This window comes from Pseudomonas sp. FW215-R2, from assembly GCF_058789255.1.
Window position 1 is genome coordinate 108,516 of the sequence record NZ_JBYTBO010000012.1, and the last position, 55,137, is coordinate 163,652.

The 55,137-nt window shown below is 58.3% G+C and carries 56 protein-coding genes and 3 pseudogenes (2 of these 59 running past the window's edge); 29 read left to right on the forward strand and 30 right to left on the reverse strand.

Translation table 11 applies throughout. The annotated features are described in order from the left end of the window. Together AC3WRD_RS17980 and AC3WRD_RS17985 are read left to right on the forward strand one after the other, a co-directional pair. Positions 1–670, forward strand: the 3' portion of a protein-coding gene (locus tag AC3WRD_RS17980; protein ID WP_102621594.1) for a LysR family transcriptional regulator. It extends 254 nt beyond the left edge of the window; 670 of the gene's 924 nt are visible here — the last part of the coding sequence; its start codon lies beyond the left edge, outside the window; the stop codon is at positions 668–670. A 108-nt stretch (positions 671–778) separates the two neighbouring features. Then, on the forward strand, positions 779–1,504 hold the full coding sequence (locus AC3WRD_RS17985) for an alpha/beta fold hydrolase (RefSeq protein ID WP_102621593.1): 726 nt from the start codon (positions 779–781) through the stop codon (positions 1,502–1,504). A gap of 51 nt (positions 1,505–1,555) precedes the next feature. On the opposite strand, the gene AC3WRD_RS17990 is transcribed toward AC3WRD_RS17985, so the two are convergent. Then, positions 1,556–2,014: a hypothetical protein gene (locus tag AC3WRD_RS17990; protein ID WP_102621592.1), complete on the reverse strand. Its 459-nt coding sequence runs from the start codon at positions 2,012–2,014 to the stop codon at positions 1,556–1,558. Positions 2,015–2,235: 221 nt separating this feature from the next. On the opposite strand from AC3WRD_RS17990, the gene AC3WRD_RS17995 reads away from it, so the two are divergent. The 4 genes from AC3WRD_RS17995 to AC3WRD_RS18010 all read left to right on the forward strand — a co-directional run bounded on the left by AC3WRD_RS17995 (position 2,236) and on the right by AC3WRD_RS18010 (position 5,229). Beyond that, positions 2,236–2,700 carry a MarR family winged helix-turn-helix transcriptional regulator gene (locus AC3WRD_RS17995; RefSeq protein ID WP_173861379.1) on the forward strand — a complete coding sequence of 155 codons (465 nt, stop codon included), beginning with the start codon at positions 2,236–2,238 and terminating at the stop codon, positions 2,698–2,700. A gap of 21 nt (positions 2,701–2,721) precedes the next feature. Beyond that, on the forward strand, positions 2,722–2,940 hold the full coding sequence (locus tag AC3WRD_RS18000) for a hypothetical protein (protein ID WP_146013094.1): 219 nt from the start codon (positions 2,722–2,724) through the stop codon (positions 2,938–2,940). 122 nt (positions 2,941–3,062) lie between these two features. Then, positions 3,063–3,584, forward strand: coding sequence for an AidA/PixA family protein (locus tag AC3WRD_RS18005; RefSeq protein ID WP_102621591.1), 522 nt, complete (start codon positions 3,063–3,065; stop codon positions 3,582–3,584). A gap of 334 nt (positions 3,585–3,918) precedes the next feature. After that, positions 3,919–5,229, forward strand: a complete 1,311-nt coding sequence (locus AC3WRD_RS18010) for an ArnT family glycosyltransferase (protein ID WP_102621590.1) — start codon at positions 3,919–3,921, stop codon at positions 5,227–5,229. A 33-nt stretch (positions 5,230–5,262) separates the two neighbouring features. On the opposite strand, the gene AC3WRD_RS18015 is transcribed toward AC3WRD_RS18010, so the two are convergent. The 4 genes from AC3WRD_RS18015 to AC3WRD_RS18030 all read right to left on the reverse strand — a co-directional run bounded on the left by AC3WRD_RS18015 (position 5,263) and on the right by AC3WRD_RS18030 (position 7,064). After that, positions 5,263–5,604, reverse strand: a complete 342-nt coding sequence (locus AC3WRD_RS18015) for a hypothetical protein (protein ID WP_256580639.1) — start codon at positions 5,602–5,604, stop codon at positions 5,263–5,265. Positions 5,605–5,647: 43 nt separating this feature from the next. Further along, positions 5,648–6,004 carry a DUF7079 family protein gene (locus AC3WRD_RS18020; protein WP_102621589.1) on the reverse strand — a complete coding sequence of 119 codons (357 nt, stop codon included), beginning with the start codon at positions 6,002–6,004 and terminating at the stop codon, positions 5,648–5,650. A gap of 63 nt (positions 6,005–6,067) precedes the next feature. Further along, the gene (locus tag AC3WRD_RS18025) at positions 6,068–6,490 is read right to left on the reverse strand and encodes a DUF4952 domain-containing protein (RefSeq protein ID WP_102621588.1); all 423 of its coding nucleotides are present in this window, start codon (positions 6,488–6,490) and stop codon (positions 6,068–6,070) included. A gap of 214 nt (positions 6,491–6,704) precedes the next feature. Beyond that, positions 6,705–7,064, reverse strand: a complete 360-nt coding sequence (locus AC3WRD_RS18030; RefSeq protein WP_096821752.1) for a DUF6124 family protein — start codon at positions 7,062–7,064, stop codon at positions 6,705–6,707. Positions 7,065–7,713: 649 nt separating this feature from the next. On the opposite strand from AC3WRD_RS18030, the gene AC3WRD_RS18035 reads away from it, so the two are divergent. The 6 genes and pseudogenes from AC3WRD_RS18035 to AC3WRD_RS18060 form a co-directional block, all read left to right on the forward strand. Continuing rightward, positions 7,714–8,289, forward strand: coding sequence for a hypothetical protein (locus AC3WRD_RS18035; RefSeq protein ID WP_102622269.1), 576 nt, complete (start codon positions 7,714–7,716; stop codon positions 8,287–8,289). Between the two features lie 689 nt (positions 8,290–8,978). Then, positions 8,979–9,188 (forward strand): annotated as a pseudogene (locus AC3WRD_RS18040) (hypothetical protein); the annotation flags it as partial. Between the two features lie 54 nt (positions 9,189–9,242). Next, complete coding sequence (locus AC3WRD_RS18045) at positions 9,243–10,013, forward strand: Lcl C-terminal domain-containing protein (protein ID WP_256580655.1); 771 nt, start codon at positions 9,243–9,245, stop codon at positions 10,011–10,013. A gap of 57 nt (positions 10,014–10,070) precedes the next feature. Next, positions 10,071–10,439, forward strand: a complete 369-nt coding sequence (locus tag AC3WRD_RS18050) for a hypothetical protein (protein ID WP_256580656.1) — start codon at positions 10,071–10,073, stop codon at positions 10,437–10,439. Between the two features lie 55 nt (positions 10,440–10,494). Next, positions 10,495–10,734 (forward strand): annotated as a pseudogene (locus AC3WRD_RS18055) (helix-turn-helix domain-containing protein); the annotation flags it as partial. A 3-nt stretch (positions 10,735–10,737) separates the two neighbouring features. After that, positions 10,738–11,067 (forward strand): annotated as a pseudogene (locus AC3WRD_RS18060) (DUF4158 domain-containing protein); the annotation flags it as partial. Between the two features lie 75 nt (positions 11,068–11,142). Here AC3WRD_RS18060 and phnE read toward each other — a convergent pair. From phnE to AC3WRD_RS18085, 5 genes are all read right to left on the reverse strand, one after another. Beyond that, positions 11,143–11,910 carry a phosphonate ABC transporter, permease protein PhnE gene (phnE, locus tag AC3WRD_RS18065; RefSeq protein ID WP_102622271.1) on the reverse strand — a complete coding sequence of 256 codons (768 nt, stop codon included), beginning with the start codon at positions 11,908–11,910 and terminating at the stop codon, positions 11,143–11,145. After that, the gene (locus tag AC3WRD_RS18070; protein ID WP_102622272.1) at positions 11,907–12,734 is read right to left on the reverse strand and encodes a PhnE/PtxC family ABC transporter permease; all 828 of its coding nucleotides are present in this window, start codon (positions 12,732–12,734) and stop codon (positions 11,907–11,909) included. The genes phnE and AC3WRD_RS18070 overlap by 4 nt, the downstream gene beginning before the upstream one ends. Next, the gene (locus tag AC3WRD_RS18075) at positions 12,728–13,525 is read right to left on the reverse strand and encodes a phosphonate ABC transporter ATP-binding protein (RefSeq protein ID WP_102622273.1); all 798 of its coding nucleotides are present in this window, start codon (positions 13,523–13,525) and stop codon (positions 12,728–12,730) included. The genes AC3WRD_RS18070 and AC3WRD_RS18075 overlap by 7 nt, the downstream gene beginning before the upstream one ends. Continuing rightward, positions 13,522–14,376: a putative selenate ABC transporter substrate-binding protein gene (locus AC3WRD_RS18080; RefSeq protein WP_102622274.1), complete on the reverse strand. Its 855-nt coding sequence runs from the start codon at positions 14,374–14,376 to the stop codon at positions 13,522–13,524. Before AC3WRD_RS18080 ends, AC3WRD_RS18075 begins: the two co-directional genes overlap by 4 nt. Positions 14,377–14,476: 100 nt before the next feature. Then, positions 14,477–15,373 carry a LysR family transcriptional regulator gene (locus AC3WRD_RS18085; protein ID WP_102622275.1) on the reverse strand — a complete coding sequence of 299 codons (897 nt, stop codon included), beginning with the start codon at positions 15,371–15,373 and terminating at the stop codon, positions 14,477–14,479. Positions 15,374–15,537: 164 nt separating this feature from the next. On the opposite strand from AC3WRD_RS18085, the gene AC3WRD_RS18090 reads away from it, so the two are divergent. Continuing rightward, positions 15,538–16,287 carry an SDR family NAD(P)-dependent oxidoreductase gene (locus AC3WRD_RS18090; RefSeq protein WP_102622276.1) on the forward strand — a complete coding sequence of 250 codons (750 nt, stop codon included), beginning with the start codon at positions 15,538–15,540 and terminating at the stop codon, positions 16,285–16,287. 15 nt (positions 16,288–16,302) lie between these two features. Here the strand turns inward: AC3WRD_RS18090 and AC3WRD_RS18095 are convergent, their stop codons facing one another. Both AC3WRD_RS18095 and AC3WRD_RS18100 read right to left on the reverse strand, forming a co-directional pair. Then, complete coding sequence (locus tag AC3WRD_RS18095; RefSeq protein WP_102622277.1) at positions 16,303–16,965, reverse strand: paraquat-inducible protein A; 663 nt, start codon at positions 16,963–16,965, stop codon at positions 16,303–16,305. Next, a complete protein-coding gene (locus tag AC3WRD_RS18100) occupies positions 16,962–17,558 on the reverse strand; it encodes a paraquat-inducible protein A (protein WP_102622278.1) in 597 nt (198 codons plus the stop codon). The genes AC3WRD_RS18095 and AC3WRD_RS18100 overlap by 4 nt, the downstream gene beginning before the upstream one ends. Positions 17,559–17,734: 176 nt before the next feature. Here AC3WRD_RS18100 and AC3WRD_RS18105 point away from each other — a divergent pair, with 176 nt between their 5' ends. Then, positions 17,735–18,421, forward strand: coding sequence for an alpha/beta hydrolase (locus AC3WRD_RS18105; protein WP_102622279.1), 687 nt, complete (start codon positions 17,735–17,737; stop codon positions 18,419–18,421). 24 nt (positions 18,422–18,445) lie between these two features. Here the strand turns inward: AC3WRD_RS18105 and gstA are convergent, their stop codons facing one another. Next, positions 18,446–19,057, reverse strand: coding sequence for a glutathione transferase GstA (gene gstA, locus AC3WRD_RS18110; RefSeq protein ID WP_102622280.1), 612 nt, complete (start codon positions 19,055–19,057; stop codon positions 18,446–18,448). Positions 19,058–19,165: 108 nt separating this feature from the next. Between gstA and AC3WRD_RS18115 the strand changes: the two genes are divergently transcribed. Beyond that, positions 19,166–20,053 carry a transcriptional regulator GcvA gene (locus tag AC3WRD_RS18115; RefSeq protein ID WP_102622281.1) on the forward strand — a complete coding sequence of 296 codons (888 nt, stop codon included), beginning with the start codon at positions 19,166–19,168 and terminating at the stop codon, positions 20,051–20,053. Positions 20,054–20,185: 132 nt separating this feature from the next. After that, the gene (locus AC3WRD_RS18120; RefSeq protein WP_102622282.1) at positions 20,186–20,611 is read left to right on the forward strand and encodes a cupin domain-containing protein; all 426 of its coding nucleotides are present in this window, start codon (positions 20,186–20,188) and stop codon (positions 20,609–20,611) included. 113 nt (positions 20,612–20,724) lie between these two features. On the opposite strand, the gene AC3WRD_RS18125 is transcribed toward AC3WRD_RS18120, so the two are convergent. Continuing rightward, the gene (locus AC3WRD_RS18125; RefSeq protein ID WP_173861392.1) at positions 20,725–20,886 is read right to left on the reverse strand and encodes a hypothetical protein; all 162 of its coding nucleotides are present in this window, start codon (positions 20,884–20,886) and stop codon (positions 20,725–20,727) included. A gap of 220 nt (positions 20,887–21,106) precedes the next feature. On the opposite strand from AC3WRD_RS18125, the gene AC3WRD_RS18130 reads away from it, so the two are divergent. Then, positions 21,107–21,565: a GNAT family N-acetyltransferase gene (locus tag AC3WRD_RS18130; RefSeq protein WP_102622283.1), complete on the forward strand. Its 459-nt coding sequence runs from the start codon at positions 21,107–21,109 to the stop codon at positions 21,563–21,565. Between the two features lie 92 nt (positions 21,566–21,657). Here the strand turns inward: AC3WRD_RS18130 and AC3WRD_RS18135 are convergent, their stop codons facing one another. Next, positions 21,658–22,077, reverse strand: coding sequence for an organic hydroperoxide resistance protein (locus AC3WRD_RS18135; protein WP_102622284.1), 420 nt, complete (start codon positions 22,075–22,077; stop codon positions 21,658–21,660). Between the two features lie 127 nt (positions 22,078–22,204). Then, positions 22,205–22,822 carry a LysE family translocator gene (locus tag AC3WRD_RS18140; RefSeq protein WP_102622285.1) on the reverse strand — a complete coding sequence of 206 codons (618 nt, stop codon included), beginning with the start codon at positions 22,820–22,822 and terminating at the stop codon, positions 22,205–22,207. Positions 22,823–22,888: 66 nt separating this feature from the next. Between AC3WRD_RS18140 and AC3WRD_RS18145 the strand changes: the two genes are divergently transcribed. Further along, positions 22,889–23,809, forward strand: coding sequence for a LysR family transcriptional regulator (locus AC3WRD_RS18145; protein WP_102622286.1), 921 nt, complete (start codon positions 22,889–22,891; stop codon positions 23,807–23,809). Between the two features lie 69 nt (positions 23,810–23,878). Here the strand turns inward: AC3WRD_RS18145 and AC3WRD_RS18150 are convergent, their stop codons facing one another. From AC3WRD_RS18150 to AC3WRD_RS18170, 5 genes are all read right to left on the reverse strand, one after another. Continuing rightward, entirely contained in the window at positions 23,879–25,414 is a 1,536-nt protein-coding gene (locus AC3WRD_RS18150) for a tyrosinase family protein (RefSeq protein ID WP_102622287.1), read from the reverse strand. A 43-nt stretch (positions 25,415–25,457) separates the two neighbouring features. Continuing rightward, positions 25,458–27,638 carry a multicopper oxidase family protein gene (locus AC3WRD_RS18155; RefSeq protein WP_102622288.1) on the reverse strand — a complete coding sequence of 727 codons (2,181 nt, stop codon included), beginning with the start codon at positions 27,636–27,638 and terminating at the stop codon, positions 25,458–25,460. A 103-nt stretch (positions 27,639–27,741) separates the two neighbouring features. Beyond that, the gene (locus AC3WRD_RS18160; protein WP_102622289.1) at positions 27,742–28,491 is read right to left on the reverse strand and encodes a DJ-1/PfpI family protein; all 750 of its coding nucleotides are present in this window, start codon (positions 28,489–28,491) and stop codon (positions 27,742–27,744) included. A gap of 237 nt (positions 28,492–28,728) precedes the next feature. Further along, positions 28,729–30,108: a sensor histidine kinase gene (locus tag AC3WRD_RS18165; RefSeq protein ID WP_102622290.1), complete on the reverse strand. Its 1,380-nt coding sequence runs from the start codon at positions 30,106–30,108 to the stop codon at positions 28,729–28,731. Next, positions 30,086–30,778 (reverse strand): response regulator transcription factor, encoded by a 693-nt coding sequence (locus tag AC3WRD_RS18170; RefSeq protein ID WP_102622291.1) that lies wholly within the window; start codon positions 30,776–30,778, stop codon positions 30,086–30,088. The genes AC3WRD_RS18165 and AC3WRD_RS18170 overlap by 23 nt, the downstream gene beginning before the upstream one ends. A gap of 117 nt (positions 30,779–30,895) precedes the next feature. Between AC3WRD_RS18170 and AC3WRD_RS18175 the strand changes: the two genes are divergently transcribed. The 4 genes from AC3WRD_RS18175 to AC3WRD_RS18190 all read left to right on the forward strand — a co-directional run bounded on the left by AC3WRD_RS18175 (position 30,896) and on the right by AC3WRD_RS18190 (position 37,346). Further along, positions 30,896–31,585 carry a response regulator transcription factor gene (locus AC3WRD_RS18175; protein WP_096821784.1) on the forward strand — a complete coding sequence of 230 codons (690 nt, stop codon included), beginning with the start codon at positions 30,896–30,898 and terminating at the stop codon, positions 31,583–31,585. Positions 31,586–31,690: 105 nt separating this feature from the next. Beyond that, positions 31,691–33,109, forward strand: coding sequence for an efflux transporter outer membrane subunit (locus tag AC3WRD_RS18180; RefSeq protein ID WP_102622292.1), 1,419 nt, complete (start codon positions 31,691–31,693; stop codon positions 33,107–33,109). Further along, positions 33,106–34,272, forward strand: coding sequence for an efflux RND transporter periplasmic adaptor subunit (locus AC3WRD_RS18185; protein ID WP_102622293.1), 1,167 nt, complete (start codon positions 33,106–33,108; stop codon positions 34,270–34,272). The genes AC3WRD_RS18180 and AC3WRD_RS18185 overlap by 4 nt, the downstream gene beginning before the upstream one ends. Next, on the forward strand, positions 34,269–37,346 hold the full coding sequence (locus AC3WRD_RS18190) for an efflux RND transporter permease subunit (protein ID WP_102622294.1): 3,078 nt from the start codon (positions 34,269–34,271) through the stop codon (positions 37,344–37,346). The genes AC3WRD_RS18185 and AC3WRD_RS18190 overlap by 4 nt, the downstream gene beginning before the upstream one ends. A 3-nt stretch (positions 37,347–37,349) precedes the next feature. Here AC3WRD_RS18190 and AC3WRD_RS18195 read toward each other — a convergent pair whose 3' ends face one another. Continuing rightward, on the reverse strand, positions 37,350–38,411 hold the full coding sequence (locus AC3WRD_RS18195; protein WP_102622295.1) for a YncE family protein: 1,062 nt from the start codon (positions 38,409–38,411) through the stop codon (positions 37,350–37,352). 292 nt (positions 38,412–38,703) lie between these two features. Here AC3WRD_RS18195 and AC3WRD_RS18200 point away from each other — a divergent pair, with 292 nt between their 5' ends. The 3 genes from AC3WRD_RS18200 (at position 38,704) to AC3WRD_RS18210 (ending at position 42,339) form a co-directional block, all read left to right on the forward strand. Further along, a complete protein-coding gene (locus AC3WRD_RS18200; protein ID WP_146013093.1) occupies positions 38,704–39,858 on the forward strand; it encodes an MBL fold metallo-hydrolase in 1,155 nt (384 codons plus the stop codon). Further along, on the forward strand, positions 39,855–40,604 hold the full coding sequence (locus AC3WRD_RS18205; RefSeq protein ID WP_096821790.1) for a class I SAM-dependent methyltransferase: 750 nt from the start codon (positions 39,855–39,857) through the stop codon (positions 40,602–40,604). The genes AC3WRD_RS18200 and AC3WRD_RS18205 overlap by 4 nt, the downstream gene beginning before the upstream one ends. 337 nt (positions 40,605–40,941) lie before the next feature. Continuing rightward, positions 40,942–42,339, forward strand: coding sequence for a hypothetical protein (locus AC3WRD_RS18210; protein ID WP_102622297.1), 1,398 nt, complete (start codon positions 40,942–40,944; stop codon positions 42,337–42,339). Between the two features lie 110 nt (positions 42,340–42,449). On the opposite strand, the gene AC3WRD_RS18215 is transcribed toward AC3WRD_RS18210, so the two are convergent. The 8 genes from AC3WRD_RS18215 to AC3WRD_RS18250 form a co-directional block, all read right to left on the reverse strand. Beyond that, positions 42,450–44,309, reverse strand: coding sequence for an ABC transporter ATP-binding protein (locus tag AC3WRD_RS18215; RefSeq protein WP_102622298.1), 1,860 nt, complete (start codon positions 44,307–44,309; stop codon positions 42,450–42,452). Between the two features lie 268 nt (positions 44,310–44,577). Then, complete coding sequence (gene ybiA, locus AC3WRD_RS18220; RefSeq protein WP_102622299.1) at positions 44,578–45,123, reverse strand: riboflavin biosynthesis intermediates N-glycosidase; 546 nt, start codon at positions 45,121–45,123, stop codon at positions 44,578–44,580. 134 nt (positions 45,124–45,257) lie between these two features. Beyond that, positions 45,258–46,058: an enhanced serine sensitivity protein SseB gene (gene sseB, locus AC3WRD_RS18225; RefSeq protein ID WP_102622300.1), complete on the reverse strand. Its 801-nt coding sequence runs from the start codon at positions 46,056–46,058 to the stop codon at positions 45,258–45,260. A 137-nt stretch (positions 46,059–46,195) separates the two neighbouring features. Beyond that, positions 46,196–46,417 carry a hypothetical protein gene (locus tag AC3WRD_RS18230; protein ID WP_096821795.1) on the reverse strand — a complete coding sequence of 74 codons (222 nt, stop codon included), beginning with the start codon at positions 46,415–46,417 and terminating at the stop codon, positions 46,196–46,198. A 48-nt stretch (positions 46,418–46,465) separates the two neighbouring features. Continuing rightward, entirely contained in the window at positions 46,466–46,873 is a 408-nt protein-coding gene (locus AC3WRD_RS18235) for a hypothetical protein (protein ID WP_102622301.1), read from the reverse strand. A gap of 48 nt (positions 46,874–46,921) precedes the next feature. Then, complete coding sequence (locus tag AC3WRD_RS18240) at positions 46,922–47,305, reverse strand: hypothetical protein (protein ID WP_102622302.1); 384 nt, start codon at positions 47,303–47,305, stop codon at positions 46,922–46,924. 700 nt (positions 47,306–48,005) lie between these two features. Continuing rightward, complete coding sequence (locus AC3WRD_RS18245) at positions 48,006–48,635, reverse strand: HNH endonuclease (protein ID WP_102622303.1); 630 nt, start codon at positions 48,633–48,635, stop codon at positions 48,006–48,008. After that, a complete protein-coding gene (locus tag AC3WRD_RS18250; protein WP_102622304.1) occupies positions 48,622–50,052 on the reverse strand; it encodes an AAA family ATPase in 1,431 nt (476 codons plus the stop codon). Before AC3WRD_RS18250 ends, AC3WRD_RS18245 begins: the two co-directional genes overlap by 14 nt. Positions 50,053–50,756: 704 nt before the next feature. Between AC3WRD_RS18250 and AC3WRD_RS18255 the strand changes: the two genes are divergently transcribed. From AC3WRD_RS18255 to AC3WRD_RS18270, 4 genes are all read left to right on the forward strand, one after another. Further along, complete coding sequence (locus tag AC3WRD_RS18255) at positions 50,757–51,488, forward strand: GntR family transcriptional regulator (protein WP_102622305.1); 732 nt, start codon at positions 50,757–50,759, stop codon at positions 51,486–51,488. Positions 51,489–51,621: 133 nt separating this feature from the next. Continuing rightward, positions 51,622–52,911, forward strand: coding sequence for an MFS transporter (locus AC3WRD_RS18260; RefSeq protein ID WP_102622306.1), 1,290 nt, complete (start codon positions 51,622–51,624; stop codon positions 52,909–52,911). A gap of 28 nt (positions 52,912–52,939) precedes the next feature. Continuing rightward, positions 52,940–53,779, forward strand: a complete 840-nt coding sequence (locus AC3WRD_RS18265; protein WP_102622307.1) for an amidohydrolase family protein — start codon at positions 52,940–52,942, stop codon at positions 53,777–53,779. A gap of 81 nt (positions 53,780–53,860) precedes the next feature. After that, positions 53,861–55,137, forward strand: partial view of a GntP family permease gene (locus AC3WRD_RS18270; RefSeq protein ID WP_096820456.1) — the 5' portion only. Its footprint extends 100 nt past the window's final position; 1,277 of the gene's 1,377 nt are visible here — the first part of the coding sequence; the start codon lies at positions 53,861–53,863; its stop codon lies off the right edge, out of view.

Below are 55,137 nucleotides of genomic sequence, written 5' to 3' on the forward strand. Positions count from 1 at the left end.
CGTCGCCAGTCCTCGTGGCTCGTTCGATCCCAGTCGTTTACAAGCCGAACTCAACGTGGCGGCCACCGATCACGCGGTGCTGACCGTCATCGCCCCGGCACTGGCCCGGATTCAGGCCGCCGCGCCCGACGTGGTGCTGAAACTCAGGCCGGCCGATGGCGAATCCGCTCTGCGCCAACTGGACGCCGGCGAGCTGGACATCGTGCTGGGCTCGGGTTCTTTCGCCCAGACTCCGCAACGTTTTGATTGTCAGCTCGTCCATCAGGAACGTTTCGTCGGCATCGCGCGCAAGGGCCACCCGGCGCTGGTCAAGCGCGGCAAGAAGTTGCACATGGAACTGGATGACTTCGTGCGCCTGCCGCACATCTTGGTTTCACCACGCGGTGATGCTCGGGGCGCCGTCGACGAGGCGCTGGAGAGCCTCGGTCGGACTCGCAAGGTGAGCGTCACTTGCCCGAGTTTTCTGGCCGTTCCGTTCATGATCGGCGCGTCGCAATCCATCGCCGTGGTGGCCGAGCGCGTCGCCTTGCAGCTGCAAGAAACCGCACAACTGAGCCTGTTCGAACTGCCCTTGGCGCTCCCCACCTGGGAGGTGCTCGTTGTTCGAGCACGTGGGCGCGCCAACGAGCCCGCCATCGAGTGGATCACGAACATGATGATCGCCGACTGAGGCTTTATGAATCTGGTGCATCAACAGGCTGTGTAAAAGCCATTGGATCGCCTGCGTCGGTCTTCCTAGAGTTCGGTTGTCGTTCATTCAACCCGCCAGGAATACCCCATGCGCACAGAGCCCACTTTGGTCATGATCCCGTGCTTCGCCGGGGCCCCGTGGCAACTGAACCAGATGACCCACTTGCAGCATCGCCCCCTGCGCACCCTGCGTTTGCCGGACGACGTGTGCGATCTGGAAGCGTTGGCCAACGTCATCACCGACCAAGTGAAAGACCTCGAAAACTACGTGCTGGTGGGTGATTCCTACGGCGCAGTGTCCTCGATCGCGTTGGCGGCGCGGCAGCCGAAAGGCCTCAGAGGGTTGGTGCTCTCCGGCGGTTTTGCCAGGAGCCCGATCACTTCGCCCTGGCTCAAGACCCTGGCAGCCCTTGCACCATTCTTCCCTGGCCCGTTCTACCGGCAGATGACCCTTCGGATTCACGCCGCGCAATTGGCGTCGGCGTTCGACAGGGAAGGGGAGATCCCTTGGTCAACCGGCAAGAGCCGCGCCTTCTTCATCAAGGAAACGTCCCACAGGGCCTACATCAACCGCATGCGCTCGATCGAGAAAGCGGACTACACGGCGCTGCTGAAAAAGATCGACGTGCCCACACTGATTCTGACGCCCGAGGAAGACAAACTGATCGGCAAAGACGCCGCAGACGTGCTCCTCAACGGCATCAAGGGTTCACAGGAAGTCATCCTGCTGCGCACCGGGCACATGTTCAGGTTTTCGCATCCGGGGGCGTATTCGCTGGAGATCAAAAGGTTTCTGGAGCGGGTGTCGCTTTAGGTTCATGCAGCAAGACATGATCCGAGTGCCAGGGCAAAGGATGCCCCGAGCTTACCGACCGTGAGGTATGGCCCGCTGCAACCTGCCGCTCAAACGCAAGCCATCGCGCACATTCAGCCCCATCAGCGTGAGATTGACGGCCCCTGCGATGAGTTCGATGACCTGTACGATGTAAAACCACATGTCGAATCTTCCAGTGGCCGCCCATACGTTGAGCGCAATTGCGCACGGTACAAGCACCAACAGGCCATTGGCGGAAATGAACGGCATACGTTTCTTCTTTGAGCCCACCAGGCGTCCTTGCCGTGACCGGCTCAGCAGCATTCCGCTCGCCCCGGCCAGCACCATCGTCGGGATCAGCACCCAAAGTCCGGGGCTGACGATCAGGTGCTTGAGCTGGGCGATCGACTGCCGGGCTCCCATGGTTTCGACAAGAATCGTCGATAGAAAGAAAGTGGCGATGCAAAACAGTGCCAGCATGCTGGCGGTCAAGTGGAGTCGTTTCAGCATTTATCGAATACCGTCAGTCAATTGGGCGTTACTCAAGCGGTACAGATGTTCGGCACCGCGACCTTGGTAAACAGATGCGGCATGGCCATGGCGCTGGAGGGGTAACGGTTCAGCTAGAAAGCATGATGACCTCCAGTTTGTAAACATGATGACAATGTGGTGCGAGGTGTCGAAACTTTAGTTAATTGACACCATGGTGTCAATATGGAAAGGTTCGCACCATGAAGAAGCCAAACCACACCCCCGCTGGGCGCGCGATGACTGATCTGGTCCTTGAACTCTTTCGAGCAAGTGCACGAATGATCACGGCAGGCGATCGCCTCGTAGCAGAAATAGGTCTCACAAGTGCCCGCTGGCAGCTCCTGGGAACGATTGTCAATGCCGATCGGGCGCAACCCGTCTCATGGATTGCTCGCGACATGGGCGCGAATCGCCAGAACGTTCAGCGGATCGTCAACGATCTCGTGAAGGATGGGCTGCTGGAGTTTCAGCCGAATCCTCACCATCGCCGAGCGCAGCTGGTTGTGCTGACGGATGCCGGAAGAGAAGCATTCGAACGTGCGATGAGACTTCAGGCGCCCTGGATCAACACACTTTCGGAGGGGCTGGACGTCGATGACATCCAGACGACCCATAATGTGCTGAACCAGCTCCGTAACAGGCTTGAGGAAGACCAAAGGGACTAACCCGCCGATATCCGGAACCCAATGCGGATCGATATAGCGCTGAGAGGGGACGTATTTATTTTTCCGGAAATAGATACGTCCCCTTTTTACTATGCGGCACTTGCCGACAACGACTGTGCGCCTTTGCCAGCTCAAGCAGTCAGCGAACATCCAGAAAACGATGACGAGATTGGCCAGCAGAGAAGCAAATCAAAGCCTTGGTCAGTCCGCATCACACCGCGTTTATTTCGCGTCAACTGATCGCACGTTGACACCATAAAGCCATCTCCTATTGTTCTCCGCAGACCGCATCCAGGGACCGGATGAGCCGGACAGCCTTTGCGGGCGCGGTCGTTTATGCCATTCCAACAAGGAGCAGCAAAATGTCCAGTGCGACCAATACTTACGACGTGCTCGTCAATATCGATGCCGATTACCTGATTGCCCATCCCAACGACGTCGGCGGTGCGATTTCCATGCTGGTGACGCGCGATGCCGTCGATCCGCATGCCAGCGGCAGCACCGGCGAAGGCGGCAACGAGTTGTGGATCGATGTCAAAACCGGCGACAACATCCGCTGGCGTGCCACCACGCTGTCGCGCAACTTCGACCGCATCGCACAGATCAAAAACGTCCAGCCAGGCGACCCGCACCAGGGTGGCGATTACAAAGGCACTATCTCGACACCGGTCTCTTTCAACGTGCCCGGTGTGGTGATCTATCTGAACAAGGGGGCTCCCGGCGGTATTTCCAAAACCGATGTGACGTACAGCCTGTGGCAAGCCACTGCTCTGAACCCAGGAAAACTCTGGTACACCATCACTTTCGCGCTGTACGACCGTGACCTGAACCAGATTGGTACAAACCACACCTGGGATCCCTATATCACCGTCAATAACCAGTAACTGAACAGCAAAAAGCCCGGCTAGATACTCTTCGTCAGTGACGAAGGTGTCTGGCCGGGCTTTTTATTGATTTTCGTTAGTCTCGTTCAGGGAATGTTGGGGCGCGTAATGCTTGAATAGTCCTAGCCGTGGGCTAGGCTCAAATTCAACTTTCCAGAGAGCAGGACTTCATTTTCAGCATTCGCGTGCTTTCCGGACTGGAGCCAAAAAGAACAACTTCACTAAAGGGTTACCGATGGATCGATATGATGCCCCGCTTGTTGTAGAGCGCACTTGGCGGGCAGGCATGTTGAAGGGATTGATTATACGAAATCCATGCCTGAGCATTTTCTTCATGACGCTGGCCGTGTTCATGGTGTTGCAGTACAAACCTGCCGTCCTCAACTACACAACACGCTTTGTCGACTTCGCCGATTACATGCTGGCGAACGGCGTCACGCTGTTTCCCATTGCCGACGACCTCAAACCCTATCCCGACTATACGGTTCTCAACACCTTACTGGTCTATCTGGCTTCCTTGCCGTTTGGTCGTGTCTCCATTCTTTCAATGGGGCTGCCTTCCTGCATTGCCGCCTCCCTGATGCTGGTATTCATTTATCGGCTGGGGGCGTTGCACAGCAAGAAGTGGGGCGCGTATGGCGTACTTTTCAGCCTGTTGACCTGGGCCTTTCTGGACGGCGTGAACTCACTGGCACTTGATATCTATCCGGCCCTGTTTACGTTGATCTGCTTCTACGTTGCCTATTCGGCCGAGTTGAAAAAAGACCCACGTCGCCTGGTGTTTCTGTTCGTGGGGCTGGCACTGGGTTTTGCGTTTCGTGGGCCTATCGGCTTGATCGGGCCCGCCTGTGTCATCGGGGCTTATTACTTCCTGAGCCGCCAATGGCGCATGTTGCTGCTGTTTTCATTCCTCTCGGGCCTGATTCTGGCCGCCGGGGTTGTGCTGCTGGCATGGGCCGCGTACTTGCAAGGGGGGCAAGCGTTTCTCGTTGAAGTCCTGAACATGCAAGGAATAGGGCGCTTCGGCTCCGACCACGCACCGCGCTATTACTTCTACTTCTCCGCAGGCCTGTTTACTTACGGTTTTACGGTGTTTTACGCCATCAGCGTGATTCTGAAGAAGTACAAGTTGTTCTTCAGTTCGACCCGCCATAAAGACATCGACCTGCTGCTTTATCTCACCGGGTGGCTGTTGGTACTGCTTGTACTGTTCACGATCCCAAGCTCCAAGAAAGCACGCTACATACTGGCAATCACTCCGGCCATTTCCCTGTTGGCCGCCTACCTCTTTGTCAGCCATGAAGCGGCATTCGTACGCGCCAAAAATGGATTGATGCAGTTCTGTCTCAAGTTACCGGCGTTGGGTTTGGGCCTGCTGTTGTCGGTGCTGGTATACAACAACTTCGCGGAAGTCCCATTACAGCCCAACTACCTGGGCGCAGGCCTTGGGCTGTTTGCGCTATTGAGCTTCTACCATGCCAAACGCGAGTACCTCGCCGAGCATCGCTACCGTGAGTTCATGACGCTGTCGTTTGGGGTAGGGGCCTTTCTGATACTGGATATGTTCTTCTTCAACCCCATCACCTACCACCTGGAATTCATGATCGAGCCCACGCCGAAGTTTCTGCCGTATTGGTTTTGGTGAGGTGACAGGAGGATTGAGGCGTTTTAGAGAGCCTCAATCCTTCTCAGGGCATTTGAAGCCCCAGGAATAAATCTTCATGTCTTTGACCTCTTCCCCGACAGTCGCCACGCCCAGGCAGACGCCATTCCTGACGTAGTTGAAACTGCAGAATTGAAGACCAACCGTGCACGACTCGACTTCAGTGAAGCCTTTTCTCTGGAGGATGTTTTCGACCCCGTATTCACCTGTGTAGGTCGGGTTCGGCTTCCAGCCGTTTTTGATCAAGGCCTTTCGGGCGTTTACAAAGGGCATGTGTTCTTTGATCGGGACGTCCGTTGCGTGGGACAGGGGGCTGATGCAGCAGAGAAGGCTGATGAGGAGTGGTTTTAGTTTCATTTGATGGTTCTGACAGAGCCTCTGTGATTTTTCCCGATTGCATTCAAAGTCTGGAGGAGATTTCCTTCCAGATGTAGCCGTAGTTGTACTGCAGCCAACGAACCAATGCCTTATCGAATTGCCGGCGAAACCAGTTACGTTTTCTTGCCGCCAGCCTTTCCTCTATCGAGACTCTGAGTAAATCGGGATCGAACCCCGTCCATACCGGGGGGACGGCTGCCACAAGGTTGGTGAAACAAACCGGTGCGACCTCTTCATAAAGGATTTCGTAAACTACGTCAGGATCGATGTCTCTAACCTTATCCGCGATATAGTCATATTCGACCGGAAAGTCGTTGAATGGCCAGGAGAGTGCAGCTCTGACTTCGGACAGCTGCGGCTCACTCAGAAAATGTCCCAATGTGAAAACTCCTCCGACGAGCAACCGCTTTTTTGGATTGGTCCGAATCGGGCGACGTTGTGTTTAGGTTTCCTCAGTGAAGAGGGAAACGTTGATGTAGAAATACTTTATGTCTGACCACGAATCCCGTTTGTCTATTGGCGTCTCTTCGGACCCCATACCCAGCATGTACCCCACATTTGTTTTTTTATCGCGATAGAAGAACGGTGCCGAATCCCATCCGCAACACATGTGCTGAAGCTTTGGCAGACCGAAGCTCTGATTCATGTATCGCTCAGCTTCAAGTGCATCAAGGCCTTTTACTCGGTAGCGAGCAAGGAAAGGTTTTCCTTGTATGTCGTTGTCCTGGGTGCACTCCAGAAGCTCAACAAACTCAGGTTTGTCGCTGAGTTTTGCTAAAAAGTCCTCACAGTGCGGTTCGGCCTTTGCGCAACCGGCCAAGACAAATAGCACTCCGAATAGGGGGCCAAGGAACAACCGTTTCATCTATTTCTCCACGACCCCATTTCTACTAAGACCCCGCGCAGCACCAGAGCTATTCATAGAGACTTCACCGAGTGAGCGAAGCGAATGGTACCCGAGCCTGACGCAGTAATGGACGCTCATGATGCAACATTCTGAAAACTGAACGGGCGTCAGACAACCCACACAAATCGCGCTGTAGAAGCAGCCATCGACTGCTTCTATAGACACCGACCGGTTACGCGACCTCGACGTGATCCAGCGCCTGATTCACCGCCAGCTCGGCAATCATCACCACCTGCGCGATACCCAGCGCCGTCTTGCGATTCGAGGGATCGAGCAGGGCGGCGAAGTTACTGAGCATCTCGCTCGCCGAACTCAGGGTTTCGCTGGCATTGGCCAGCAAGCATTCAGTGTTGTACTTCGGATTGGCCAGGTACATCCGCTCAGGCTCGTTGCAGGACGACATGACCCCGGCGGCGGGGAAGAGGTAGTGATCCAGCGCACGCTCGGCGGCGTCGTGGAGTTTTTTGGAGTTGGGGGATTCGTAGGGGGAGGTTGGGTCGGTTTCGGGTGGGTTGGGTGTTGGTTTGATCATGGTGAAACTCCTACATCGTCAAATGGGAGCCGACACTCTCGCTACCAAACGATGGGTGGCGGCCATGCTCAGGTTGGTAGACCGGGACGTAGGAACCGGCGCGCCCGAAGACGCCCTGTGCATGACCACCATGACGCGGAGCCTTTCAGACACTGCACATCATGATGCTTATGCAACCTACGATAATCCGGGGCTACCAAACCCCGTCACTGTTTTTCAGTGACCGGGAAACGATAAGACCCGCGTCGTAGACGCACAAGCCGGCGGATTCTGGCGTAGTCGTAGGCAATGACGCAAGGCGTTGTAGCCTTGGGGAAGTTACGGCTGGTGACTTTAAACGTGGCTGTGTAAATCGCGGATAATTGACATGAGGGACTTGAGTCAGCTTACCTATCAAGGTGCGATTCATGATCGCGTTGCTCGTTGCGAGCGTCCGCTATCGGCCAAAAGCGGCCGTTCGCAAGTGGCCGCTAACGGCCAGAAGCTGACTGTCGTGGACGGCTGTGAATGACCACGCCAGGTTTCATAATTGAGTTCATCGAAAAGTAAAACCTGTCCTAGACTTCAGCCAGACAGTGGCTGACTACGCCGCCTATGGAGCAATACATTAAGTCTTTAACCTTTGCGTGCTTAGCACAAGGAATGCACCATGCAGGTATACGACGACCCAGGCCTGAAAGTTGAAGTGAATGTAGATATTAGCGATATCGGCAACAGCCTTAGCCAAGTATTAAATGACGCAATCCGATTCACTATAAAGGCTGAGAGCGGCCATGTAATACAATTCAAATGTAGAACACTTAAGTGGCTGGATGGGCCTGAAAAAGGTAGTTATGACTCGGGTATCCCCGGTTACTCTGCAAGCCCAACCGACCTTCAGTGGTCGGTTGATGTTGTGCAAGGGCAGACTGTAAGCCCTTACTATGATGATGGAGGCGCATGCAAACGCGGAGGTGGTGTGACGGTCATTGCTGATCAGCCAGGTGTAGACCAGACGATGAATTTTCATTTTCAAACTGAACAGGCCTACCCGACCAAAGATTTATTCTGCGCAGCCAGTATTATTATCGCCAATAACAGAGTCACTCATGTGGTCGCATGGACTCGCACGGGCACGGAAGAAAATACTTATTACCGAACAGTTGTCAGAACGCTTACTTTTCTCTCTTTACCTTGGCGAACTATTCTAATCAGGGATGGGTTCACAGTTCCTGCCCTGGCTTAAGGATTGTCTGAGGTAAATGTAAGCGATCCTTAAACCCCATCTGCTCCAGGATGGGGTAACTGTTTACGATGGCATTTGCGGGAAGCGGAACAAGTCGAACGTCGGTTATTGGCGAAGCTGGGGAAAAAGGGGACTGATTTATTTCTTAGAAAATAAATCAGCCCCCTTTTCTGCTAATCGATCGACTAGGGATAGTGTTCACAATGGATGATCGAAGTTGTTCGAGCTTACGATACCTAGAAAAGCGCTTGCAGTTGCTGGATACTCCCGATGGCGCCCCAGGTGGCATTACACGAGCATATGTGCCCGATGGAAGAGCAAGTACAATGCATGAGGCCGACCTTCAAGTCCGCAGCAATCTCGCCAGTACGCGGTACCGTCCCAAGCCCCGAGCGCTCTGCGCCATGGTTCGTGCTTCCGGAGTGGTGGCTTTCCGGAATCGACTTCGATCCGAACAGAAATCCAGCGCGATGACCGTGGTGCGTGTCGCAGCCACAGTGATCTTCATGCTTGGGCTGGGCGCAGTGTCTGCCGCTGCGCAGCCGTCAGCAAGCACCGCAGAACAGATAACAATGAGGGTGCCGCCCACCGGAGCGCGCGTATGCCTGGGGTGGCAGCAAGGCCAAACTCCGGCGCCTCAATCGTGTACAGCTTCTGGGCCGCTGACCTTAGTACCAAAACAGGATGGCATGTTGCGTGCAGGCCGTCCCGACTACGAGACGGTGGCTGGCCAACCTTTGAGCTCGTGCGTGCGGGATCGGGTGTCCGGGTTGGTCTGGGAGGGCAAGCCAGATAGCGGCAGACCTGCGTTCATACGTAGGCCGATTGGCCCGCCCGACCTGGGCTATAGCTCGCTGGTCAATACCTACGGACCGCACAACCAGCCGACACCAGGAAGCCGGGCCAATACCGACGCTTATTCTTACTATGGCGATGGACGGCCGGGTGACGCCATGGCTTATGTGGCACAGGTGAATACGATGCGGTTGTGCGGCTTTACCGATTGGCGCCTGCCCACGGTGGCTGAGCTGCAGGGCTTGATCGATATGGACGAACTGATCAATGTACTGGCCGATAAAAGGCCCCCAGAGGCGGCCGTCGATGTGCAATGGTTTCCCAACACCGTGTCGGGGAATTACATGACCTCCGAGCCTGCCGATATGACCCGCATATGGTGCGTAAGCTTCGACTCCGGATCTGTCAACAGGTGCCACCGCAGGATGACAAGCGACACTGCGCCGTTGTTTGTTCGCTTGGTGCGCGGCCCCGAAGCTCCGGAGGCAGGGCGCTATCGCGCAGTAGCCGACGAACGCGGCGTGCCCGGCGGCGTGGTTGAAGACCGCCACACCGGCCTGGTGTGGCGCCGCTGTCAGGAGCCTCAAGTATGGAGCGGCCAGCGCTGCATCGGGATGCCTGTTCGCTACCGCTACCTGCGAGCCTTAGTAGACGCCAGCGCGCAACCGGGCTGGCGCCTGCCCACCATCAAAGAAGTCAACAGCCTTGCAGAGCGTTGGTTCAATATAGTGAACATACCCGCTGCCGATTTCCCGGCGTCCGGAACATCGCCGCTGCACGAGGGCTATTGGACTTCTACCGTCTGCAACGGTGGCTCCGAGACGCGGGACAGCAGTTCATGGGTCAGGGTCTGGGTGTTGTGGCGCGACGGCAACACTACCTGCGAGCCGCTCGTTTTGAACCTTGAGGTCCGACTTGTACGTGAGTGAAGTGCGATTTCCAGTGACCACGCGTTTCCATATATTCCTATGGGCACAAGAATATCCGTGAAAAGCATTATCATCGCTGTTGTAGGGGTTATGGCGTCGATCTTGGCAAGCTCCACGCAGGCTTCCAGCTGGCAGGTCTGTAAGTTAGAAGTAGAGATCATCGCGAGGGGGAAGCAGCCCTACCCCGAACTCCAGGGCCGTGTGGCGTCAGTTAAGGCTGACCCCGCAGACGCTCAGTGCCCGAAGACAGGAACGGTGATCACCTTCGAGCCGGAGAGCGCCGACTGGCAAAGTATGATCCCGCGTAAGCTCTGGCCTGCGTCCGGCCAATGGGTAAGGATGCGTTACCAATACCTGGATGGCATCTGCAAAGGCGACGGCAACAGCCACCCTTGCAGGATCGAGCATTACCCGATGGACTGGTGAAACGGCGTCAGCTATGCACCAGCACTTGCATCGCCACACGCAACGGCGCCGGCGACTACCGGTGATGGGGGCCTTCGCCGAGTTCGAGCGCGCCCTGATCCGTGAACGGCAACGCGAGGGCATCGCCCTGGCCAAACAACGCGGTGCCTACCGAGGCCGCAAGAAAGCCCTGTCCGGAGAGCAGGCTGTTACCCTGCGGCGCAGGGCGGCGGCCGGCGAGCCCAAGGCACAACTGGCCCGCGAGCTCAACATCAGCCGGGAAATACTCTACCAGTACCTCCGCACGGATGACTGATCCATGCCGCGTCGCTCGATCCTCTCGGCAACGGAGCGGGACACCCTGCTTGCGCTGCCGGAGAGTCAGGATGACCTGATTCGTTATTACACCTTCAACGACTCCGATCTGTCGCTGATCCGCCAGCGGCGTGGCGATGCCAACCGCCTGGGCTTTGCGGTGCATCTTTGCCTGCTGCGCTACCCCGGCTATGCGCTGGGCACCGACAGGGACCTCCCTGAATCGGTGATCCAGTGGGTGGCCAAGCAGGTCCAGGCCGAGCCGACGAGCTGGGCGAAGTACGGCGAGCGCGACGTGATCCGCCGAGAGCACGCCCAGGAACTGCGCACCTACACGTCACGAATGTCCGCTTCTGGCCGAAAGCGGACCTTGGCGAACTCCTGCGTTTACTAGGTTTTACTATCCAACTTACGCCTTAACCCACCGCCCCCGACTCCAAGCACTCAAAGAGTCGACCGCAAACACCAACCCCAACATCGCCAAAATCACCGTCCCCGCCTGCGCCTCCTGAAACAAACTCAAGCTCACATACAACATCTGCCCCAACCCCCCAGCTCCGACAAACCCCAGCACGCTGGCCATCCGAATATTGTTCTCCCACCGATACAAACAATACGCCAGCAACTGCGGCGCCAAATTCGGCAACGTGCCGTAGCAAAACGCCAAAACCGGATTCCCCCCTTGCAACCGAATCGCCTTCGCCGGTTCCGGCGGCGTGTTCTCCAACGCTTCAGCAAACAACCGCCCCAACACGCCCGTGGTGTGCAGAGCCAGTGCCAGTGTCCCGGCATTCGGCCCAAGCCCGGCCGCAAGCACCATCAACGCAGCCCACACCAGTTCGGGAATGGCGCGCAGGGCATTGAGCAGCAGGCGGGCAGCACTCTGAAAAAACCAGCCAAACCGGCCAGCAGCGGGAAGCGCCAATAGCAGTCCCAGCACGGCAGCGAGGAGGGTGCCGAGGGCGGACATGGCGAGGGTTTCCATCGAGCCGCGAAGGATGGCGCTCAGGTAACCGGGGCTGAGGTCGGGGCTGAGAAAGCGGCCCACGTACGAGCCCATTTGTTTAAGGCTGGTAGCACTGCCGAGTTCTTCGAGGTCGAGGCCAAGGTAGGCGAATGAGGCAATGACGGCGGCGACGATGGCGAGGATCAGCAGCGGGTTGATCAGGCGTTTCATGCCAGCCTCCAGCGCAGCAGGCGGCTGAGTTGGTCGGCGCCGAGGACGAGCAGGAGGAAGGTCAGGAGCATGCTGGCGACTTCGCCGCCGGCGAACATGCGGATCGACAGGTCGATCTGTTGGCCGAGGCCGCCGGCGCCGACGAAGCCCATCACCACCGAGGCGCGGATGGCGCATTCCCAGCGATAGACGGTGTAGGAGAGCAGTTCTGCCGCGACGTTGGGCAGGACGCCGTAGGCGAAACTGGCCAGGCGTCCGCTGCCGGCCTGGAGCAGGGCGTGGGCCGGGCGTTGGTCGGTGGATTCGAAGATTTCGGCGTAGACCTTACCGAGCATGCCGCTGTAGGTGATCGCGATCGCCAGTACGCCCGCTGCCGGGCCGAGACCGACGGCGCGCACGAACAGCAGCGCCCAGACGATTTCCGGCACGCTGCGCAGGAAGATCAGCAGCCCGCGCACCGGCCAGCGCAGCAGTCGGCCCAAAAGGCTCGGGTGGCCGCTGCGGGAGGCGGCGGACAGCGACAAGGCGCGGCTGGCGAGCAGGCTGGCCGGCACCGCCAGCAACAGGGCCATGGCCATGCCGGCGGTGGCGATGGCCAGGGTTTGCAGGGTGGCTTTGAGCAGTAGTTGAAGAAACTCCCGATCATGTTCCGGAGGCCAGAACGTCGAGACAAACCGGCCGATTTCGTTCTGATTGTCGGCGCGCAACAGCACCCCCACATCCAGCTCGCTGAGCTGAATCCCCGGCCACAGCAAGGCAATCGCCAGCACGGTCAGCAGCAGCCGTGGCAGCGCGGCGGGGTCGCGGGTGTCGGCGCTCAGCATCGGGGAATCTGCACAACCAGCGGCGGCACGGTCGGCGCCGGGGATTGCAGTTGTTCATTGGCGTAGAGGGTGTCGAGCATCTCGCGGCTGACCTGCGCGGACGGGCAGTCGAAGAGGATTTGCCCCTCGCGCAAACCGATGATGCGCGGGAAGTGCGCCAGCGCCAGTTCCACCGCATGCAGGCTCGCGACCAGCGTGACGTTGTGCTCCCGGGCATGGCGCGACAGGATCGTCAGCGTGTGCCCGGCCAGTACCGGGTCCATGGCCGAGACCGGCTCGTCAGCCAGTAACACTTCCGGCGCCTGATACAAAACGCGGGCAATGCCGACGCGCTGCAATTGCCCGCCGGACAGTTGCTGGCATTGGCTGAAGAGTTTGTCCGCCAGATCCAGTCGCGCCAATGCCGCGCGAGCGCCGGGCACGTCGAGCGGATGCAGCAGGTTGATCAGGCTTTTGCCCAGGCTCCATTGTCCGAGTTTGCCGGCCAGCACCGCCGTCACCACCCGTTGCCGGGGCGGCAGGGGTGGCGCCTGATGGATCAGGCCGATGCGTGCGCGCAGCCGTTGCCGCTGTCGGGCGGACAAGTACCAGGCGCGCTCGCCCAGCACTTCGATGTCGCCGCTGCTGGGCCGAATGGCGGTGGCCAGCAGGTTCAACAGACTCGATTTGCCGGCGCCGGACGGGCCGATGATCGCCACCTGTTCGCCGGCCTCGATCTGCAAATCCACGCCGCGCAGGGCTTCGACGCCATGGGTGTGGCGCAGAAAACCCTGCTGGAGGCGCAAGGTCATTTCAGCAATTCGGCGGCGCGGGCGGCTTCCTCGATGCCTTTGTAGTTGTCCGGGCTGGTGGCGATGAAGCGGCTGGCGGCTTGCAGGTCGAGGATTTTCTTCTGCTCGGGGTTGGCCGGGTCGAGGTCAAGGAAGGCCTGTTTGATCTTCGCCGCGAGCGCCGGGTCGAGGGTGCCGCGCACGGTCCAGTTGTAATCGAAGTAGGTCGGGGTGGTGGCGAAGACCTTGACCTTGTTGGTGTCGACCTTGCCGGCGTCCACCAGTTTCTGCCAGACGCTGGCGTTCAGTACACCGGCGTCGACCTTGCCGGCCTGTACCCAGGCGACGGTGGCGTCGTGGGCGCCGGAGTAGCCGACGCGGCTGAAATAGCTTTCCGGTTTGATGCCGTCCTTGAGCATGAAATAGCGCGGCATCAGGCTGCCGGACGTGGACGACACCGAACCGAACGCGAAGGTTTTGCCTTTCAGGTCGGCGAGGCTTTTGACGTTCGGGTCGGCGGTGATGAATTTGCTGGTGAACTGCGCGTCCTGCTCGCGTTGGACCAATGGGATGACCTTGGGATCACTTTTCAGCTGTGCCTGGACGAAGGTGAAACCGCCGAGCCACGCCATGTCGAGGCGGTTGGTGGCCAACGCTTCGACCACCGCCGGGTAGTCGGCCACCGGCACGAACTCGACTTTCATGCCCAGTTTCTGCTCCAGGTAAGCCCCCAGCGGCTCGAACTTGCGCAGCAGTTCGGTCGGGGCTTCGTCGGGAATCGCGCTGACCTTCAACACGTCCGCGGCGTGCGCCAGCACGGCGGACAGGGACAGGGCCAAACCAGCGGTCAGTGCCAGGGTTCGCTTGAGCATGGAGTTCTCCGTTTCGTGGTCGTCTGGATCGATGCGCGGGTGATGACATTCGTCATCGGGTGCAAAGTCAGGTTAGACGAAACGGCGCGATTGCGAGGGCTCAGTCGACCTGAGCAAAACGCTCCACCAGCCAATCGATAAACACTCGCACCCGATTGCTCAAATGCCGGTTCGGCGGATACAGCAGATGAAACGGATACGCCTGTGGCCGCCAGTCCGTGAGGATCGGCACCAGTTCGCCGCGCTCGATGGCGGCCCTGACCGTGTAGCTGAAGGTGTGGATGATCCCCAGTCCCGCCAGCCCGGCTGCCAGGTGCGCGTTGCTCTCGTTGACGCTGACCAGGCCTTTGCCTTCGATCTGATGGCGTTCGCCGTGGCGCTGGAAGTTCGACGGCAGGATGCGCCCGGTGGACGCCGAGCGGTAGGTGATCATCTGATGGTTGGCCAGCTCCTGCGGATGGCTCGGCGTGCCGTGACGTTGCAGATAGTCGAGCGTGGCGCAGGTGGTCCAGGACACTTCGCCGAGGCGGCGCACGGCAAGGGTTTGCTCGGTCAGCGGGCCGCCGCGAATCACGCAGTCGACGCGCTCGCTGATCATGTCCACCGGGCGGTCGCTGACGCCCAGATCAATCTGAATATCCGGGTAGCGCTCGAAGAACTTCGGCAGCTCAGGAATCACCAGCGTCGTCGCGGTCGAGCCGCCGATGTCCACGCGAATCCTGCCGCGCGGCAGTCCCTGGGCCTGGCTGAAGCCCTGGTCGATGTCGTCCAGTTGATGCAGCAGTTGTTGCGTCAATTGGTAGTAGGAAGCGCCGTCGGCCGTGACGGTGAGGCGGCGGGTGGTGCGTTGCAACAGGCGCACGCCGAGGTGGCTTTCCAGTTGCCCGATCAGTTTGCTGACGGTGGTTTTCGGCAGGTTCAGCGAGTCGGCGGCTTTGGTGAATGAACCGCTTTCCACGACGCGGGCAAAGGTGCGGATCGCCATTAACTGATTCATCGGCTCGGGCTCAGAAGGGAAGGCAGGGCTGAGTATTGTGCATGTCTGTGCACAAACAAAACCGATTTGGCGGATTTTTCAATTCAATCCATCGGCCTAAAGTCGCTTTCAACGGCTCACCTACGACCCGTCACCTTCCTTGAAACGGTTATTGGAGACACATCATGAGCAACAGACTTGAAGGCAAAATCGCACTGATCACTGGCGGCACCACCGGCATCGGCCTGGCCTCGGCGCAGGAATTCGTCTCCCAGGGCGCCACCGTATTCATCACCGGCCGGCGTCAGGCCGAGCTGGATAAAGCGGTCGCCGCCATCGGCCCACGGGCCATCGGCATTCAGGGCGATGTGGCGAATCTGGACGATCTGGATCGCATCTACCGCGAAATCGCCGAGAAGGCCGGGCACCTCGACATCGTGTTCGCCAATGCCGGTGGCGGTGACATGTTGCCGCTGGGCTCGATCACCGAAGAGCATTTCGACCGGATTTTCGGCGCCAATGTGAAGGGCACATTGTTCACGGTGCAGAAGGCGTTGTCGCTGTTGCGCGATGGCGCATCGATCCTGCTGACCTCATCGACCACTTCGGTGCAGGGCACGGAAAACTTCAGTGTCTACAGCGCGAGCAAAGCGGCGGTGCGCAACTTCGCCCGGTCGTGGTTGCTGGATCTGAAACCTCGTCGTATCCGCGTCAACGCGATCAGCCCTGGCCCGGTGCGTACGCCAGGTCTGGCGGGGCTGGTGCCGGCGGAACATACGCAAGGGCTGTTCGATCAACTGGCATCTATCGTGCCGATCGGGCGTCTGGGTGAGCCGAGCGAAATCGCCAAGGCTGCGTTGTTCCTGGCCTCGGATGACAGCAGCTTTGTGAACGGCATCGAGTTGTTCGTCGACGGCGGCACCGCGCAGATCTGATCTGATTTAAGGCGCTTAATGCCCCGGCACTTGTTCAGTCGAGTGTCGGGGCTCGTCCGTTTCTTCGGCCGGCGCGTTATCCCAGATCAGACGCGGGTCGAAACTCATCGCCGACAACATCGTGAACACGACCACAAGGCCAAAGAACAGAATCCCCGGTCGTGGCTCAATGTCCCCCAGGGCCTGGAATTTCACCAGCGCCGCCACCAGCGCAACCACCAGCACGTCGAGCATCGACCAGTAGCCGATCAACTCGACGAATCGGTACAGCTTCGAGCGTTCCCGGCGTGCCCAGTGACTGTCCCGCTGCACGGTCACCAGCAGCAGCGTCAGCGCAACGAATTTCACCCCCGGCACCGCGATGCTGGCGATGAAGATGATCAAGGCAATGTCCCACGCGCCGTGTTCCCAGAACTCCAGCACGCCGCTCATGATGGTGCTGTCGGCGCCATTGCCGAGCAGCGTGGTGTTCATCACCGGCAGCAGATTCGCCGGCACGTAAAACGCCAGGGCAGCGAACATGTAGGCCCAGGTGCGGGCGAGCGAGTTGGTCTTGCGCCGGTGCAGCGGGGCGTCGCAGCGCGGGCATTGGTGGGGCTCGCCGGTCATGTCGCAGGCCAGTCCGCAGCTGTGGCAGAGGCAGAGGTTGAGTTCGCTGGCAGTCGGTGGTCGCTTCATAGGATGTCCCACAGTTCACGCACGTCGCGCCCGGCGATGCGGATCAGCAACAGGCTGAGCACGGCCAGCGCAAACAGGCCGATGCCGGGAATCACGTCGAGCATGCCCGCCAGTTTGAACACCGCGACCATGGCGCCGAGCAGACACACTTCGAGCATGCTCCAGGGCCGTAGCGTTTCCAGCCAGCGCATGCACACCTTGAAGGCCGGGCAACGGCGCGAGGCGAGGGCGAAGCTCAGTACCCAGATCAACAGAACCAGCTGAAAGGCCGGGGCGATGATGATCGAGATCGCCGCGACCATCGCCATGAAGGTGATCGGCCCCTGACTCAGCGCCAACACCGAATCCCACAGGGTCGCGCTGTTTTTCAGGCCCTGCATGCTGATGCTCATCACCGGGTAGAAATTGGCGAACAACCACAGCATCGCCGCCGTGAAACTCAAGGCCAGTCGTTGTTCCACGGTCAGGCCGCTATAGCGCTGGAGCACGCCGCCGCAGCGCGAACAGAGGGTTTTCTGATGTTTGGCGAGCGTGGCGTGTTTGTACACGCAGTCGCAATGCTCGCAGATGATCAGTCGATCGGTGCTGGCCATGGGCGCTCGTTGGGAGGAGGGCGTGAACCCCTTCAATATAGGCGCGTTGAGGCATTCGACAACTTTCACATCTGGAAACGCACCTTTGGTCTGGCCGGCAGACACGTCACCGGAACCGTTCCATACTCCTGTGCGCCATTGGTAAATCGACCTTCATCATCCGCAGGAGAAACGCCATGAGTGAAAAACCGACGATTGTGCTGGTGCACGGATTCTGGGGCGGTGCCGCGCACTGGGGCAAAGTCATTGTTGAATTGACACGCAAGGGCTACAGCGCAATTCAGGCCGTGGAAATGCCACTGACCTCATTGGCCGACGACGCCGAGCGCACCCGCAAAATGATCGCCCAGGTGAACGGGCCGGTGCTGTTGGTCGGGCACTCGTATGGTGGGGCGGTGATCACTCAGGCCGGCAATCAACCGAATGTGGTCGGGCTGGTATACATCGCCGCGTTCGCTCCGGATCAAGGCGAAAGCCCCGGCGGCATCACCCAGGAACATCTGCCTGCCGCCGCGCCGAATCTGGCGCCGGACAGCGACGGTTTCCTCTGGCTCAAGGCCGACAAATTCCATGAAAGCTTCTGCCAGGACCTGCCGGCGGATGAGACGCTGGTGATGGCCGTGACGCAGAAAGCGCCGCTGGCCAGCACCTTCGGCGATGTCATCAGTGATCCGGCGTGGAAGCACAAACCGTCCTGGTATCAGATTTCCAGTCAGGACCACATGATTCACCCGGACAACCAGAAACGCATGTCCGCCCGGCTCAACGCGAAGAAAGTCATCACCCTCGACGCCAGTCATGCCTCGCTGGCCTCTCACGCTGCTGAAGTGGCGGCGCTGATCGACGAGGCCGCCAAGGCCTGACAACGACCACGCAACCGGCCGTTTTCAAACCGGTTGCGTGGCATCTTCTTCCGCGATGGCCGCCCGCACGCTGGGCCGTTCGGCGATACGTGTCATGTAGTTCGCCAGCGCTGGCCAGTCTTCAATGGCGATACTGAATGTCGGCAGCCACTTCAACACCGTGAACAGATAGGCATCCGCCACGCCGAACACCTGCATCAGAAAGGGCTGGGTCGCGAGGATGCGGTTCAGGTAATCCAGACGTTTGAACAGTTTGTGTTTGAAGATCGTTTTGGTGGATTCCGGGATTTCGCTGCTGAACAACGGCGCGCTGCCCCCATGAATTTCCGAACTGATGAAGTTCAGGTATTCCTGCAGGCGCGAGCGCTCCCAGGTGCCATTGGCCGGGGCCAGCGAATGCCCCGGCACCCGGTCCGCGAGGTATTGAAGAATCGCCGGGCCTTCGGTCAACACTTCACCGTTTTCCAACATCAGCGCCGCCACGTAGCCCTTCGGATTGATCTCGCGAAAGTCCCGGCCGTCGGCAGTGCGCTTGGTCTGGTTGTTGACCCGGATCAGTTCGAACGGCAAGTCCAGTTCACGCAGCACGATGTGCGGGGACAGCGAACAGGTCATGGGCGCGAAGTACAGTTTCATGGGATCTCCTTTCAGATGAAGGCCCAGAATCCAATACCGCTGCGCCGCTTCGCAAAGGACATCTGTAGTGCTAGCGTATGACAAAATCTCATGGACTGAAGAAACCCTATGCTCCCCCGACTACCGTCACTCAACGGATTGCGCGCCTTCGAATGTGCGGCTCGCCATTTGAGTTTCACCCGCGCCGCCGAAGAGCTGAACGTCACGCAAACCGCGATCAGCCATCAGATCCGTCGCCTCGAAGATGAGCTGGGTGTGCGCCTGTTCATGCGCTTGAAAGATGGGTTGGCGTTGACCGATGAGGGCAATGCGTACTTTCCCGGGATTCGTTCGGCGTTTCTGGAGCTGCGGCACTCCACCGAACGGTTACTGGAGTCGAATAACCACAGCGTCCTGACGATCAGTACCCTGGTTTCGGTAGCGTCCAAATGGTTGCTGCCACGCCTGCCGTCATTTCGCGAGGCGCATCCCGAGATCGATGTGCGGATCAGCGCGTCCACCGAACTGGTGGATTTTCGCAAGGGCGGCATCGATGCGGCGATCCGCTATGGCACCGGCGAATGGCCGGGTTTGCGGGCCGACTGGTTGATGTCCGACGAGATCTTCCCGGTGTGCAGCCCGCGACTGTTGACCGGCGAAAACGCTTTGAAGGCGCCAGCGGACCTGATCAATCACCCTTTGCTGCAAGTCAGCGGCCTGACCGCCAATGACTGGCGCGACTGGCTGCACGCGGCAGGCCAGCCAATGCTCCCGGCCAAAGGCCCGCGCATGACCTTCGACCTGGCGATGATGGCGGTGCAGGCCGCGATTGACGGGCAGGGCGTCTGTATCGGCCGCTCGACCTACGTCGAGGACGACTTGCGGGCCGGAAGGCTGGTGGCGCCGTTTGATCTGCGGCTGAAATCCGATTCCGGTTTCTACTTCGTCACGTCCCATGAAAATGCCGATTCGAAAAAAATCGTCGCGTTCAGGCAGTGGCTGTCGCAGGTGCTTTGAGTTGTATGCGCGTGTATCAATCCCGCCGCCGTACACACTGGGGTAACTTACGCCGATATCAGGACACATCCCGTGTACATGCCTTGCTCAGAGTGACTGTCGACACATCACTATTTCCGAGAGGGCAACACCATGCGCCGCACACTTCTGATGACCGCTGCAGCCGTACTCGTTTCAATGACCGGCCTCGCGCACGCGGCTGACACCCAAACCGCCGCCCCCGCGAAGAGCTGGCAACAAGGCCTGAGCCGCACGGATCTCGTCCGCCAGGATTTGGGCGCAGCGGATCGTGAAGTGATTCAGGCGCGGGTCGATTTCGAGCCGGGCATCACTTCGCCCCGGCATGCGCATCCGGGCGTTGAAGTCGCCTATGTGATCAGCGGCACCTTCGAATATCAGCTGGAAGGCCGGGCACCGGTGACACTCAAGGCGGGAGACTCGCTGTTCATCCCGGAGGGCGTGGCGCACATCGCGAAGAACGTCGGCAACGAAAAGGGTTCGGAACTGGCGACTTATATCGTCAAGAAGGGCGAGCCGTTGCTGATCCTCAAGCAATAACGTCCGGGAAACTGAAAAGGCCTGCCACAGTGGCAGGCCTTTTTGTTGTTGGTGGATTCAAGGCAGGCAGATGATCAAGCCGATATTGCCGCCCCATTCAAATTAAAAGAACTTCAGCGTACATCCACCTCTTTCACATTTCCGGCCGATGCTCTTTGCCTGCGCCTCTGAAGCCAGCTGAAAAACGCATGTACCGGATGAAGAACGGCGGTCAGCACGCCAAGCAGCAGGATGATGAAGAGGATGATCAGCGGGACGCTTTCGTGCGAGAACATGGTGGGTTACTCCTGTAGTCACTATGTTGGAACCCGCAGACTAGACGCATCCGGCGATGTTTTTGGTGAACGTATGTTCATCCTCGAGCGCTTCGATTGTGCTACGGCAAGGCTTGGGATCGGCTCCGGAGTTGTCAGAAATTCAAAGGCCCGGCGTTGGCAACGAACGCCATCCATCGCATGCTGAACGTCTTATTCATCGTCACTGAAGAGGCATCCCTTGCAGACCCTTCGCCGTGCTCAATCCGAAGACGCCGTGCCCATCGCCGCGCTGGTCGATGAGGCCTACAGCCCTTACATCCCGCGAATCGGTCGCAAGCCTGCGCCCATGCTCGATGACTACGAACAAGTGCTGCGCGAAACCGATACGTTCGTGCTGACCGACAACGATGAAATCCTCGGTGTGCTGGTGATGAGCCAGGAAGGCAACGAACTGCTGCTGATCAACGTCGCGGTGTCGCCTCGGCACAAGGGCAAAGGCCTGGGCAAAGTGCTGATGTCGTTCTGTGAAGAGCATGCGTTGAGTGCCGGCTGCGAAGCGGTGCGGCTGTACACCCATGAGCGGATGACCGAGAACATCGCCATCTATGAAAGGCTCGGTTTTGTGGAAACCCATCGCGCCACCGAGGACGGATTTGCCCGGGTTTTCATGCGCAAGACGCTGGCCGGTTCTCGCTGACTGTCACGCCGGTATGCCGCACACGAGTGATGTAAAAAAAAGCCCGAAGCAGTGCTTCGGGCGTTTGAGGATGAAACCGGCGTAAACCTGTTTCAGATCAGGCGCAGGGTCACGTCGATATTGCCGCGAGTGGCCTTGGAGTACGGGCAGGTCTGGTGCGCGGCCTCCACCAGTGTCTGGGCGACCGAAGTTTCAAGCCCCGGCAGGCTGACATTCAGGCGTGCCTGAAGGAAGAATGCATCACCGGTCTTGCCCAGATCGATTTCGGTTTCCACCGCCACATCGGCCGGCAGTTTGATTTTCAATGCGGCAGCGGCCTTGCCCATGGCGCCGATGAAGCAGGCTGACCAACCGGCCGCCAGCAATTGCTCCGGGTTGGTGCCGCTGCCAGCGGAGCCGGGTGGCGACAGTTTGATATCCAGGTTGCCGTCCGAACTGCGCGAGGCGCCATCGCGTCCGCCGGTGGTGCGGGTCTTGCCGGTGTACAGCACGGTGTCGATTTGATTGATCATGGGAATGCCTGCCTGAGTGAGTGATGGAGTCGGAAACGAAGGTTCCGATGGCCCACACTTTTGCATCGGCATGTACCCGGGATGTGTCCTGCAGCGGGGGGTTATGTATCGCTGTGTAGCGGCCGGATCATCCTGAGCGTTGAGAGAGGCTCAGCAGTATCCCGAAGCTCACGAGCAGGCCGCCAAAGGCCCGGTCAATCCACAGCCGTGCCGCCATCAGCTTCTCGCGCACTCTTCCGGCCGAAAAGCACAGCGCAACCAGACTGAACCACACCACATGCGCCCCGGCGATGAACAGTCCATAGGCCAGTTGCACCGCCAGACCCGTGTCCGGCCGGACGACACCCATGAACAGGCTCACGATGAAAATCGAGGTTTTGGGGTTCAGCGCGTTTGTGAGAAACCCCGTACGCAGCGCGGCCAGATCCGACAGGGCAGGTGGCGGCGCATTCTGCGGCTGAACATCGGGCCTTGAGCGAAGCATTTTGATGCCCAGATAGACGAGATACCCAGCCCCGGCCAGCTTCAGCGCATTGAACAACCAGGGCGTTTGCTGAAGCACCCATCCGAGCCCGAGCAGCGTATAGCCGACGTGAACCAGCACCCCCAAACCAATGCCCATCGCAGTGAGAACGCCTGCGCGTCGAGACAGCAGCAAGCCGTTGCGAGAGACCATGGCGAAATCCGGCCCGGGGCTGATGCATGCCAGCAATGTGATGGTGATTACAGCTATCCATTCGCTCATGGTGGAACCTTGCGGTGGTTGGTGATAGAAAGCCATGTTTACAGATGTCGTGCGCTGGAACTAACGATGATTTCTGAAGTAGATGGTGACTTTGAATCACTGAAATCCGAATCGAGAATGCCTTCTCTGCTGGCGCTGCGTTGCTTCGAATCTGCTGGCCGGTTTGAAAGTTTCGCCCGTGCGGCTGATGAACTGCATCTGACGCCCGGCGCCATCAGCCGGGCCGTGCGCCTGCTTGAAGAGGACCTGGGCGTTGACCTGTTCGAGCGGCGCAAGCGCAGGGTTTTCCTGACGGACGCTGGAAGACGACTGCTGAAAGCAGTGAGTGAAGGGCTTGGGGTGATGAACCATGCCGTCCGCGAGATACGCAGCGAGGCACGCCGTGCGCGGCGGCTGGTCCTGTCCTGCGAGCCAACGCTGTTGATGCGGTGGCTCATCCCGCGCTGGAGTGAGTTCCAGGCACAACATCGTGGCCCGGACATTCATCTGGTGGCCGGCGGTGGGCTCTTTTCCTTTGAGCAGGGGATAGACCTGGCCATTCGGCGAGACGATTTTCCCCGTCCGTCCGGTTACCACGCCGAGAGGCTGTTTGCCGAGAAGGTCGGGCCGGTATGTCGGCCGGATAAAGTCGGTCAGTGGTTCGATGAACGGGGGACATGCCTGCGCGCCACGGCCCCTCTGCTGCAAACGACCAGCCGACCCACCGCCTGGCAGGAATGGGCTGCCGCAACAGGGCAGCCGGTTCCGGCGACGCAGATGCAGTCCTTCGAGCACTTTTATTTCAGCATTCAGGCGGCGGTCGCCGGCCTGGGTGTGGCCATGGGGCCGTGGCACCTGGTTCGCGACGATATCCAGAGCGGCGTACTGGTCGCGCCATCAGGGTTTGTTGAAGACGGCTCGCATTATTGCTTGCTGTCGCCGACACCTCTCAAGCCGGGCAGCCTGGAAACGGATTTGCTTGAATGGTTGCGGGCGGTGGGTTGTTAGGTGATGTCTGCCCAACGTCGGCGCCGGCCCTTATCACGTAGGCTCCGGCGCCAGGGTCCAGCAGCAGCGCTAATCCGTTTGCAGCAATAGATGCACATCGATAACCGGGTTACCCATCAACTTCTGCGGGAAGCGGTCGCCGACGAAACTCTTGTTCACCGGTTCCACCCAGACACTCAGTTTGCCGCCCGATACCTCGGCCAGCGGCAGCTCGAAGTCGAAGTGGCTCATGGCGTTGGCCACGCAGTTGGCGCAGGTTTGAACCGCCACCGGCTGAAACAGTGATCGGGTTGCGATGGTCTTGCCGTCTTTCTGCAAGTGCACCGAGAAGCTGCCGGGAATCTTCAGGCGATTGATACCGCTGACCCGCACGTTGACCCGACTGGTCTGGACCGTGAAATGTTTGTTGGCGGCGAGTGTGCGCTGGGTCTTGGGCAGAAAGTCGACGTTCGAGGCTGTCGCGGAAGGGCCGTAGTCAACGTCGAGTCGGGCGACCGAGTCGATGATCGCCAGCGTGTTCAACTCGGGTGGGTTGCTGGTGAACGGGTTCAGGGACTGGAGCGCCGCTTCATTGAAGATCTGATAACTCAAGGGGTCGCTGTCCTGGTTGATGGTGGTTAGCAAGCCATGCAGGTCGGTGGCCAGCATCTTTTTCTGCCATTCCCAGAACAACCTGTCCCAGTTGCAGTGGAAGAACCAGAACACCGGGTCGAACGCCGCGACCTCCTGGGCGCCCATGGTCGAACCGATGGAATTATGGCCCCCGTCATGGGCCGCGATAATGGTGTTGTAATTGGCGTCTGACCAGTAGCCGTGGAAGTCTTCCCAGTCGGTCTTGCTCATGGCGCGGTTCACGTCGTCGGCCACACCGTTGTTCAGCAGGTTCTGGGCAATCGTGTCGTAGTCAAAACGTGAAGTGCTATAGCCTTCGGGGTAATCCGGGCTGACCGCTTGTGGCAGCACGTACGTATCGAAGGGCGCGCTTTTGAGCACGTCGGGGAAGGGCGTGGTGATATCCCAGTAGGGCAGCGTCACACTCTCGCAGCCGGGGACCGATCTCAGGGCATTTTCGAAACTGACCAGATACGCCCGGTGCCACGGGTTGTAGCCCGGGACATGGTGCATGCAGTAAGTATTGGGGGCCGGAAACCAGTGGTAGCCGGCCTGGACGAAATAGCTGTTCGGGTCACTCGGGGCCTTGGCTACGATGCCGGAAAACGCCTTTTTGAGCAGGTTGAGTTCAGTGCTGGACAGCGTGGTGATGTCCTTGCGGATCCTGCCGGCCGGGGCTGCCGCAATGGACAGCAATCGAGCATCGAACTCCACTTCGTTGGCGCTGGTGACAGGGACGCCTTTCGGATAGCCGTTATTCATCCAGTTGAGGAAGGTGCTCACCCAGTCAGGGGACCAGGGTCGCCCTGGTGGCATGTTCCCCACCGCCACTTGTTGATAGATGTCGCCGGCGTGATTCACCACGGCCTCGTAGCTGGCAAGGTCCAGGCCTTGCGCGGCCATGTGCTGCTGGTCCTGGGTGGTGAACATGTCGCGGATCTGTCCGTACCAGGTGGGGTTGGTGACAGACGTTGAGGTCGATGTAGTTTTCATGCCCGACTCCTTGTCGTGAATTTTCGTGCAATGGGGTTAACCATCAGTGCTGATGGGTGCCCGACGGTTGATTCGCTGCGTGCTTCATGCCTGCCATGCCGATGCCGCCGCCGGCGGCATTGAGGTCCGGGACGATCCGGATATTGGTCATCATGCCGCCGTCTTCGTGGTCGAGGATGTGGCAGTGGATGACGAACTCACCGATGTAGCGGTCGTAGTGAGTGCGCACCAGCACCTGATAGTCGTTCTGCACGAAAAGGGTGTCCTTGAATTCATGCCACATCCCGCAGTACTGGTTTTGCAGTCCCAGTTCGTCGGCCGGCACCAGGCATTCGCCATTGGGGCCGTAAATGCTTTTGGGCTTCTCGCCGGGCTTGGCGTACAGCACATCCATCACCTGGAACGGGTTGACGTGAATGTGAAAGATGTGGGGTTCGCCCTGGGAGGTCAGCACCCAGTCATCGGTGGTGTTGACCTGGCGGGTGAAGTCGACCCGGTCCGGGTCATAGGATTTGTAGTTGATGAAAAAACCGAACGCACCCGTCCATGGTTCTCCCGGTTTCGACGGTGGGGTCGCAGGAGGTGAGGGCGGGAATGGCGCATTGCCGATGAAGAAGTCGACCTTCTGAATGTCATCGTTGACCACGGCACCCTTGAGGTCGTCCATCCCGCGCCACGGCTTCAGATTGCCGGTCAGCAGTCCCTGCAGGGCCTCGGTGGGCAGCGATGAGTCTGATTTGTTGCCGTCGTAGAGCGCTTGCTGGATATAACGCTGCGGGTCGTCGGTGACGACTTTTCCACCAGTGACGATGACCGTCGCCAGCAATTGGGTTTCGTTCGGTCCCTGGCCGCCGGGGCCACCATGAGGCCCGGCGTTGGCGCGTTCTGCGGGCGTTGCCGCCTGGTTCAGCACGCAGTAGGTGCCGTCACGGGGGAACATCAGCAGCAAATCACTGCGATAGCCGGGTTGCAGAAAGTTGCTGCCGATGCCGCCACTGATGCTTTTCTTGTTCACGCCTATGGGTCGGATCGCCGTGCGCGTGATCCCGTCGGCGGCAATTTCGAATTGCGGGACAAGCTCGACCGGTTTGCTGGAGTCGGGCACCGTCACCGGGCACAGGTCGGCGATGATCGCTTCCTGTTCCTTTGGCGTGCCGCCGAGCACACCCTTGAGGGCGAGACTCGCTTTGGGACTGGCCGTGTTCATGGGCACGATCTGCAGGTTCACGGTGTCGTGGATGCCGCCGTGAATAAAGCGCCAGCGCTGGATCTCGCCCGCAGCGATGCCTTGCAGTGTCGGTTGCACCACGCCGTTGATGCTGGTGAATCGACCGCTCTCGTCCCAGACCGTGGCCGAAGCGAGCTGCTTGTCGAAATTCTCCACCACGCCAGTCTTGCCGCTGGGGCACGTCCAGGTGTGATCCTTTTGCGTGATGATGGTGCCATCGTCGTTGAAGCAGGCGTAGGGAATCTGCTGGAACAGAAAAACCTGTTCGGTAAACGGCTTCCCGGTTGCGTCCTTGAGGATGGTGTCGATGTCGCCCGGTTTGTCGCCGGTGTAAGGGCGGTCGCCGCGCACAATCAAGGCGCCGGCCGCGCCGCTGGCGACCTGCAGCGCGGTGGAACCATGCCGGTGCGCGTGATACCAGAAAGTGCCGGATGGGTGATCGGTGGGGATGTTGATCTCGTATTCGAATTTTGTTTGCGGCGCGATGTTCAATAGCACGTTGTCACTGTTGCCCGCTGGCGAAACGTGCATCCCGTGATAGTGCAGGTTGATCGTGTTGAAGCAGCCGGGGTCACCGTTCGCCGGGTCCTGTCCCCCCGGACAGCTGGGGTCGTTTTTATCCAGTTGATTGTCCAGATGCACCCGCAGGGTGTTGCCGGGCCTTACGTCGATGAGCGGCCCCGACAGGCAGCCGCCATACGAACGCAGCATCACTTTGTCCTTGGCGCCATCGGGATTGCCCGGGTTGTACATGTAGTTTTCGCGTTTCTGCACTTGCAGGTTGAGTTCCACGGTTTGCCCGTCGCGGGTGATATCGCCTGCCGGATTGCAACCCGTTTGCGCAACGGCCAGTCCGGTGGCTTTCAGTGTGCCGGGCCGGCCCTTTTCAAGAAGCCTGGGCGGTGACAGGAAAGGCTGCGCCGACAGGTCGGCGAGCGCTGCGTGGGAGGCTGTACACATCATCAATCCGGCCAGAACCCTGTGAAGCGAAGCCATGTTGTGCTCCCTGCGTCGTTGCGCGAGTGTCTGCGACAGCCTCGATGGCCGCGTGTCCTTTGATCAACTGAACAACTTGAGAAGTGTTGCTGCACGCTCGCTGTCAGGAGGGGCCTGTGCGCTTGAGCACTTCGGCGATGGTCGTTGCCATGCCATCGAATTCACAGGTGCGCGCGGTGCCGGGTGTGTAGACCGGCGGTCTGGCGACGGAGGGATCGCCGCTGTCGAAGGGCGGATCGGGGTTGTACTGAATGCTCAACTGCACCGTCCGGGCAACGATCTCCCCGGCGATCAGGGCGATGATTTTCAAGGCCTCGTCCAGGCCTGACGAGATGCCGCCACCGGTAATGCGTTGCCCGTCGACGATGTAACGCGGATAGCCTTCCACTACGTTGATACGCGTGAAGAGTTTCAGGCAGGCGATGAAGGCCCAATGAGTCGTGGCGTTGTAACCGTCCAGCAAACCGGCGGCGGCCGCGAGCAAGGCGCCCTCGCAGACGGATGCGGCAAATTGCGCGGCCTGGCCCTGCTGCAACAGCCAAGTCATACGGTGTGAATCTTTCATCAGTTGCTGCAAGGCGCCGGGGTCACCGCCAAGGATCCACAGCAGGCTGATGTGTTCTGAATGTTGATCGAAAGTCGGCAGATTTCCACCGATGGTCATGCCGTCCCGGGTGGTGATGGAAGGCCCATGAAGGGAGATCAGCCGCACGACGCGGGTGGGGGCGGAAGGGTTCTGCGAAGACTCGATCTGAGTCATCCAGTTGAACAGCTCGTAAGGAACACTGACGTCGAGCAGATCCACGCCATCGTAGACCGCGATTGCGATCAGGTACTGACCTGGTGCAGGCATGACTCCCTCCTGGGGAACACCGCGGCGACCGCAATGGCGTCGTCAGGTGCATAGCGTCTTGCTAATCAGCGTTGCGAGGCCCGGACAGCAAAACCGGAGGTTCAGCCGCTTAAGGCCAATGGCCAGTAGGACAGCTGTTGGGAGCATAGTCGGCGTTATTCTGCGTGCAAGGTGTTTTCCAGGGCATCTGCCGAGTGGTATCAGGCGCTGCTGGCGGCATCCACAGGCGCCCGTTTTTCAAGGCCGGTCGATAACCGGCGTTGCCTTGCCCAGCAAGTCAATCCGACAGCCCGGCGCCGCATCGCTCACCGTCACCCGCATGTCATGCAGGCGCGCAACCGCCGACACCATGCTCAATCCCAACCCGTTGCCCGGGGTGTGGCGGCTGGATTCCGCGCGGTACAACCGGCGCAACACCGCTTCACGCTCGGCCGGGGGAATGCCCGGTCCGTTGTCAGTGACGCGAATCCCGACGCTGTCCTGATCGGCGATCACGCTCAGGCGCACCTGGCTGTGGTCGGGCGAGAACTTGATGGCGTTGTCGAGCAGGTTACACAAGGCGTCGAACAGCAGTTGTGCGTCACCGGCCATGATCGCGGGGGCCTGACTGTTTTCGATGGTCAGGCTGATGCCGCGCTCTTCGGCCAACGGCTCATACAGCTCGGCGGCATCGGCGCTGATCAGGTTCAGGTCCAGCGGGGCGAAGTGACTGCGTCGGGCGCTGTTTTCGATTTCCGAGATCCGCAGCAGAGCCTTGAAGGTCAGCAGCAAGGCCTTGGCTTCCGTCAGTGCCGCGTCGATGCTGGCGGCGTATTGCGCTTCATCCAGGCCCCGGCGCTGTGTACGTTCAAGGCCAGCGATCAAGCGGGTCAGCGGGGTGCGCAGGTCGTGGGCGATGTCGTCGCACACGCCTTTGACCTCACTCATCAGTCGTTCCAGCTCATCGAGCATGCCGTTCACCACCGAGGCGAGCCGGTCGATGTCGTCGTTGTTGCCCTGAACCGGCAAACGCCCGGTCAGGTCGCCCTCGATGATGCCTTTGATCGAGCGGCTGACTTTATCCAGCCGGCGATGCGCCGAATAACCCAGCACCACGGCGCCGAGCAACCCGACCAGCAACAGCAGCAGGCCGCCGGAGATCAGCGCGTTGATCAGCAGCTCGTCGAATTCGCGAATGTCGTGGACGTCCTGGGCGACCAGCAGGGTTTTGCCGTCGGCCAGTTTATGAACGATGAACCGAACCGGCCGATGATGCCCGTTGGACTTGAGCCAGCGAAATTCCTGCGGTTTGTCATAGGCGGAGAAGGGCGGCAGTTGCTTGATCACGCCGGCAATGAATTTGCCGTCGGCGTCGAACAGGCTGTGGGGCAGGCGCGCTTCGACGTCCTGCAGCGCGTGTTTGCGGATCTCCTGCAATTGCAGTTCCGGCGGCTGGGCGCTGCGGTTTTCCACCTGCCGATAGAGGGCCGTGTCCGCTTCGGTTTTCAGGTAGAACGCGGTTTGCCAGTAGACGTAACCGAACAACGCCAGAAACGAACAGCCGAACAGCCCGAGAAAAAGCAGCGCCGTGCGAAAGCTGATGGTGCGCGGGATTTCACTCAGGTGAACGGAGAACATACCCGGCTCCACGAATGGTATGGATCATCGGCGGTTCGCCGTCACCGTCAACCTTGCGGCGCAATCGGCTCATGTGCACTTCGATGACGTTGGTGCGCTCGTCATAGCTGTAATTCCACACCGCTTCGAACAGCATGGTTCGGGTGACCACCTGATCGGCATGGCGCACCAGGTGTTCGAGCAGCGCGTATTCCCGGGGCACCAGATCGATGGTGCGCTCGCCGCGTCGGACGGTCCGGCTCAGCAGATCGACTTCCAGACTGCCGACTCGCAAACGGGTTTCCTGAACCTGGGATACCGGTTCGGCGCGACGCCGGTTCAGGGCATCGAGGCGGGCGGTCAATTCGATGAACTCGAACGGTTTGGTCAGGTAGTCGTCGCCGCCCGCACGCACGCCGCGAACCCGTTCGTCCAGCGCACTCAAGGCGCTGAGAATCAGCACCGGCGTGTTCACGCTGGCGGCCCGCAACGCGGTGAGTACGCCCAGGCCGTCGAGACCGCCGGGCAACATGCGGTCCAGAACGATCAGGTCGAACGGCTCGCCGAGGGCTTTGAGCAGGCCATCGCGGCCATTGTCGACGCTGCTCACGGTGAAACCGTGGTCGGTGAGGGCCGCTTCGATTTCGCGGCGGGTGGGCAAGTCGTCCTCGACGACCAGAACATGGGTCATGGCTTTTGAACCACTCACATCATCAGGCAGAGATGGCATAGTGTGGCAAAGCCTGCGGTCGCGCCACGTTCCCGCTGGATAAATAAAAGTTCAGGTTGGCTTGATGGAGTAGGTGCCTTGCGCATTCTCGTGGTTGAAGATGACGCCCAGACCGCCGCTTATCTGCTGCGCGGGTTGAGCGAAAGCGGGCATGTGGTCGATGTCGCCAGCGATGGCAACAGCGGTCTGGACATGGCGCTGGAAGGCATTCACGACGTGCTGGTCGTCGACCGGCGCTTGCCCGGCCTCGACGGCATCGGCCTGATCAAGGCCTTGCGCGCCCGGCAGGTGCGGGTGCCGATCCTGATGCTCAGTGCCCAGGCATCGACCGAGCAGAAAGTCGAAGGCTTGCAGGCTGGTTGTGATGATTACCTGGCCAAACCTTATGCCTTCGCCGAAGTGCTGGCGCGGCTCGAAGCCTTGTTGCGCGGGCGCGATCAGGTCGCCGGGCCGGCACGGCAATTGGTCGTGGGTGAATTGCAACTGGACTGCGCCACGCGTACCGCGGTGCGGCGGGGCAAGGTCATCGCGTTGCAGCATCGCGAAGCCCTGTTGCTGGAAAAACTCATGCGCCACAGCGGCCAGATCGTGACCCGCGACATGTTGCTCGACAGCGCCTGGGATTACGAATTCGACCCCAACAACAACGTCATCGACAAACACATCCATCGCTTGCGGCGCAAACTCGATGACGGTTTCGAGTATTCGCTGATCAAGACGGTGCCCGGTGCCGGCTACAGCTTCCAGACGACGCCCGAGCAAGGCTAAACAAAAGTTTATCTGCCGGGGAACGCTCTGGCAGGCACCCCTCGCTATCTTCGCCGCATTCGTGGATCGCTCCACAAAGGCTCAAGCGGGGGAGACAGCTTGCTCATGTCGGTTTCAAAGACGAAGGCGCGCAGACGGCGCGTTGCATTTCAATCATCAGCGACGCTGATCCTGCTGGGCGTTCTGACGCTCGGCGGCTGTTCGATGGTGCCTGAATATCGGCAACCCGAACTGCCCTTGGCCCAGCAGTGGAACGAGGCTTCCGGCGGTCAATCGGCGGCGGGTGGGCAATGGTGGCGCGAGTTTCATAGCGCCGAGCTGGATCAGTTGATCGATCGCGGGCTGGCCTCCAATTTCACCCTCAAAGCGGCGATCAGCCGTATCGACGAGGCGCGGGCGTCTGCGCAGGTCACGGGTGCCGGGCAATATCCGGCGCTGAATCTGAGCGGCAACTTTCAGCGCCAGAACAATTACGGCACCACGCAAAAACGCAGTGTGTTTGCCGAAGCCACCTATGAAGTGGATTTCTGGGGCAAGCAGCGCGCCGCCGCCGATTCGGCCGAGGCGCTGGCCAACGCGACGGCGTTCGATGCCCAGACCCTGCGCATGAGCCTGAGCGCGAGCATCGCTGACAGCTACTTTCAGGTGCTGTCGCTGGAAGAGCGCCTGCGTCTGGCCCAATCGATCGCCGACGACGCCCGTCAGGTGCTCGATCTGGTAGAGATCCAGGCCGGTCAGGGCGCGGTTTCCAATCTTGAGGTCGCCCAGCAGCGCAACGCCATGCAGACGTTCGAAGCAGCGATGCCGCCCTTGCGTCAGCAACGGGATCAGGCGCTGTATCAACTGGCGGTGCTGGTGGGGGCGCCACCGCAAGGGTTCCATTTGCAGGGCTACGGCCTTGGTACCTTGCGAGTGCCGCAACCGGTGACCGGCCTGCCGATCGGTCTGCTGCGCCAGCGGCCGGACATTCAGGCCGCCGAAGCTCGGCTGAAATCCGCCAACTTCGACGTTGGTGTCGCCCGCGCCGCGTTCCTGCCCAATCTGTCGCTGGACCTGCTGGGTGGCATCGACACCCTTGCCGGCGGGCAGATCTGGAGCGTCATCGGCACCCTCGGCCAACCGGTTTTCGCCGGCGGTCAACTCAAGGGCCAACTGCATTTCGATCAGGCCCACGTAAAGGAACTGACCGCCAGTTACCGCGAGTCGATCGTCGAGGCCCTGCAAGACGTCGAAACCCAGATCAGCGCCGCCCGTGAACTCGACAAGAGCTACGCGTTGAACGCCTCGGCGGTGGATTCGGCGCGGGAAGCGGCGCGCCTGGCGCAGGTTCGCTATCGCCTCGGCTCTACGGACTTCCAGACGCTGCTGATCGTCGAGCGCACGCAATACCAGGCCGAAGACACGCTGCTGCAGGTGCGCCTGCAACACCTGCAAGCGGCTGTCGGTCTGTTCCGCGCTCTGGGCGGCGACTTTTCCGCTGATGCCCTCGCTCTCAATTCTTCTGCTCAGGTGACTCACCCATGACTGTCCTGCACCCACGTCGTCGCGCCGTTTTCCTGGGCGTCGCGGCACTTTCGCTGGCGGTGGCCGTCGGCGGTTTTCAATGGATCAAACAGGCTCACGCTGCGCCGGTAAAAAGTGATGCTGGCGCGATCCCGGTACAGATGAGCAAGGTCAGCCGTCAGGATCTGCCGGTGTGGATCAGTGCCATCGGCAACGTGCAGGCGCTCAACAGCGTCAATGTGCGGGTGAGGGTGGACGGCGAGTTACAGAAAGTGCTGTTCAACGAAGGGCAGACCGTTACCGCCGGCAGCCTGTTGGCGGTGATCGATCCGCGGGTCTATCAAGCCCAGGTCGCTCAGGCTCAGGCATTGCTGGCGAAGGATCAGGCGCAACTGGCGAACCTCAGAGTCAATCTCGACCGCGCGAGCAAACTGGCCGCTGCCAAGGCTGGCCCGACTCAGGACGTCGACACTTACCGGGCACAACTGGCCGCTCAACAGGCGACCGTGCAGGCCGATCAGGCGGCACTGGATGCGGCGCGGCTGCAACTGGAATTCACTCAGGTCAAGGCACCGCTGACCGGCCGCACTGGCCAGCGTCTGCTGGATGTCGGCGCGATTGCCCACGGCGCCGAAGCGACAGGGCTGGTGACGATCACCCAGATGAACCCGATCTCCGTCGCGTTCGCCGTGTCCCAGGACGAATTGGCGGAAATCCTCGAAGAGAACGCCAAAGGCGCCCTGCAAGTAGTCGCCATGACCCGGGATGGCCAACAGGAAATCGCCCATGGGCATCTGAGCTTCATCGACAGCCAGGTGACGGCGGCCAGCGGTCAGATCCAGCTCAAGGCGCAGTTCGACAACGCTGACGCCAAACTCTGGCCGGGTGAATTGGTCAGTGCGCGGTTGCTGGTGCAGACCCACCGCGATGTGGCCGTTGTCCCGGCCGATGCGGTGCAATTGGGGCGTCAGGGCAATTTCGTCTACGTGGTCGATGCCGAGCAGCGGGTGCAGCCACGTCTGGTGGACGCCGCCAATGTGGTGGACGGCAAACAGTGGATTCGCCAAGGCCTGAATGCGGGCGAAACCGTTGTGGTGCAGGGCCAGTCTCGGGTCGCACCGGGGCTGAAGGTTGTACCGGTCAAGACTGATACCACCGCTGATCTGGCGGAGGCCGCCCAATGAATGCGCTGGCCGGACTGATTCAACGGCGTGTGGGGCTGAGCCTGCTGGCGCTGGGCGTCATGTTGTTGGGGGCTTTCGCTTACTTCCAATTGCCGGTGGCGCCGCTGCCGACGGTGGATTTCCCGACCATTCAGGTCACCGCGAAACTCTCGGGGGCCAGCGCCGAAACCATGGCATCGTCGGTGGCAACGCCGCTGGAACGGGCCTTCGCCGCCGTACCGCAAGTCACTTCGATGACTTCGTCCAGCGCCGCCGGCAAGACCCAGGTCGTGTTGCAATTCGATCTGTCACGGGATATCGATGGCGCTGCGCAGGACGTACAAACAGCGATCAACACCGCCACCCCGAACCTGCCCAAGACCATGTCCAGCGCGCCGACCTTCAACAAGGTCAACCCGGCCGAAGGCACCGTGCTGTCGCTGGCGGTGACGTCGCCGACCCGCACGCTGCCGGAGCTGGATCGCTACGCCGACAACTACATTGCCCAGCGCCTGTCGCAAATGCCCGGCGTCGGCCTGGTGGATTTCCATGGCGAGCAGAAACCGGCGGTTCGCGTGCAGATCGACCCTGACGCACTGGCCGCACGGGGTCTGACCCTCGAAGATGTGCGCAGCGTGATTGGCGTCAGCACCCTGGATCAGCCCAAGGGCACGCTCGATGGCCAGAGTCGTTCGATCACCCTTGGCGCGACCGACCAGTTGCTCGATCCGCAGCACTATCGCGATCAGGTCGTCGCTTACAAGAACGGCATGCCGATCAAACTGGGCGACCTTGGCCGGGTGATCGCCGGGGCCGAGGACACCCAGCAAGCCGCGCAGCTGGGTGGCGAGCCCACGGTCATCGTCGACATTCACAAGCAGCCGGGTTTCAACCTGCTGTCGACCATCGCCACAATCAAGGCCAAGTTGCCTGAGCTGACCGCTTCATTGCCTCGCGACGTGCAGGTGCAAGTGGTGGGCGACCGTACCCAGACCATCGAAGCGTCGGTCAATGACATGCAGTTCACCTTGCTGCTGTCGATTGCGCTGGTGGTCGTGGTGATCTTCGTGTTCCTGCGCAAGGCCACCGCCACGCTGATTCCCAGCCTGACCATTCCGCTGTCGCTGGTGGCCACGTTCGGCGTCATGTATTTGCTCGGTTACAGCCTCGACAACCTGTCGATCATGGGCCTGGCGATTGCCGTCGGGTTCGTGGTGGACGACGCCATTGTGGTGATGGAAAACATCGTCCGGCACCTGGAAATGGGCAAGTCGCGCCTGCAATCGGCGGTCGATGGCTTGCGCGAAGTGGGTTTCACCATCGTTTCGATGACGGTGTCGCTGATCGCGGTGTTCCTGCCGATTCTGTTGATGTCCGGCATCGTCGGGCGCTTGATGCGTGAGTTCGCGGTGACGGTCAGTGTCGCGATCATCATGTCCGGCATCGTCTCCCTGACCATCACGCCGATGCTGTGCGCATGGCTGCTCAAACCCCATGCCGATCAGGAGGAGGGGCGCTTTGCCCAGGCCTGCGAGCGCGTGTTCGACCGATTGCACAACGGTTATCGACGCAGTCTGGACTGGGTACTGGATCATCAACGCCTGACCATGGCGGTGGCCATCGCTACGCTGGCGGCCACGGCGGTGCTGTATGTCGGCATTCCCAAAGGGTTCTTCCCGCAGCAGGATAATGGTCTGATTCAGGGTGTCGCGGAAGCGGCGGCGGATATTTCGCCGATCGCCATGCGTGCGCAGGTCAACCGGGCGGCCGAGATCATCGGCCAGGACCCGGCAGTGGCGCGGGTGTATTTCTGGATCGGCCCGAACCCGACCGTCAGCCAGGGCAAGGTGATGATCAACCTCAAACCGTTCAGTGAGCGCACGGCGAGCGCGGCCGAGGTCATCCGGCGCCTGCAACCGGCGCTCGACGGGTTGTCCGGGGTCAAGGTGTTCATGCAGGCCAACCAGGACATCCAGATCGGCGGCCGGGCCAGCAAGACCCAGTATCAGTACACCTTGCAGGACCCGGACAGCGTCGAGCTGGATCACTGGAGCGGGGTGCTGCTGGCCAAACTGAAGACCTTGCCGCAACTGCAACACGTCACCTCTGACCAGCAACAGGCGATCGCCCAGTCGACGCTGGTGATCGACCGGCCGACCGCTGCGCGCCTGGGCGTGACCGTTCAAGCGATTGATGACGTGCTGTACGACGCGTTCGGTCAGCGGCAGATTGCGACGATGTTCACTCAACTGGATCAGAACCATGTGATTCTCGAACTCGACCCGAGCTGGCAGACGTCCACTGCCACCCTTGAGCATCTGTTCGTTCGCGCCAGTTCCGGAGCCTTGGTGCCGCTGAACCTGCTGGCCAGTATCAAGACCGAGCAGGTGCCGATCATCATCAACCATCAGGGCGTGTTCCCGGCCATTACCCTGTCCTTCGACCTCGCGCCAGGGCACGCCTTGAGCGAAGCGGTCAGCGCGATCAATCAGGCGTCGCTGGCGGTCGCGATGCCCGACACGGTGGTGGGCAGTTTCCAGGGTACTGCCCAGGCGTTTCAGGATTCGCTGAAGTCGCAGCCGTGGCTGATTCTGGCGGCGATCCTGACGGTCTACATCGTGCTCGGGGTGTTGTATGAAAACGCGATCCACCCGCTGACGATCATCTCGACCTTGCCGTCCGCCGGTTTCGGCGCGTTGCTGGCCTTGATGCTTTGCGGGCAGGATCTGTCGGTGCTGGGGATGATCGGGATCATTCTGCTGATCGGCATCGTCAAGAAGAACGCGATCATGATCGTCGACTTCACCTTGCAGGCGCAGCAGCGAGGGCTGTCGCCTCGGGAAGCCGTGAGGGAAGGGTGCCTGTTGCGTTTGCGGCCGATCCTGATGACCTCGCTGGCCGCGTTGCTCGGGGCCGTGCCGCTGGCGTTCGGGCATGGCGCTGGCTCAGAGTTGCGTCAGCCGCTGGGTATCGCGATTGTCGGTGGTCTGGCGGTTTCGCAGATCCTGACGCTCTACACCACGCCGGTGGTCTACCTGTGGTTCGAACGTCGGCGGCACAAGACACAGGCCGCCGGGATCATCGAGGCATCCTGACGCTTACTGCGACTTGAAGGTCAGGACCGTGAAGGTGCCGGGGTGAAACACCGGGTCGGGCTTGGGCTGCTCCCGGCTCGGTGCCGGCTGGGTGAAGTCGGCGGTGAACAGGTAGGCCTGACTGCGTTTGGTGTCCAGCACCATGTTGTGGGCCCACGGCCGCGTCCCGACTGTACCGCGCAGTTGGTATTGGCCCTGGTTGTCGCGCTGAACGATCGCAAGACTGGCGTCGGTGCCGCTGGGCACCAGCAATTGGTCTTTCACGGGATCGTAAGCCAGTGCGTTCACGGCGCGGCCGATCGGCAGGGTGCTGAAGGCCTTGCCCGTGTTCAGGTCTGCGATCACCAGAACGGGGGCGCCGCCTCGGCACGCCACGAACAGACGTTGATGCGGTTCGTCGACGGCCAGAGCGCTGGGCTTGCTGCAGCCTTTGAATGTCCAGAGTTGCTGGTGTTCAAGTTTCTTTCCGGAAAGAACGGCGACCTGGTCTTCATCGCGCATGGGCACAATGAAGTTGCCGTTTTCAAGAATGACGGGGCCGTCGAGCTTTTGCGCTGGCACGTCCACCGCGTCCGTCAGGCGATCGGTTTTCGGGTCGATCAGGTACAGCGTCGAATGATCACCGCGCCGGCCACTGGTGACGATCAACCGGTCACGGCTGGCGTCGTAAAGCAGATTGTTGAGGTTGCCGGAATCGAGGTTCAGCCGTTGCAGGACTTGCAGGCGATCCAGCGCCACGATCCCCAACGTCCCGTCCATGTTGGCGACATACGCCCGATTACGCTCAGGCACGAAGGCGACGGCGTTAGCGCCGGCGGAGTTGTCGAGGGTCTTCACCAACCGTTGCTGTTCGACGTCGAACACCGACAGTCCGTTTTCCCGGCGGGACACGAACAGGTGCGGCCCCTTGGGTTCCAGTGCCGCGAAGCCCCAACTGTGACCGTCGCCTGGCAATACCTTTGAGGCGCTGAGGGTGTATAGCAGCGGCTCTTTCGCTTGAGCATGGGGGCCGATCAGGCCAAGCGCCAGGCCTGCAAGTGCGAGCCACGTTTTTGAAAACAACATCAAAGACCTCAGTATTTTTGTTGGATGGACAGGTGTGGAATCGCGTTTGGCGGCCGATACAGGCCCAGAGTACCTTGCTGATCTGCGCGCTGCGACGACCGCGTTGCTACTTTTCGTACTGAGCCCGGGTGTGTTATTTTTTTGAGCAGGTCATTGAATATGTATACAAAGTGGTGTAGCGGCTGCGTTTAGTGGTGGTCTGTCAGTAAACTGGCAACGGGTTATTTTTTGAGGTTGTTGTTCTTTTGCTTAACTCACAGTTTGATTAATTAATATATGAAGGGTTAGGCAGTTGGATATAGAGTTCGTCAATCACGCCTCATTGCTTCTGGAAGAGAAGGGCAGTTATTTTCTTACTGATCCCTGGTACGTTTCTCCTGCGTTCGGCGGCTGGATTCAAAACCCGTCACCCAGAACAACAATGATTGAGAAGTTGCTTTCTCTTCCGGCCGATAAACTTAATGTCATTATTTCGCATGGTCATGATGATCATCTGGATGAATTTTTCATTCAGCAGCATTTGGCGGATGCCACGTTCTTTGTTCCGAAATTCAAGACGAATGGACTCTCCAAGCGGATTGAGCGCCTCACCGGTCGCTATCCGGTTGAACTGACAGAAGAGGCACATTACGTCGATGGGGTGGAGTTGAGATGCTTCATCAATCCGGATTTCACGGAATATGATTCGATTGTTACAGTCGTGTCTGAAACCGATGCGGTTATTCATGCCAATGATAACTGGCACGAATATCCGTTTGCGCTTACCGATGCGCTCAATGAATGCTTGAGTGCTGTCCCGGTTGAAAGCCGTTACTTTTTTATCCAGTTCGGTATCGCTGACAGTTTCCCTGTCAACTACCCGTCCTTTGACAAGCAAAGTGCGGACGAGATGATTGAATCCCGATTCAAGTCTTATCAGGCCGCCACCACGGCGAACCTCAAACACCTGGGGCTCGACAAGGGCTTCTATTACGCGAATCAATCGCTGTACCAATACCCGGCCTCTTGGGATCGCGGGTCGCTCTATGATCTTGCGCAAGACTTTCTGCGCCGGAATCCAGGGCCGTTTACCCAGTGTGTGTCCGGAATCGACATAAAAACGAGCCAGCTCCATGACTCCCCAGGTGAAGAACTCTTTGATTTGCTGCTTGGGCAGCTCGAGCGTTTTCTGAACAAGGCCGTGGGCGGTCCTGTTCCCGTCAGATTGCTCACCGCGTCGGATGAATATGAGAGCGGTACCGTCGGCTACGAGGCTTCGCGCCATGTCTGGTCTCGGATATTGAACGCCGAGTTGACGCTGGAGGCGATTATCATCGGAGGCATGGGGCTCGTGCACAGGCCGGATCAAAACATATCCAGTATCCACGCCAAGGTTTCCAAACTGGCGTACCTGATTCAAAGCAAACTCATTTCGAACGGTCTTAACTTTTTGATGGAAAGTAAATGAAAACTCAAGACGGTCAGCTGTTTTTTACCCCTCCCAGCCAGGCGGATGCCTACAAGGAACTGCGGGATATTCATGGCGAGATTCATACAATCGCAGGGGAATACTGGAACTGGCCTTCGGTTGCTACGCTGTCACGACCTTCGCTGGCGCGAATCCTGAACCTTAACCTCCTGTACGACGAGATGCTCCCTGTTGCGGGATCGATCTGCGAGTTTGGCGTTCATTACGGCAGCAGCCTGGCAACATTGCTGAATCTTCGGGCTATCAAGGAACCCTACAATTACTCGCGGCATATCTTTGGCTTCGACACCTTCAGCGGTTTTGCCGAAGTTGACGAGAAAGATGGCGCGCAAGTCAAAGCGGGCGACTTTCATGTAGACGATGGTTATGAGAATTTGCTGGAGCGGCTGCTCCAGGCTCAAGAGTCGCTGAGCCCCAATAATCACCTGAAGAAGTTCACCCTGATCAAGGGTGATGCCTCAGAGACTTCGAAACAATGGCTTGAAGACAATCCTCACTCGCTCATCTCGATGGCCATTTTCGATATGGACGTTTATAAGCCGACGAAGGATGTACTGGAAGCGATCAAGCCACGACTGTCAAAAGGTTCGATTCTGGTTTTTGACGAGCTGAACTGCCCTCACTTCCCAGGCGAAACACAAGCGCTGCTTGAAGTGTTTGATATGAACACTATTCAGGTTAAGCGCTCGCCGTTCCTGCCTTACGTATCGTACTTCCGCTTGTGATCTGCAGTGATGCGCTGTCTGAGTGGTCATGGATTTTTCTTCCGGGAATCCGCGATCAACGTGCGCCGGTCAGTCGCTCAGTCGTAGCGGCCAGCAGCGCCTGAGTCATTCAGCGTATCTTCCTTGCCTCAAAGGCCGGTCAACCGGTCGTTGAGGTAAGGGTTACCCTTCAGCACGCGGACTCATCAAGACGCTTGTGCGAGTTTGCGCAGGTTGCAGCCATGGTTTTTACACCTAACCTCAACATGGGCATCTGTGTGCGCTCCGCCAGCTTCAAATCTGCATGACTTCAATGCCCATCAGTGGATAGCTGCATCCATAGGCAAGGAGTCTGAAAATGAAAATCCCCCGCACGCTCTGCGCAACTATCGTTTTGAGTTTGACCGCTTGTTCGTCCACCCCGCTTATCTACAATGCCAGCGATAACTCTCCAGGCACTATAAAACCGCTACAGAAACTGCTCCCTGACAACACCCCTGTGAGGCTGTTTTTTGTTCATGGTGTAGGAGATCACTGTCCGGGTTACGCCCTGGGTCCTGACGGCTGGTTGAATGAAAAAAACGCTGCTGCGATGGGGTTGAAACCCGTACCCGGCGGAATCGAATCTGATGAATCCATCAATGTGAACGTCTTTATGGGAGGAGAAAAAGACCCGTACTCAGAGGTGAACGTCCGCAAAAAAAATTACTCTCTGACGCTGCCTGACAGGGACCGCGCAGTGAGCGTAGAGGCGATTGAAATTACCTGGTCACCCCTGACCCGATGGCTGAAAAGCAATCAGCTTGGATATGACTCGCCGTCTGTTTTCGCAAATAAAAAACGCAAGCCATGCATTGAGTTCCCCGACCCGAAAATTCCTCCAACGGTACAGGCGCCACCAAGGCTTTTGCTCGACAAAACAATCAAGGAGCAGGTTTTTGACCGGAACTTGTCCGATGCCATTCTCTATACCGGAACCTATGGGCAGACCATGGTGCGAGGGCTTGCAGAGGGGATTTGCCATGCCATCACGCCTACGGACAAGAATAAAAAATGTATATGGCCCTCTGCGCAGGAAAGTAAAAAAACACCGCACAAGAATTTATTCGTGACCCACAGTCTGGGCAGTCGCATGACTTACGATATGTTCCTCCAGCTTCTGGACCAGACAAAAGACAGCAAGACCAACCCTTTTCCCTACAGCGAACGCAGCAGTGCACAGGGATTCATCGAAAACATGATCGCGAATACGCCAGCCTTCTACATGATGGCGAATCAGCTTTCGTTGCTGGGTTTGGCCAAAGTTCCGCCTCTAGCCCGCTCCAGTGATAGCGTTGCACATCCTTTTTTTCGGCAGTTATTTCCTGTAAGTGACTTTGATGCTCTCTCGTTTCAGTCGCAAGAAAACGCAGGACCGGTTGTGTACGGAAATGTTCTTTCGGAACTCGCAGATTTAAAATCAACCGTAGAAACGAAGACCGGAAAACAAACCGACGGCCTTCAGATAGTCTCTTTCAATGACACAAATGACCTGCTCACCTGGCATATCCCGAGTTGGTACGCCAACGCTGAGGCTACACCGGGAGGGCGGCCACGGATCGATGTGACGGACGTATTTGTGCAGAATACCCCCAAGCTCCTGATCATCGAGCTTCCCCTGAACGCGCACGTTGACTACTTTAAAAACCCGGACGTCAGGGATCTCATCCGTTGCGGCGCTGCCAATGGCGAAGTCTTGAAGTGCCCTGGGCGTTGACCGGGTTGTAATATCCAGGAAGCCCGGAAACGACAAAGCCCTGAATAATCAGGGCTTTGTCGATTTGGTGGGGACGAAAAAATAAATCTGTCCCTATTTTCACGCTATTTTCACGCCCGGTCCATCGCCTCATCCAGCCTTTGATCCTCACCCAGAAAACCACCGCTCTGGTGCTGCCAGAGTCGCGCGTAGGTGCCGTTTCTTTCCAGCAGTTCGGTGTGGGTGCCTTGTTCGATGATGCGGCCCTCATCCATGACAATCAGACGGTCCATGGCCGCAATCGTCGACAACCGATGGGCGATGGCGATGACGGTCTTGCCCGTCATCATTTCATCGAGGCTTTCCTGGATGGCGACTTCGACTTCGGAATCCAGAGCACTGGTGGCCTCGTCGAGCAGCAGGATCGGAGCGTTCTTGAGCATCACCCGGGCGATGGCGATACGTTGGCGCTGGCCGCCCGATAGCTTGATGCCGCGCTCGCCCACCAGCGTGTCATAGCCCGAGTGGCCTTGGCGATCACTCAGTTGGCTGATGAAACCGTCGGCCTGGGCATTGATCGCGGCGCTGCGCACTTGTGCATCGGTAGCATCCGGGCGGCCATAGGCGATGTTGTCGCGAATCGAGCGATGCAGCAGGGACGTATCTTGCGTCACCATGCCGATTGCACTGCGCAAGCTGTCTTGCGTTACCTGAGCGATGTTCTGCCCGTCGATGCGAATCTCACCGCTGTCGACGTCATAGAACCGCAACAGCAGATTGATCAGCGTGGATTTACCGGCACCGGAGCGGCCCACCAGACCGATTTTTTCGCCCGCGCGGATCTTCAGACTCAGCCCGTCGAGTACCTGACGTTCGCCGTTGTAGTTGAAGTGCACGTTGTCAAAGGTCACGGCGCCGCCCGAAGGCACCAGCAGGCCGGCGTTCGGCGCATCCTGCACTTTCGGGCCACGGGTCAGGGTGGCCATGCCGTCCTGCACGGTGCCGATGTTTTCGAACAGCGACGTCATTTGCCACATGATCCAGTGCGACATGCCATTGATCCGCAGCGCCATGGCGGTGATCGCCGCCACTGCACCCGCACCGACCTGGCCCTGATGCCAGAGCCAGAGGGCATAGCCGCCTGCGCCAAGGATCAATCCGACCACCAGCGCCTGATTGACGATCTCGAACTGGCTGACCAGGCGCATTTGGCGAAAACCGGTCTGCTTGAAATCCTCCATGGCCGCGCGCGCGAAATGCGCTTCACGGTTGGAGTGCGAGAACAGTTTGACGGTGGTGATATTGGTGTAGGCGTCGGAAATACGCCCCGTCATCGAGGAGCGTGCATGGGCCTGTTCCTGCCCGACTTGCCCCAGGCGCGGCACGAAGTACAGCATCGCCAACCCGAACAACGCGACCCAGGCAAGAAAGGGCAGCATGAGTTTCAGGGCAAAGCCACCGGCCAGCGCGATGATCGCAATAAAGTAAACGCCAATGCCGGGCGCGATTTCGATGAGGGTGAACAGCACCTCGCGCACTGCCAGCGCAGTCTGCATCACCTTGGTCGTGACCCGGCCGGAGAACTCATCGGAAAAGAACGAAAGGCTTTGCCGCAACATCAGGCGATGGAAGTCCCAGCGCAGCCGCAGCGGCAGATTGATCGCCAGAATCTGGTGCTGCACCATCGTGCGCAACGCCACCAGGCCGATGCTGGTGAGCAACACGATTGCGATCCCCCACAGCACTCGGCTTTCTTGCCCGCTCACTTCACCACCGGCCTGCCAGGTCGAGAGCAGGTCCACCACTTGCCCGAGAAAGGAAAACAACCAGGCTTCGTAGATCGACACACTGGCGCTCAACAACGCAAGGGCAAGGACATAACCACGGGCACCGCGGGTGCAGGCCCACAGAAATCGCATCAGGCCAACCGGCGGTGGCGGCGCCTCGTCGGGGGGGAAGGGGTCGAGCCTGCGTTCAAACACGCGAAGCATAGGGGTCTCCGAAATGATCAGGTTCAGGGGGAGTATGCCATCTTCGTCATTGGCCCCGGACAGGAGGACCGCCAGCGGACGATTTTCGAGTGGTGCTCACGGATGGCCAGATCATGGAACGGGCCGACTACTGGGAACGACTCATGGATTTACGTCCACGAAAGCGAGCATGAGAGGGCGGTCGCGCAAGTCGCATGATGACTGTTCGCTAGATCGGTCGCGGTGTTCACCACCGCGACCGGATCGCTAGAGTGTGATAGTGGGTGAATCAGCTTCCGTCGCGGACCTGCATCAGCGCGAACCCCAGCAGATTCAGGCCTTGCCACAGGTTGGGGTTCCTCGCGTTTTCGTGGTCCTGGGCGAGCCCGATGCCCCAGATGCTATCAACCGGGCTTGCCTCAACGATGATGCGCGAACCGGTGTCCTTGAGGAATGCATTCAACTCCGGGTTCTGAGAGAACTTGGCCTGGTTGGCCCGGACGACAATTGCATATCGGTGTTGCAGCCAATCCTGTTCGTTGAATCCACGCACGTTGCGGCCAAGCGCTTTCGCTGCATTGGGGGTAGGCGCCAGGAGCACTTGAGCTCGAACTTCCTGATCGCCGAACAAGGCGGCCTTCTCGGCCATCATGAAATGCTCGGCAGTCGCGTAGCGTTGCCCGTCGACAACGAATTCAGCCTCGAACCACTGGCTGAAGCATGACGCTGTAACGCCGCTCTTGCTTCGCTGGTGTCCCCAGAAAAACGTAAATTCAAGCGCCTCTCCTGAGTTGAAGCGGGAGCGGAGGTCTTCCAGATACTTTGAATCTTGCAATGAGGTTTCCTCGGCAATTGGCTTTGCGGTGGGAGATTTAGTATGACGAAGCAGGGTAAATTTCGATCGATGGGATTACTTGTCTTTGCTGGTGCACAGTTTTCTCGGCACCGTTAACACGGCGTTGTGCTCTGTCACGCCTTGCCAAAGCCAAACAATGAGCGCAGCCAGCCTGCCGATTTCCGTTCATAGAAGGGGGGGGTTTGCTTGAGGAAGTAATCGCCAAGGCCTGGATCACCTTCTTGAACGCGGTACAGGTCCACGGGTTCGCCATCCGGAGCGGTGTCCCCGGCAACGTTGCCGGCTTCAAGCATGACCCGTTCAATATCGCCGTCCGCTTCGATACCAATGACCAGATGAGGCTTTTGATCAGACGATGCATCATGCATCAACGCCAGAAACGCACGCTTCACGTTGTGATGTTTGGCGAGTAATTGGGTGAGCGAGTTGACCATCTTCGCGGGATATTGCGATGGCTGCCCGAGCAGCACTTGAGTGTCTTTTTCGACCGTGCGCTGTGTCGGCTTTTGGCCGATCTCGTCGCCGAGCAAATGGCGCACTTCCTCCGGGAAGAACTCTTTCCCGTAAGGAGACTTTGGATTAAGGAAAAGAGGGGTGCCCTGTGTGATTTCAAACAGCGATCTGGCCGGGATCTCGATGTAGGACTCTTCGCTGTCTATGGATTTCTGTAGCGTTTGCAACGAAGAAAAAAACGGGATGACCGCGGTGCCGTCGGGCTTTTGCCAATGCGCGATGCTGATGTTGCTGCCAGCCTCAAGGTTGACTTGACCTTCGCCAGTGTCGGTCGTACCAAGAATGTAGATAGTGGAATTCAACAGTGTCTTGAAAAACTCGGGTCGGTGTGCCGGCTCATCCGCCGCCAGCCTGAGTGACTTTTCGAGGGTGTTTTCTTGTTGGGTATCCATGATGTCCATCGGCAGTTCCATCAAAACAGACAAAAAGTGAGTAGCAAAGCGTGCGCAGTTTTTCACGCTGCTGTGAAAACGGGAAGAACACAAGCCTGATGAATCTGCAGCACAAGGAAGCCGACACCACGTGATCTGCCTTGCCTTCACTTCATTCGCGCACCATAGAAGTGGTTGAGTAGTATCAGCTCAACCACAGCTACAAATACGCACAGCACGAGAAAGCCAGGACTGAAGACACGCTTGCGGCCGGATGAGCTTATATCCATCCAGTTAGCGCCTGAATCGCCGGAAGTCAGCAGCAGGAACGCTATCCAGGCACAGGCCCAGACTTTGCCCCAGAAGCCAAGATTTCTGAAAGAAGTCATCCGTGTTTTTCCGTATGCCGCTTGATTCGGCAGATGTTTATCTGTTGGTTAGGCTTGAGAAAATAAAGGGGGCCAGTCCTCATAGAAAGAGCCGCCTATAGGGATCGGGTTGCCATCCATGTGGTATGCAGCCCATGCCAGTAGGTGTGCCATGCGTTCTGCACCAACTGGCGACAGTCCGCAAGACTCTATAACTTCGCCTAGTCGTGCTCGGCAAACATCGAGGTGGCGTCGAACGCCTGAAAACCCGCCAAGATAGAGATAGAACTCGTCGAGAACGATACCCACGCCTGGAACACCATAGGTGCCCGCTACACCTGGAGCCTCGTCGTATATGGCCTTCACATCATGACCTTCCAGGATTGCGACCGCGGTTAGTACCTCGCAAAAGGCATCTTTCATGCTGTTGCTGACCCAGAGGTCATAGCTGTTGCCAATAATGATGGGCGCGCCCATGAGTCTTATCCTGATTTTGCTAATGGAACGATAATAAAGGTTTTTATTTTAAGGAGAGGGTGCGGGCGCTTTTCTCCAGACGACAGGCGAAAGTAGAACTACCGCTATAAGAAACGCCACCTGAGACAGATAGAACAGCTCCAGCCACTGGTGATTCATGGCAACGTAGTAGGTGTTGTGGGCGACGTCCGCCAGAATGATTGCTGCAGTCAGGAAGATTCCAGCCCTGGGCTTTATGAACAGCAGCAGCGCTGCCAGCGGGTCCAGAAACGTAAGCGCTGCCCAGAAAATGCGGCTGGCCCAAAGAGTGCTTGCCCCATATCCGTAATTCCAGAACAGCCCATGCTGGAAATCCGCTCGAATGTGATTGGTAGTCGCCACCAAAAGACAGCAGGCGAACAGAATTCGGATGGCGAATGACAGCCTTGTCATGGATTGCTCCGTTTTCTGAAGGATCGCCATGATGACCGCAGAATTTTCAGAACACCAGAAACGACAAAGCCCTGAATAATCAGGGCTTTGTCGTATCAAATATGGCGGAGGCGATGGGATTCGAACTCATGGACCTGTTACAGTCGACGGTTTTCAAGTCCGAAGATTAATTTTTATATTTCAATGCCTTAGCTTGAATTCGTTTCCGCTAGGCAGTGTTTATTAATGCTCTGTAGGCCTCTGAAATCAAGGGGTGGATACTTATTTGCGGAAACGAAGTTGGCCGGTTATTTGGCGTTCTGGGTAGGCTCATGATCGCGCTAGACTTCAAGCTGCGATCGATAGACTGCGTCTGATGGAAAGCGACTTTCATCTGAAGTGAGATTTGCAGCCAACCTGGTCAGCCGTAACAGGCAGGACACGGCCAAGAGCGGACGGCGTCCAGTAAATAAATCTGTCCCCTTTTGCCGGCGCGTCGAGGTTATGCAAGAGCTGGTGATCAAAGAGCGACTGCGCTGGGTACATGGTGGGGATTGTTATAGTCCAGACACCGCTTCCGCTTATGCAACGGGCAGGTCGTCAGTGGCAGGCGCCGCCTGCCCCGTAGACGGTTGCGCCACACCGTAGCAATGATTTGTCCAGTCGCTGTCCTCTTCGTCGTGTTGTCCAAAGCCTTGCTGAAGGGTTGCCGCTTTAATGTCTATTCCGGCCTGAAGTGTGAAATAGCTTTGACTTCAGCGGCATCACTGGCCGACAACTGATTATACATGGCTATTTCTGTTATATAACCTGCGCGTCTGGCGGTTGCACTGGCAGAGTCAAGCTCAAAAAAATCAATAGTGTCTTCCCCTTTTTGGGTTATTTTTTTAACGAAAATAGCGTCGCTCACGCCGCGCTCGACAAACGAGATTTCTTCCGAGGCGGTGTCGAAATAAGGGTGAATTAAATGAAATTCACAATCGCGGTAATTTTTATTGTAGAGTTTGATCATCGATTTGGTGCCTTTAAGCATGCGGTTGCAGTAACCACATGCTGCAAAAAGGTTTTCGGTGATAAACATGAACTCTGGCCAGCCCCCTTTTTGATCCTTGTGAGCGAAGTGCTCTCGGTCTACGAGCTGTCGCCTCAAGCCGGTGCCACAATATACACACCTGTTGTTCTGGATTTTCAGTAACTGCTCAAGGAGGCTGGCTTTATAGACCTTCATTTGATTGGTTTTCAAGTCCCACTGCTTGGCCTTATGCGGCTTCAATTCTTGGAGATAGTCCAGCGTCGACTGATCAAAAGCCGGCAGTTCGGTGATGTTTAAATACCATTCACGGATTGGCATCGACCAGCTCCGCAATATTTTTGATGACCCGGTGGAGTGGGTCTGATTCGTTAAATGCTAAGCGTTCAAATTTCTTTTTTAATTGTATCAGTCGACTATTGTCTTGGGATTTGCTTGAAATTAACTTCAACGCTTCGGTAAGGTCGCTTTCGAATGCTAAATTCCCCACGGTTCGTACATCAAAGACATCATAAAGGATGTGGTCGGCACTCCAGGCGTACGTGGAGTATTCTATATTTCTAACGTTCAGCTGTTCATCCTTGTTCTCGAATACATGCAGTGAACTGGTTTCTTGTTCAAGATCAGAAATGATGAAGTGCGAGTGGGTGGCTATGATGACGTGACTGCCTGGGAATGAGCTTAATGCGCGTTTAAGCAGTGCCACATATTTTATTTGCCAGCTTGGGTGGAGGCTAAGTTCTGGTTCGTCGATGAAGACAAGGCAGTTGGGCTTCGCATGCCGGATAAGGCTGGAGAATGTATAGAGAAGTTGGGTTTCTCCGGAGCTGGAGTGGCCGAATCCAAATTTTCTATTTGTATGGAGTTTCTGTATGTTCAGGTCGACATCTGAAATCATGCCAATGCGCCGAAATACGTTAATCCCGAAATAAAGGTCGCTGTAGTCGGCAGCGGTGTTGTTGAGGTCTATGGTGACACTATTTTGACGTCCAGCGAATATTTCGTTCATCAGGCCATGACATGCTCGAGACGCATCTTCATAGGTGAAGTTCCGAAACATTTGGACTTGTAATCTGGAGCTTTTGCTTGAGTAGTTATGAACTGCCAGCATTAAATGGACAGGGTCGGCGACCAGTTCGCGGAATTCTTCGAGATTACTTATGCTGAAAGCCACTTCAATCGTGGGCGAAATCCCTAAGTATTTAAATAGCTCTGCAAGTGAGTGGTGATGATGCCGCAATGGAATATTAAGAAGGTTTTCGATTGTGCGGCGTGACAGCGTTGCTGTCCAAGACGCATTGGACGTTTCACGTACACCGCAGTATCGATAAAAGTCATCTTCGTCTGAGTCAGCAAAGGGGAACTTATCATTTACGGTGGAGCTGATTGCTAGGACTCGCGAGGGTAAGGGGAGATCAAATGCGGAGGCCTCCTCTCCATCGATGGTAAAGCGTACGCCAAACTCGCCAGCTTGGCACTCGACCAGATCCCCACCAATGTAATATTTGAATTGCAACTGGTCAGTAATCGCTCCTTTTTTCTTCACGGTACTGAATTTTCCATGCTGGTTCTTCGCCTCAGAGAGCAAGCGGAATGACTCAATCAGCGAAACTATGAAGCGCGTTTTTCCTGTAGCGTTTCCGCCGACAATAACGCTTTTGAAAGGTGTTGCGCCTCCTGTCGAAGGAGCCACAAATTCTTGATTCTTAGGTTTAAGTACATGTATCAATCTGAACAAGATATAACTCCCGCAGCGCAGCGGCACTTCCTGCGAACGTTGTCTTAACTGTCGAATATTGAGCTAGAGTTGTTCCAGCGCTGACACCTGCCTGCAGCACGGCTCACAAGAGCGCTGATTTCCCTTTCCCTCACCGAGACGATCTGTGTCTTACGGCAGTGCTGAGTATTTTTTAGCGTGTGGCTGTGTGGTTCGGCAGATGCGACTTCCATTTGAAACGCCTGTATCCATATACATGATGGCGCATACTAGCATTCCACTTCACTGGCGAGGAAGGACGGTCCTCGTTCACTGCCGAGACAGGAAATCGCGCCAGGCAGCCTGCTTTAGGGCCCTGTTGTGGCCCAATGATTCTGGACACCCCGATAGGGCGTTAAGCTTCGCCCAACCATGAGGTGTTTGCGTGATCAGAAGATCATTCAGTACAAATTTCAAACTCGAAGCAGCCAGCCTGGTTTTAGCGAAAAGGGGACAGATTTATTTACTAGCCACCGTCCGCTCTTGGCCGATAGCTGTCACTCCTGACCGTCCGCATTCGGCCAGAATCTGACATTGCCGGCGAAAACCCGCATGTCTATGAGAAGGGCAGTGGGGCAGCCATTCGTCAGCAGTACGAAAAGCCCCTCCTTGACAGGCAAGTTATCTGGGCAAATACTCGCCGCAAGATTCATATAGATGACTAGATAACAAGGTGAATAAAGTCGATGAATTCTTTATCCAGTGATGCCCGACTCCCGCTGTACCAACGCCTGCGTGACCAATTGGCTGAGCAGATCGCCAATAATCGCTGGCGTCCGGGGGAGGCGATCCCTACTGAAGCGGCGCTGTCTGCGGAATACCAACTGTCCACCGGCACGGTGCGCAAAGCGATTGATGCGTTGGTCATTGAGGGCATTCTGGAGCGTCAGCAAGGGCGAGGGACGTTTGTTCGCCGGGCGCAGTTTCAATCCTCATTGTTCCGTTTCTTCCGATTCCAGACTGTTTCCGGTGAGCGCCAGGTCCCGGAGAGTCGCATCCTCTCGATCGAGCCCGTTGCCGCACCTTCGGCCGTAGCGCAAGCACTGGGGTTGCCCGCCGATGCGCCGGTCATTCGTATTGTCCGTGTGCGTCTGCTCGATGTTAAGCCGGTGCTCGCCGAAGAAATCTGGTTGCCCCGCCAGCGGTTTCAGGCGCTGCTGGAGATCGACCTCAGTCGCGAAGGGCCGCTGCTGTATCCGATTTACGAAGAAGTGTGCGGACAGGTTGTTGCATCGGCCGAAGAAACGCTGACCGCTGAATCGGTGAATGACGTGCATGCCCGATTGCTCCAGGTAGCGGTCAACAGTCCGGTGATCGTGATCGAGCGTCTGGCCCGCGATTACGCGGGTAGCCCGCTGGAATGGCGTCGCTCGCGCGGCCACGCGGAGCACTTCCGCTACAGCGTGGATATTCGCTGACGTCTGCCTGCGTAGCGGAGCGTTCTGCGGCGGCTAGATCGCCGCCCGATTTCTGTTTGTTTGCCAAAGCTGACCCTGTCGCGGTGCGGTTGGCTGTCGGCTGCCTTGCGTAACACCTATAAGGATAAGAATCATGTTCAGCTGGTATCGCCAAGTTACTCCTCGGGAGCGCAAAACGTTTTGGGCCTGCTTCGGCGGATGGTCGCTCGACGCGTTGGAAGTACAAATGTTCGGTCTGGCGATTCCGGCGCTGATCGCCGCTTTCGCGCTGACAAAGGGCGATGCCGGATTGATCAGCGGCGTTACCCTCGTCACCTCGGCACTCGGTGGCTGGGTGGGTGGGACGTTGTCTGACCGCTATGGCCGTGTGCGCACGTTGCAGTTGATGATTTTGTGGTTCTCGTTCTTCACCTTTCTCTCGGCCTTCGTCACGGGCTTCAATCAGCTGTTGGTGGTCAAAGCGCTGCAGGGTCTCGGAATTGGCGGGGAGTGGGCGGCCGGCGCGGTGCTGATGGCCGAGACGATCAATCCGCACTATCGCGGCAAGGTCATGGGCACTGTGCAAAGTGCCTGGGCGGTGGGTTGGGGCCTGGCGGTCGGGGTGTTCACGCTGATCTATACCTCGGTGCCACAGGACATGGCCTGGCGTGTGATGTTCCTTGTCGGGTTGCTGCCGTCGTTCCTGATCATCTGGGTACGTCGTAACGTTGAGGAGCCGGACAGCTTCCAGCGTCTGCAAAAAGACAACGCCATCCCGCAGAGTTTCTTCAAGTCGCTCGCCGGCATTTTTCGCCCGGAACTGATTCGCGTGACCCTGCTTGGCGGGCTGCTGGGACTGGGCGCGCACGGTGGCTATCACGCGGTAATGACCTGGTTGCCGACCTTCCTCAAGACCGAGCGCAATCTCTCTGTGCTGAACTCGGGCGGGTATCTGGCGGTGATCATCTTCGCCTTCTGGTGTGGTTGTGTGGCCAGCGGCTATTTGATCGATCGCATTGGCCGTCGTAAAAACATTGTGCTGTTTGCCTTGTGCTGCGTGGTCACGGTGCAGTGCTACGTATTTTTGCCGCTGACTAATACGCAGATGCTGTTCCTGGGGTTCCCGTTGGGGTTCTTCGCTGCCGGTATTCCGGCCAGTCTGGGAGCGCTCTTCAACGAACTTTACCCTGCCGATGTACGCGGTGCCGGCGTTGGCTTTTGCTACAACTTTGGCCGCGTGCTGTCCGCTGTATTTCCATTCCTGGTCGGGCACATGAGTGACTCCATGTCGCTGGGTTCTGCGATTGGTATCGATGCCGGGATCGCCTACGGCGTGGCGGTGCTTGCCGCACTTTGCCTGCCTGAAACCCGGGGCAGGGACCTTGAAGCCAATGCCACCTCCGTTTCGGCCGGTATCAACGGCAATCAACGCGCTCGGGCGTGATGATCCTAACCTTCAGTAGATAAAACCTATGTCAGATACCCGCCCCAAGTCGATCACCGGCATCGACTCCCATGCCCATGTGTTCAGCCGTGATCTGCATCTGATCGGTGCACGGCGCTACACCCCTCAGTACGACGCCACGCTTGACCAGTACCTTGAGCATTTGCAAACGCATAGTCTGAGTCACGGTGTATTGGTGCAACCAAGTTTCCTTGGCACCGACAATAGCTACCTGTTGGCGGCGTTGAAGCAAGCGCCGCAGCAGTTGCGCGGTGTGGTAGTGCTGGAGCCAAGCGTCAGTCGTTCTACCTTGAATGACATGGCTCGACTGGGCGTGGTCGGCGTGCGCTTGAACCTGATCGGCAAGGCGTTACCTGATTTTCGTGACAGTGCCTGGCAAGGTTTTTTCAGCAATATCGTTGATCTCGACTGGCATGTCGAGTTGCACCGGGAAGTCAAGGATCTGCCGGGCCTGATCCAGCAATTGACGCCGTTCGGCGTGAAGTTGGTGATCGATCACTTTGGGCGGCCGGACGCGAATGCGGGTCTCGATCAGCCAGGGTTTGGCGAGTTGCTTGAGGCCGGATCGAAAGGTCCGATCTGGATCAAGGTATCGGGAATCTATCGTTTGGGAGGTACGCCACAACAGAACATTGATTTCGCTCGAAGGGCATTAGCGTTGCTGGAACAGAGCTTCGGCCTGCATCAGTTGGTATGGGGCAGTGACTGGCCGCATACGCAGCATGAGCAAAACATCGGTTTCGCCACCGTCGTCGACCAGTTGCAAGCTTTGGAACTTTCGGCGCAAGCCAGCGACTCGCTGCTGGTGCAAGCGCCTCGAAGGTTATTCGGTTTTTATAAAGACTAACGCTGAAACTTAGCCGTTGCAGTTGCCATTCATCTCACCCACTTACAAGAGTTTGGGCACCAGCCCAACCGAGAACCTTTCATGACTCCCTTAGATATAGATCTGTTACTGACCGCATTGATCAGCGTCCTGGTGCTGGTAGCGCTGATCGTCTCGCGCCTCAAAATGCACCCGCTGCTGGCTTTGCTGGTAGTTTCCGTCGGCGTAGGCTTTGCAACCGGTATGGAGCCAGATGGCATCGTCTCCCACTTGGTCACCGGCGCCGGCAAGACACTGGGGGCAGTGGGGGTGGTCATCGCGCTGGGGGCGATGCTCGGCAAAATTCTTGCTGACGCCGGCGTCACCGAGCTGATTGCTGCGGTCATCCTCAAGCGCACAACGGATCGGATGATTCCGTGGGCGATGATGATGGTCGCGTTTGTGATTGGCATTCCGATGTTTTTCGAGGTCGGCCTGGTGATCATGCTGCCGCTGATCTTCAGCGTGGCGCGCAAGCTGGAAAGTCAGGCGCGCTTCAAGGGTTCAGCGTATGTCTATGTGGGCGTTCCGGTGATTGCCGCACTGGCCGCTATGCACGGCATGGTCCCGCCGCACCCTGGCCCGTTGACGGCCATCGCCGCGCTGAAAACCTCGGTCGGGCCGACCATGCTCTATGGTTTCCTGGCGGCTATCCCGGCCATGATTTTAGGCGGTCCACTGTATGGCGCATTCATTTCCCCGCGCATGAGCACTCGGCCCGATCAGGTGTTGCTGGATCAGTTCACCCTGGCTGAAAAAGCCGACGATAAATCAAGCCCCAGCGTATACCTTGGCGTGCTGGCAGCCTTGCTGCCGGCGATCCTGATGCTGATCCATGCCGTCGCCGAGATGGTATTGTCCAAGGACAATGCGCTGCTGAAAATGGCCGGTTTCCTCGGCAATCCGCTGATAGCGATGCTGCTGGGCGTGCTGTTCGCTGGGGCCAGTCTGGTACTCGCGCGCGGCGGCGATGCGGGGCAATTGCGCGACTCGCTGGGCAAGAGCCTCAAGCCAATCGCCTCGATCATCATGATCATCGCCGGCGGAGGTGCCTTTCAGGAACTGCTAACCAGCGCCAAGGTGGGCGATGCGATTGTGCACCTGACTCAGCAGTCGGCGTTCCCTCCGCTGATCCTCGGTTGGTTGATCGCCATGTTGCTTTCGGTATCTACCGGTTCCGCCACGGTAGGTATCGTGGGGGCTGCCGGCTTGCTGGCGCCGCTTGCCGGTGCTGATCCCAGCCTCAACCTGCCGCTGCTGGCCTTGTCCATTGGCTGCGGCTCGTTGTTCTTCAACTACGCCAACCATGCAGGTTTCTGGATGGTGAAGGAATCCTTCGG

Coding starts and splice junctions, on each gene's coding strand:
- AC3WRD_RS17985 (WP_102621593.1), top strand. CDS start 779: ATGCGCACAGAGCCCACTTTGGTCATGATCCCGTGCTTCGCCGGGGCC.
- AC3WRD_RS17990 (WP_102621592.1), bottom strand. CDS start 2,014: ATGCTGAAACGACTCCACTTGACCGCCAGCATGCTGGCACTGTTTTGC.
- AC3WRD_RS17995 (WP_173861379.1), top strand. CDS start 2,236: ATGAAGAAGCCAAACCACACCCCCGCTGGGCGCGCGATGACTGATCTG.
- AC3WRD_RS18000 (WP_146013094.1), top strand. CDS start 2,722: ATGCGGATCGATATAGCGCTGAGAGGGGACGTATTTATTTTTCCGGAA.
- AC3WRD_RS18005 (WP_102621591.1), top strand. CDS start 3,063: ATGTCCAGTGCGACCAATACTTACGACGTGCTCGTCAATATCGATGCC.
- AC3WRD_RS18010 (WP_102621590.1), top strand. CDS start 3,919: ATGACGCTGGCCGTGTTCATGGTGTTGCAGTACAAACCTGCCGTCCTC.
- AC3WRD_RS18015 (WP_256580639.1), bottom strand. CDS start 5,604: ATGAAACTAAAACCACTCCTCATCAGCCTTCTCTGCTGCATCAGCCCC.
- AC3WRD_RS18025 (WP_102621588.1), bottom strand. CDS start 6,490: ATGAAACGGTTGTTCCTTGGCCCCCTATTCGGAGTGCTATTTGTCTTG.
- AC3WRD_RS18030 (WP_096821752.1), bottom strand. CDS start 7,064: ATGATCAAACCAACACCCAACCCACCCGAAACCGACCCAACCTCCCCC.
- AC3WRD_RS18035 (WP_102622269.1), top strand. CDS start 7,714: ATGCAGGTATACGACGACCCAGGCCTGAAAGTTGAAGTGAATGTAGAT.
- AC3WRD_RS18045 (WP_256580655.1), top strand. CDS start 9,243: ATGGCTTATGTGGCACAGGTGAATACGATGCGGTTGTGCGGCTTTACC.
- phnE (WP_102622271.1), bottom strand. CDS start 11,910: ATGAAACGCCTGATCAACCCGCTGCTGATCCTCGCCATCGTCGCCGCC.
- AC3WRD_RS18070 (WP_102622272.1), bottom strand. CDS start 12,734: ATGCTGAGCGCCGACACCCGCGACCCCGCCGCGCTGCCACGGCTGCTG.
- AC3WRD_RS18075 (WP_102622273.1), bottom strand. CDS start 13,525: ATGACCTTGCGCCTCCAGCAGGGTTTTCTGCGCCACACCCATGGCGTC.
- AC3WRD_RS18080 (WP_102622274.1), bottom strand. CDS start 14,376: ATGCTCAAGCGAACCCTGGCACTGACCGCTGGTTTGGCCCTGTCCCTG.
- AC3WRD_RS18085 (WP_102622275.1), bottom strand. CDS start 15,373: ATGAATCAGTTAATGGCGATCCGCACCTTTGCCCGCGTCGTGGAAAGC.
- AC3WRD_RS18090 (WP_102622276.1), top strand. CDS start 15,538: ATGAGCAACAGACTTGAAGGCAAAATCGCACTGATCACTGGCGGCACC.
- AC3WRD_RS18095 (WP_102622277.1), bottom strand. CDS start 16,965: ATGAAGCGACCACCGACTGCCAGCGAACTCAACCTCTGCCTCTGCCAC.
- AC3WRD_RS18100 (WP_102622278.1), bottom strand. CDS start 17,558: ATGGCCAGCACCGATCGACTGATCATCTGCGAGCATTGCGACTGCGTG.
- AC3WRD_RS18105 (WP_102622279.1), top strand. CDS start 17,735: ATGAGTGAAAAACCGACGATTGTGCTGGTGCACGGATTCTGGGGCGGT.
- gstA (WP_102622280.1), bottom strand. CDS start 19,057: ATGAAACTGTACTTCGCGCCCATGACCTGTTCGCTGTCCCCGCACATC.
- AC3WRD_RS18115 (WP_102622281.1), top strand. CDS start 19,166: ATGCTCCCCCGACTACCGTCACTCAACGGATTGCGCGCCTTCGAATGT.
- AC3WRD_RS18120 (WP_102622282.1), top strand. CDS start 20,186: ATGCGCCGCACACTTCTGATGACCGCTGCAGCCGTACTCGTTTCAATG.
- AC3WRD_RS18125 (WP_173861392.1), bottom strand. CDS start 20,886: ATGTTCTCGCACGAAAGCGTCCCGCTGATCATCCTCTTCATCATCCTG.
- AC3WRD_RS18135 (WP_102622284.1), bottom strand. CDS start 22,077: ATGATCAATCAAATCGACACCGTGCTGTACACCGGCAAGACCCGCACC.
- AC3WRD_RS18140 (WP_102622285.1), bottom strand. CDS start 22,822: ATGAGCGAATGGATAGCTGTAATCACCATCACATTGCTGGCATGCATC.
- AC3WRD_RS18145 (WP_102622286.1), top strand. CDS start 22,889: ATGATTTCTGAAGTAGATGGTGACTTTGAATCACTGAAATCCGAATCG.
- AC3WRD_RS18150 (WP_102622287.1), bottom strand. CDS start 25,414: ATGAAAACTACATCGACCTCAACGTCTGTCACCAACCCCACCTGGTAC.
- AC3WRD_RS18155 (WP_102622288.1), bottom strand. CDS start 27,638: ATGGCTTCGCTTCACAGGGTTCTGGCCGGATTGATGATGTGTACAGCC.
- AC3WRD_RS18160 (WP_102622289.1), bottom strand. CDS start 28,491: ATGCCTGCACCAGGTCAGTACCTGATCGCAATCGCGGTCTACGATGGC.
- AC3WRD_RS18165 (WP_102622290.1), bottom strand. CDS start 30,108: ATGTTCTCCGTTCACCTGAGTGAAATCCCGCGCACCATCAGCTTTCGC.
- AC3WRD_RS18170 (WP_102622291.1), bottom strand. CDS start 30,778: ATGACCCATGTTCTGGTCGTCGAGGACGACTTGCCCACCCGCCGCGAA.
- AC3WRD_RS18180 (WP_102622292.1), top strand. CDS start 31,691: ATGTCGGTTTCAAAGACGAAGGCGCGCAGACGGCGCGTTGCATTTCAA.
- AC3WRD_RS18185 (WP_102622293.1), top strand. CDS start 33,106: ATGACTGTCCTGCACCCACGTCGTCGCGCCGTTTTCCTGGGCGTCGCG.
- AC3WRD_RS18190 (WP_102622294.1), top strand. CDS start 34,269: ATGAATGCGCTGGCCGGACTGATTCAACGGCGTGTGGGGCTGAGCCTG.
- AC3WRD_RS18195 (WP_102622295.1), bottom strand. CDS start 38,411: ATGTTGTTTTCAAAAACGTGGCTCGCACTTGCAGGCCTGGCGCTTGGC.
- AC3WRD_RS18205 (WP_096821790.1), top strand. CDS start 39,855: ATGAAAACTCAAGACGGTCAGCTGTTTTTTACCCCTCCCAGCCAGGCG.
- AC3WRD_RS18210 (WP_102622297.1), top strand. CDS start 40,942: ATGAAAATCCCCCGCACGCTCTGCGCAACTATCGTTTTGAGTTTGACC.
- AC3WRD_RS18215 (WP_102622298.1), bottom strand. CDS start 44,309: ATGCTTCGCGTGTTTGAACGCAGGCTCGACCCCTTCCCCCCCGACGAG.
- sseB (WP_102622300.1), bottom strand. CDS start 46,058: ATGGACATCATGGATACCCAACAAGAAAACACCCTCGAAAAGTCACTC.
- AC3WRD_RS18230 (WP_096821795.1), bottom strand. CDS start 46,417: ATGACTTCTTTCAGAAATCTTGGCTTCTGGGGCAAAGTCTGGGCCTGT.
- AC3WRD_RS18235 (WP_102622301.1), bottom strand. CDS start 46,873: ATGGGCGCGCCCATCATTATTGGCAACAGCTATGACCTCTGGGTCAGC.
- AC3WRD_RS18240 (WP_102622302.1), bottom strand. CDS start 47,305: ATGACAAGGCTGTCATTCGCCATCCGAATTCTGTTCGCCTGCTGTCTT.
- AC3WRD_RS18245 (WP_102622303.1), bottom strand. CDS start 48,635: ATGCCAATCCGTGAATGGTATTTAAACATCACCGAACTGCCGGCTTTT.
- AC3WRD_RS18255 (WP_102622305.1), top strand. CDS start 50,757: ATGAATTCTTTATCCAGTGATGCCCGACTCCCGCTGTACCAACGCCTG.
- AC3WRD_RS18260 (WP_102622306.1), top strand. CDS start 51,622: ATGTTCAGCTGGTATCGCCAAGTTACTCCTCGGGAGCGCAAAACGTTT.
- AC3WRD_RS18265 (WP_102622307.1), top strand. CDS start 52,940: ATGTCAGATACCCGCCCCAAGTCGATCACCGGCATCGACTCCCATGCC.